The 56,540-nt window shown below is 65.7% G+C and carries 50 protein-coding genes and 3 pseudogenes (1 of these 53 running past the window's edge); 42 read left to right on the forward strand and 11 right to left on the reverse strand.

Features of this window, described 5'->3' with window-relative positions; translation table 11 throughout:
- The first annotated feature begins 82 nt into the window (after positions 1-82).
- From DIE15_RS29430 to DIE15_RS29455, 6 genes are all read left to right on the forward strand, one after another.
- A complete protein-coding gene (locus DIE15_RS29430) occupies positions 83-1,627 on the forward strand; it encodes a sugar ABC transporter ATP-binding protein (RefSeq protein WP_124834983.1) in 1,545 nt (514 codons plus the stop codon).
- Positions 1,620-2,651, forward strand: coding sequence for an ABC transporter permease (locus DIE15_RS29435; protein ID WP_124834984.1), 1,032 nt, complete (start codon positions 1,620-1,622; stop codon positions 2,649-2,651). Before DIE15_RS29430 ends, DIE15_RS29435 begins: the two co-directional genes overlap by 8 nt.
- A 42-nt stretch (positions 2,652-2,693) precedes the next feature.
- Positions 2,694-3,641 (forward strand): ABC transporter substrate-binding protein, encoded by a 948-nt coding sequence (locus tag DIE15_RS29440; protein ID WP_124834985.1) that lies wholly within the window; start codon positions 2,694-2,696, stop codon positions 3,639-3,641.
- Between the two features lie 74 nt (positions 3,642-3,715).
- The gene (locus tag DIE15_RS29445; RefSeq protein WP_124834986.1) at positions 3,716-4,732 is read left to right on the forward strand and encodes an aldo/keto reductase; all 1,017 of its coding nucleotides are present in this window, start codon (positions 3,716-3,718) and stop codon (positions 4,730-4,732) included.
- Positions 4,729-5,604, forward strand: a complete 876-nt coding sequence (locus DIE15_RS29450) for an amidohydrolase (protein ID WP_124834987.1) — start codon at positions 4,729-4,731, stop codon at positions 5,602-5,604. Before DIE15_RS29445 ends, DIE15_RS29450 begins: the two co-directional genes overlap by 4 nt.
- 21 nt (positions 5,605-5,625) lie before the next feature.
- On the forward strand, positions 5,626-6,636 hold the full coding sequence (locus tag DIE15_RS29455) for a zinc-binding alcohol dehydrogenase family protein (protein ID WP_124834988.1): 1,011 nt from the start codon (positions 5,626-5,628) through the stop codon (positions 6,634-6,636).
- A 511-nt stretch (positions 6,637-7,147) separates the two neighbouring features.
- On the opposite strand, the gene DIE15_RS29460 is transcribed toward DIE15_RS29455, so the two are convergent.
- Positions 7,148-9,001 carry an ABC transporter ATP-binding protein gene (locus DIE15_RS29460; RefSeq protein WP_124834989.1) on the reverse strand — a complete coding sequence of 618 codons (1,854 nt, stop codon included), beginning with the start codon at positions 8,999-9,001 and terminating at the stop codon, positions 7,148-7,150.
- Between the two features lie 203 nt (positions 9,002-9,204).
- On the opposite strand from DIE15_RS29460, the gene DIE15_RS29465 reads away from it, so the two are divergent.
- From DIE15_RS29465 to DIE15_RS29490, 6 genes are all read left to right on the forward strand, one after another.
- Positions 9,205-9,771 (forward strand): TetR/AcrR family transcriptional regulator, encoded by a 567-nt coding sequence (locus tag DIE15_RS29465; RefSeq protein WP_124834990.1) that lies wholly within the window; start codon positions 9,205-9,207, stop codon positions 9,769-9,771.
- Between the two features lie 227 nt (positions 9,772-9,998).
- Entirely contained in the window at positions 9,999-10,424 is a 426-nt protein-coding gene (locus DIE15_RS29470) for an organic hydroperoxide resistance protein (protein WP_057929116.1), read from the forward strand.
- A gap of 56 nt (positions 10,425-10,480) precedes the next feature.
- Positions 10,481-11,515, forward strand: a complete 1,035-nt coding sequence (locus DIE15_RS29475) for an alpha/beta hydrolase (protein WP_124834991.1) — start codon at positions 10,481-10,483, stop codon at positions 11,513-11,515.
- Positions 11,516-11,786: 271 nt separating this feature from the next.
- Complete coding sequence (locus tag DIE15_RS29480; protein WP_057929114.1) at positions 11,787-12,158, forward strand: CidA/LrgA family protein; 372 nt, start codon at positions 11,787-11,789, stop codon at positions 12,156-12,158.
- Complete coding sequence (locus DIE15_RS29485; protein ID WP_057929113.1) at positions 12,155-12,889, forward strand: LrgB family protein; 735 nt, start codon at positions 12,155-12,157, stop codon at positions 12,887-12,889. The genes DIE15_RS29480 and DIE15_RS29485 overlap by 4 nt, the downstream gene beginning before the upstream one ends.
- A gap of 244 nt (positions 12,890-13,133) precedes the next feature.
- Positions 13,134-13,451, forward strand: coding sequence for a hypothetical protein (locus DIE15_RS29490; protein WP_124834992.1), 318 nt, complete (start codon positions 13,134-13,136; stop codon positions 13,449-13,451).
- A gap of 129 nt (positions 13,452-13,580) precedes the next feature.
- Here DIE15_RS29490 and wrbA read toward each other — a convergent pair whose 3' ends face one another.
- Together wrbA and DIE15_RS29500 are read right to left on the reverse strand one after the other, a co-directional pair.
- Positions 13,581-14,183 (reverse strand): NAD(P)H:quinone oxidoreductase, encoded by a 603-nt coding sequence (gene wrbA, locus DIE15_RS29495; RefSeq protein ID WP_124834993.1) that lies wholly within the window; start codon positions 14,181-14,183, stop codon positions 13,581-13,583.
- Positions 14,184-14,244: 61 nt separating this feature from the next.
- Positions 14,245-14,970: a pirin family protein gene (locus tag DIE15_RS29500; protein WP_057929110.1), complete on the reverse strand. Its 726-nt coding sequence runs from the start codon at positions 14,968-14,970 to the stop codon at positions 14,245-14,247.
- A 128-nt stretch (positions 14,971-15,098) separates the two neighbouring features.
- Here DIE15_RS29500 and DIE15_RS29505 point away from each other — a divergent pair, with 128 nt between their 5' ends.
- The 10 genes and pseudogenes from DIE15_RS29505 (at position 15,099) to DIE15_RS29550 (ending at position 24,572) form a co-directional block, all read left to right on the forward strand.
- A complete protein-coding gene (locus DIE15_RS29505; protein WP_057929109.1) occupies positions 15,099-15,983 on the forward strand; it encodes a LysR family transcriptional regulator in 885 nt (294 codons plus the stop codon).
- A gap of 137 nt (positions 15,984-16,120) precedes the next feature.
- Positions 16,121-16,313: pseudogene (locus tag DIE15_RS37815) on the forward strand (DUF4172 domain-containing protein); the annotation flags it as partial.
- Between the two features lie 175 nt (positions 16,314-16,488).
- Positions 16,489-17,568, forward strand: a complete 1,080-nt coding sequence (locus DIE15_RS29515; protein ID WP_124834994.1) for a lysozyme inhibitor LprI family protein — start codon at positions 16,489-16,491, stop codon at positions 17,566-17,568.
- A gap of 316 nt (positions 17,569-17,884) precedes the next feature.
- Positions 17,885-18,298, forward strand: a complete 414-nt coding sequence (locus tag DIE15_RS29520) for a DoxX family protein (RefSeq protein ID WP_057929107.1) — start codon at positions 17,885-17,887, stop codon at positions 18,296-18,298.
- 171 nt (positions 18,299-18,469) lie between these two features.
- Positions 18,470-19,414 (forward strand): SDR family oxidoreductase, encoded by a 945-nt coding sequence (locus DIE15_RS29525; protein WP_124834995.1) that lies wholly within the window; start codon positions 18,470-18,472, stop codon positions 19,412-19,414.
- Between the two features lie 207 nt (positions 19,415-19,621).
- Positions 19,622-20,143, forward strand: a complete 522-nt coding sequence (locus DIE15_RS29530) for a plasmid fertility inhibition factor family protein (protein WP_260428374.1) — start codon at positions 19,622-19,624, stop codon at positions 20,141-20,143.
- Between the two features lie 233 nt (positions 20,144-20,376).
- The gene (locus tag DIE15_RS29535; RefSeq protein WP_124834996.1) at positions 20,377-21,726 is read left to right on the forward strand and encodes a reverse transcriptase family protein; all 1,350 of its coding nucleotides are present in this window, start codon (positions 20,377-20,379) and stop codon (positions 21,724-21,726) included.
- A gap of 366 nt (positions 21,727-22,092) precedes the next feature.
- Positions 22,093-22,422, forward strand: coding sequence for an H-NS family nucleoid-associated regulatory protein (locus DIE15_RS29540; protein ID WP_057929103.1), 330 nt, complete (start codon positions 22,093-22,095; stop codon positions 22,420-22,422).
- A gap of 255 nt (positions 22,423-22,677) precedes the next feature.
- Positions 22,678-23,925 carry an MFS transporter gene (locus DIE15_RS29545; protein WP_057929102.1) on the forward strand — a complete coding sequence of 416 codons (1,248 nt, stop codon included), beginning with the start codon at positions 22,678-22,680 and terminating at the stop codon, positions 23,923-23,925.
- An 80-nt stretch (positions 23,926-24,005) separates the two neighbouring features.
- Positions 24,006-24,572, forward strand: a complete 567-nt coding sequence (locus DIE15_RS29550; RefSeq protein WP_124834997.1) for a DNA-binding protein — start codon at positions 24,006-24,008, stop codon at positions 24,570-24,572.
- Between the two features lie 18 nt (positions 24,573-24,590).
- Here the strand turns inward: DIE15_RS29550 and DIE15_RS37820 are convergent, their stop codons facing one another.
- The gene (locus DIE15_RS37820; protein WP_260428375.1) at positions 24,591-24,722 is read right to left on the reverse strand and encodes a hypothetical protein; all 132 of its coding nucleotides are present in this window, start codon (positions 24,720-24,722) and stop codon (positions 24,591-24,593) included.
- A gap of 131 nt (positions 24,723-24,853) precedes the next feature.
- Here DIE15_RS37820 and DIE15_RS29555 point away from each other — a divergent pair, with 131 nt between their 5' ends.
- The 4 genes and pseudogenes from DIE15_RS29555 to DIE15_RS29570 all read left to right on the forward strand — a co-directional run.
- On the forward strand, positions 24,854-25,267 hold the full coding sequence (locus tag DIE15_RS29555; RefSeq protein WP_185734566.1) for a sugar ABC transporter ATPase: 414 nt from the start codon (positions 24,854-24,856) through the stop codon (positions 25,265-25,267).
- Positions 25,268-25,510: 243 nt separating this feature from the next.
- Positions 25,511-26,422 (forward strand): acetoacetate decarboxylase family protein, encoded by a 912-nt coding sequence (locus tag DIE15_RS29560; RefSeq protein ID WP_124834998.1) that lies wholly within the window; start codon positions 25,511-25,513, stop codon positions 26,420-26,422.
- Between the two features lie 41 nt (positions 26,423-26,463).
- Positions 26,464-27,720 (forward strand): trans-acting enoyl reductase family protein, encoded by a 1,257-nt coding sequence (locus DIE15_RS29565; protein WP_124834999.1) that lies wholly within the window; start codon positions 26,464-26,466, stop codon positions 27,718-27,720.
- Positions 27,713-27,829, forward strand: a pseudogene (locus DIE15_RS29570) (hypothetical protein); the annotation flags it as partial. The gene DIE15_RS29565 and the pseudogene DIE15_RS29570, both read left to right, overlap by 8 nt.
- Positions 27,830-27,839: 10 nt before the next feature.
- Here the strand turns inward: DIE15_RS29570 and DIE15_RS29575 are convergent.
- Positions 27,840-28,694 carry a FadR/GntR family transcriptional regulator gene (locus DIE15_RS29575; RefSeq protein ID WP_124835000.1) on the reverse strand — a complete coding sequence of 285 codons (855 nt, stop codon included), beginning with the start codon at positions 28,692-28,694 and terminating at the stop codon, positions 27,840-27,842.
- Positions 28,695-28,922: 228 nt separating this feature from the next.
- On the opposite strand from DIE15_RS29575, the gene DIE15_RS29580 reads away from it, so the two are divergent.
- The 8 genes from DIE15_RS29580 to DIE15_RS29615 all read left to right on the forward strand — a co-directional run bounded on the left by DIE15_RS29580 (position 28,923) and on the right by DIE15_RS29615 (position 37,683).
- Positions 28,923-30,131: an ABC transporter substrate-binding protein gene (locus tag DIE15_RS29580; RefSeq protein ID WP_057929098.1), complete on the forward strand. Its 1,209-nt coding sequence runs from the start codon at positions 28,923-28,925 to the stop codon at positions 30,129-30,131.
- 67 nt (positions 30,132-30,198) lie between these two features.
- Positions 30,199-31,059, forward strand: a complete 861-nt coding sequence (locus tag DIE15_RS29585) for a branched-chain amino acid ABC transporter permease (protein WP_124835001.1) — start codon at positions 30,199-30,201, stop codon at positions 31,057-31,059.
- Positions 31,056-32,099 carry a branched-chain amino acid ABC transporter permease gene (locus DIE15_RS29590; protein WP_124835002.1) on the forward strand — a complete coding sequence of 348 codons (1,044 nt, stop codon included), beginning with the start codon at positions 31,056-31,058 and terminating at the stop codon, positions 32,097-32,099. The genes DIE15_RS29585 and DIE15_RS29590 overlap by 4 nt, the downstream gene beginning before the upstream one ends.
- Positions 32,096-32,863: an ABC transporter ATP-binding protein gene (locus tag DIE15_RS29595; protein ID WP_124835003.1), complete on the forward strand. Its 768-nt coding sequence runs from the start codon at positions 32,096-32,098 to the stop codon at positions 32,861-32,863. The genes DIE15_RS29590 and DIE15_RS29595 overlap by 4 nt, the downstream gene beginning before the upstream one ends.
- On the forward strand, positions 32,860-33,561 hold the full coding sequence (locus tag DIE15_RS29600) for an ABC transporter ATP-binding protein (RefSeq protein WP_057929094.1): 702 nt from the start codon (positions 32,860-32,862) through the stop codon (positions 33,559-33,561). The genes DIE15_RS29595 and DIE15_RS29600 overlap by 4 nt, the downstream gene beginning before the upstream one ends.
- Before the next feature lie 34 nt (positions 33,562-33,595).
- Positions 33,596-34,876, forward strand: a complete 1,281-nt coding sequence (locus DIE15_RS29605; RefSeq protein ID WP_057929093.1) for a Zn-dependent hydrolase — start codon at positions 33,596-33,598, stop codon at positions 34,874-34,876.
- Complete coding sequence (locus DIE15_RS29610) at positions 34,873-36,375, forward strand: M81 family metallopeptidase (RefSeq protein WP_124835004.1); 1,503 nt, start codon at positions 34,873-34,875, stop codon at positions 36,373-36,375. Before DIE15_RS29605 ends, DIE15_RS29610 begins: the two co-directional genes overlap by 4 nt.
- A gap of 120 nt (positions 36,376-36,495) precedes the next feature.
- Positions 36,496-37,683 (forward strand): lactonase, encoded by a 1,188-nt coding sequence (locus tag DIE15_RS29615; protein WP_057929091.1) that lies wholly within the window; start codon positions 36,496-36,498, stop codon positions 37,681-37,683.
- A gap of 51 nt (positions 37,684-37,734) precedes the next feature.
- Here DIE15_RS29615 and DIE15_RS37825 read toward each other — a convergent pair whose 3' ends face one another.
- Positions 37,735-37,869, reverse strand: a complete 135-nt coding sequence (locus tag DIE15_RS37825) for a hypothetical protein (protein WP_006750603.1) — start codon at positions 37,867-37,869, stop codon at positions 37,735-37,737.
- A gap of 446 nt (positions 37,870-38,315) precedes the next feature.
- Here DIE15_RS37825 and DIE15_RS29625 point away from each other — a divergent pair.
- Together DIE15_RS29625 and ampC are read left to right on the forward strand one after the other, a co-directional pair.
- Positions 38,316-38,561, forward strand: a pseudogene (locus DIE15_RS29625) (alpha/beta fold hydrolase); the annotation flags it as partial.
- Between the two features lie 185 nt (positions 38,562-38,746).
- Positions 38,747-39,916, forward strand: coding sequence for a class C beta-lactamase (gene ampC, locus DIE15_RS29630; protein ID WP_124835005.1), 1,170 nt, complete (start codon positions 38,747-38,749; stop codon positions 39,914-39,916).
- A 177-nt stretch (positions 39,917-40,093) separates the two neighbouring features.
- Here ampC and DIE15_RS29635 read toward each other — a convergent pair whose 3' ends face one another.
- From DIE15_RS29635 to DIE15_RS29645, 3 genes are all read right to left on the reverse strand, one after another.
- Positions 40,094-41,182: a YncE family protein gene (locus DIE15_RS29635; RefSeq protein ID WP_124835006.1), complete on the reverse strand. Its 1,089-nt coding sequence runs from the start codon at positions 41,180-41,182 to the stop codon at positions 40,094-40,096.
- A gap of 128 nt (positions 41,183-41,310) precedes the next feature.
- Positions 41,311-42,699, reverse strand: a complete 1,389-nt coding sequence (locus DIE15_RS29640) for a HAMP domain-containing sensor histidine kinase (protein WP_124835007.1) — start codon at positions 42,697-42,699, stop codon at positions 41,311-41,313.
- Entirely contained in the window at positions 42,686-43,372 is a 687-nt protein-coding gene (locus tag DIE15_RS29645; RefSeq protein WP_057929086.1) for a response regulator transcription factor, read from the reverse strand. The genes DIE15_RS29640 and DIE15_RS29645 overlap by 14 nt, the downstream gene beginning before the upstream one ends.
- 134 nt (positions 43,373-43,506) lie before the next feature.
- Between DIE15_RS29645 and DIE15_RS29650 the strand changes: the two genes are divergently transcribed.
- The 4 genes from DIE15_RS29650 to DIE15_RS29665 all read left to right on the forward strand — a co-directional run bounded on the left by DIE15_RS29650 (position 43,507) and on the right by DIE15_RS29665 (position 50,126).
- Positions 43,507-44,196, forward strand: coding sequence for a response regulator transcription factor (locus tag DIE15_RS29650; RefSeq protein WP_124835008.1), 690 nt, complete (start codon positions 43,507-43,509; stop codon positions 44,194-44,196).
- 103 nt (positions 44,197-44,299) lie between these two features.
- Positions 44,300-45,775 (forward strand): efflux transporter outer membrane subunit, encoded by a 1,476-nt coding sequence (locus tag DIE15_RS29655; protein WP_124835009.1) that lies wholly within the window; start codon positions 44,300-44,302, stop codon positions 45,773-45,775.
- Positions 45,776-45,798: 23 nt separating this feature from the next.
- Positions 45,799-47,013, forward strand: coding sequence for an efflux RND transporter periplasmic adaptor subunit (locus tag DIE15_RS29660; protein WP_082664872.1), 1,215 nt, complete (start codon positions 45,799-45,801; stop codon positions 47,011-47,013).
- Positions 47,010-50,126, forward strand: coding sequence for an efflux RND transporter permease subunit (locus DIE15_RS29665; protein WP_124835031.1), 3,117 nt, complete (start codon positions 47,010-47,012; stop codon positions 50,124-50,126). The genes DIE15_RS29660 and DIE15_RS29665 overlap by 4 nt, the downstream gene beginning before the upstream one ends.
- Positions 50,127-50,173: 47 nt before the next feature.
- Here the strand turns inward: DIE15_RS29665 and DIE15_RS29670 are convergent, their stop codons facing one another.
- Entirely contained in the window at positions 50,174-51,541 is a 1,368-nt protein-coding gene (locus tag DIE15_RS29670) for an ATP-binding protein (protein WP_124835010.1), read from the reverse strand.
- The gene (locus tag DIE15_RS29675) at positions 51,538-52,203 is read right to left on the reverse strand and encodes a response regulator transcription factor (RefSeq protein ID WP_057929080.1); all 666 of its coding nucleotides are present in this window, start codon (positions 52,201-52,203) and stop codon (positions 51,538-51,540) included. The genes DIE15_RS29670 and DIE15_RS29675 overlap by 4 nt, the downstream gene beginning before the upstream one ends.
- A 291-nt stretch (positions 52,204-52,494) precedes the next feature.
- Here DIE15_RS29675 and DIE15_RS38060 point away from each other — a divergent pair, with 291 nt between their 5' ends.
- Together DIE15_RS38060 and DIE15_RS29685 are read left to right on the forward strand one after the other, a co-directional pair.
- Positions 52,495-54,546 (forward strand): PepSY domain-containing protein, encoded by a 2,052-nt coding sequence (locus DIE15_RS38060; protein ID WP_124835011.1) that lies wholly within the window; start codon positions 52,495-52,497, stop codon positions 54,544-54,546.
- A gap of 81 nt (positions 54,547-54,627) precedes the next feature.
- Positions 54,628-56,540, forward strand: the 5' portion of a protein-coding gene (locus DIE15_RS29685) for a TonB-dependent siderophore receptor (protein ID WP_244104955.1). Its footprint extends 223 nt past the window's final position; only the first 1,913 of its 2,136 coding nucleotides appear in the window; it begins with the start codon at positions 54,628-54,630; its stop codon lies off the right edge, out of view.

Consider the following 56,540-nt stretch of genomic DNA (forward strand, 5'->3'; position numbering starts at 1 on the left):
GCCGGATATAGAGACGCAGCCCATCCTGTCTGTCAGAAACGCAAGAAAGCTGTTGCAAACGGGACGCGTTCATATAGACGCAATGGCAATGCCTCGCAATCTGCCCGGTCAGGCCGCACAGGTCGAAGCGGACCGGGAGATCCTGCGCCTGGAGGGAATTCGCAAGCGCTTCCCGGGCGTCCTCGCGCTCGACGGGATTCGTCTTGACCTGCGCCGCGGCGAGGTGCATGCGGTCTGCGGCGAAAACGGCGCAGGCAAATCCACGCTGATGAAGATCATCAGCGGCCAGTACCTGCCCGACGAGGGCGTCGTGCATTATTGCGGCGCTCCGGTGCGGTTTCGTTCGGCATCCGAAGCGCAGGCGGCCGGCATCGCGATCATCCATCAGGAACTCAATCTCGTGCCGCACCTGAGCGTGGCGGAGAACCTGTATCTCGCGCGGGAGCCGCGACGCGGGCCGTTCGTCGACACGAAGCGCCTCAATGCGGATGCCGCGCGCTGCGTCGCGCGGATCGGCCTGAACGTCGCGCCGACGACCAAGGTCGGCGTGCTGTCCATCGCGCAGCAGCAGATGGTCGAAATCGCGAAGGCGCTGTCGCACGACGCGCGCGTGCTGATCATGGACGAGCCCACGTCGTCGCTGACGGAATCGGAAACCGTGCAGCTCTTTCGCATCATCGAGGAGCTGCGCGCCGACGGCGTCGCGATTCTATACATCTCGCACCGGCTCGACGAAATGGCGCAGATCGTCGATCGCGTGACCGTGCTGCGCGACGGGCGCCACATCTCGACGGACGATTTCGCCGACGTGAGCATCGACGACATCGTCGCGCGCATGGTCGGGCGCACGCTCGACGACGCGTTTCCGCCGCGGCAATCGACGCCGTCCGACGACGTGCTGCTCGACGTGCGGGAGCTGCGCCGCGACGGCGTGTTCGGGCCGGTGTCGTTCTCGCTGCGCCGCGGCGAGATCCTGGGCTTCGCCGGGCTGATGGGCGCCGGGCGCACCGAAGTCGCGCGAGCGATCTTCGGCGCGGACCGCCCGGACGGCGGCACGATCGAGCTGCATGGCCGGCCGGTGACGATCCGCTCGCCGCGCGAGGCGATCCACCACGGCATCGCGTATCTGTCGGAGGACCGCAAGAAGGAGGGGCTCGCGCTGCCGATGCCCGTCGCGGCGAACCTCACGCTCGCGAACGTGCGCGGCATCGCATCGCGCTTGGGCTTCCTGCGCTTCGACGCCGAGCTCGACGTGGCGCGCCGCTACGTGCAGGACCTCGCGATTCGCACGCCGTCGGTACACCAGTGCGTGCGCAACCTGTCCGGCGGCAACCAGCAGAAGGTCGTCATCGGCAAATGGCTCTACCGGGGCTCGAAGATCCTGTTCTTCGACGAGCCGACGCGCGGCATCGACGTCGGCGCGAAATTCGCGATCTACGGATTGATGGACCGGCTCGCCGCCGACGGCGTCGGCGTGGTGCTGATCAGTTCGGAACTGCCGGAACTGCTCGGCATGACCGACCGGATCGGCGTCTTTCACGAAGGTCGATTGACCGCATTTCTCGACACGAAACACACCAGTCAGGAGGAGATCATGCACTATGCGTCGGGGCGTTCCCATGCTTGAAATGACATCCGGGCGGAGTCTGGCCGACGAGCGGGCGGCGCGACAGCGGCGGCGCGATCTGATCCAGAAGTTCGCCGCGCTGGGCAGTCTGGTCGTGCTCGTGTTCGCGTTTTCGGTATCGAGCGCGGCGTTCTTCTCGGTCGACAACGTGATGACCGTCGGCCTGCAGGTGACCTCCATCGCCTACCTGGGCGTGGCCGCGACCTGCGTGATCATCACGGGGGGCATCGACCTGTCGGTCGGTTCGGTGCTCGCGCTGGCCGGCGTCTGCGCCGCGCTGCTGGTCAAGGCTGGCGTGCCGGTGCCCGCGGCCATGGCGGCCGGGGTCCTGGTCGGCGCGCTGTGCGGGTTCGTCAACGGCATCTGCGTGACGCGCATGGGCCTGCCGCCGTTCATCGCGACGCTCGGCATGATGCTCGTCGCGCGGGGCATCGCGCTCCAGATCACGGGTGCACGGCCGGTATCCGATCTCGGCGACGCGTTCGGCGCGCTGGGCAACGGCGCGCTGCTGCGCATCTCGCGCATCGGCGCGGACGGGTTCCCCGACACGACATTTCCCGGCATTCCGTATCCGGTCGTGATCATGGTCGTGCTGTTCGTGGTGGTGTCCGTGCTGCTGTCGAGAACGTTGCTCGGCCGCCATATCTACGCGGTCGGCTCGAACGCGGAAGCCGCGCGGCTGTCGGGCGTGAACGTACAGGGCGTGAAGCTCTTCACCTACGTGCTGTCCGGCGCGCTCGCGGGCGTGACCGGTTGCGTGCTGATGTCGCGGCTCGTCACCGGGCAGCCGAACGAGGGCGTCATGTATGAGCTGGACGCCATCGCCAGCTCGGTCATCGGCGGCACGTCGCTGATGGGCGGCGTCGGGACTATTTCCGGCACGGCGATCGGCGCGTTCGTGATCGGCGTGCTGCGCAACGGCCTGAACATGAACGGCGTATCGAGCTTCATCCAGCAGATCATCATCGGCATCGTGATCCTGGGCACGGTCTGGATCGACCAGTTGCGCAATCGCCGGCCCTGACCGGCAGCAAGCAGTCCCTACCAACGAGAAGCGGAGCGAGACATGAACAAATCCATCCTGCTGGCGGCATCGGCGTGCCTGTACGCGGCGTGCAACAGCGGCGCGTATGCAGCGGGCGGCGAGATCGCCGTGATCGTCAAGACGGTCAATTCGAACTACTGGCAGAACGTGCAGAAAGGCGCGAAGGCGGCGCTCGACGGGGCCAAGGGCTACACGATGACGTTCCAGGGCCCCGCGGCCGAATCCGACATCAGCGGGCAGGTCAACATGGTCGACAACGCGGTCACGCGTCATGTGGCTGGCATCGTGCTCGCGCCGTCCGATCCCGATGCGCTCGTGCCCGCGATCAAGAAGGCGTGGGAAGCGCACATTCCCGTCGTGCTGATCGATTCGGCGATCTCGGACGCCGGCAAGCCGTATTACCAGTCGTTCCTGTCGACCGACAACGAGAAGGCGGGTGCGCTTTGCGCCAAGGCGCTGATCGACCGTGTCGGGCAGTCCGGCAAGATCGCGATCATGTCGTACGTGCCGGGCGCGGGGTCGGAGGTCAGCCGTGTCGGCGGGTTCCGCAAGTACATCGCGAGCCATTCGAAGCTGCAGATCGTCGGGCCGTACTACTCGCAATCACAAATGGCGACCGCGCTGAACCAGACGACCGACGTGCTGTCGGCGAACCCCGACCTGAAGGGCATCTTCGGCGCGAACGAGCCGACCGCGGTCGGGATGGGCCGTGCGCTGAAGCAGTCGGGCAAGGCAGGCAAGGTGGTAGCGGTCGGGTTCGACGGCAACGAAGACCTGCAGGGCTTCGTGCGCGACGGTACGGTGCAGGCGATCGCCGTGCAGGGTTCGTGGCAAATGGGGAACCAGGGCGTGCGCACGGCGCTCGAGGTCGTCGAACGCAAGTCGGCGCCGAAGCTGATCGACACCGGCGTCGTGATGGTCGACAAGCAGAATCTCGATTCGGAAGCGGCCAGGAACGTGCTGTACTGACCGGCCGCGCAAGTCGCCCGCGCGCGGGCGGCGATCGCCGGTCGTACCTTCCTTTCCGCATCCAGTCGCCATTCATGAACGCAAACGATACACGCGCATTGCCGCGCGGCGGACTGACGGTGTCCGCGCTCGGCCTCGGCTGCTCGCAGCTCGGCGGCCTTTATCGTCCGATGTCCGCCGCCGATGCCGACGCGCTCGTCGACGCCGCCTGGGCTGCCGGCCTGCGCTACTTCGACACTGCGCCGTACTACGGCTACACGCTGTCCGAGCGGCGCGTGGGCGCGGGGCTCGCCCCGCGCGAGCGCGGCGCGTTCACGCTCAGCACGAAGGTCGGGCGGTTGATGCGCGCCGACGCGAGCGTGCGCCCGGGCGACGACGGCTGGGCCGAGCCGCTGCCGTTCCGCCCGGTCTACGACTACAGCTACGACGGCATCATGCGGTCGCACGACGACAGCCGGCAGCGGCTCGGGCTCGCGCGAATCGACATCCTGTACGTGCACGACATCGGCGCGATGACGCACGGCGATCGCCACGCGCACTATTGGGAACAGCTGACCCGCGGCGGCGGCTTTCGCGCACTGGATGCGCTGCGTGCGGGCGGCGAGATTGGTGCGTTCGGTCTCGGCGTGAACGAATGGCAAGTGGCAGCCGATGCACTGAACGAAGCGGCGCTCGATGCCGTGCTGCTGGCCGGCCGCTACACGCTGCTCGAACAGACGGCGCTCGAACCGCTGCTCGACGCGTGCGTCCGTGCGCAGACGGGCATCGTGATCGGCGGCGTGTTCAACTCCGGCGTGCTCGCCGGCAACGGCAAGTTCAACTATTCGGACGCGAGTGCCGACGTGATCGACAAGGCGACGCGGCTCGGCGCGCTGTGCGCGCGCTTCGACGTGCCGCTTCCCGCCGCCGCGTTGCAGTTCCCGTTCGGCCATCCGGCGGTGGTGTCGTGTGTGATCGGCGCGCGCAGCGTGGCCCAGCTGAAACAGAACATCGAATGGTTCGGGCGTCCGGTGCCGGCCGAGCTGTGGGATGGGCTGCGCGATGAAGGTCTGATCGCGGCGCATGCGCCCGTTCCCGGAGCGCACGCATGACGGCACGCATCGACGCTCATCAGCATTACTGGCGGATCGGCGCGCGAGCCGGCTGCTGGCCGCCGGCCGAACTCGATGCGATTCACCGTGACTTCGGCCCCGCCGATCTGACGCCGCTGCTCGACGCGGCACGCATCGACGGCACCATACTCGTGCAATCGCTGCCGAGCGAAGCCGATACGCGCTTCCTGCTCGATCTCGCGGACGCAACACCGACAGCCTGCGCCGTGGTCGGCTGGGTCGACTTGAAGGCCGACGATGCGCCGGCACGAATCGCGGCGTTTGCGTCCGCGCCGAAGGCGCGCGGGTTGCGGCCGATGCTGCAGGATCTGTCCGACGACGCGTGGATCGACGATCCGCTGCTGGATCGCGCGGTCGCCGCGATGCTCGAGCATGCGCTGCGTTTCGATGCGCTGGTGATGCCGCGCCATCTCGATCCGCTGTATGCGTTCGCGCGACGCCATCCGGATCTGCCGATCGTGATCGATCACGGCGCGAAGCCGTTCATCGAGCGCGGCGAGCTGCAGCCGTGGCTAGCGGCGATGCGCCGGCTCGCGAGCCTGCCGAACCTTCACTGCAAGCTGTCCGGCTTGTGGACCGAGGCCGGGCTGTCGGCCGGCGCGGACACCGTGCGCATGCGCACGCGGCCTTATGTTCGTGCACTGGCCGAGCTGTTCGGCCCGACGCGATTGATGTGGGGTAGCGACTGGCCCGTGCTGCGTGTTGCGTCGGCCTGCGGCGGCTACGTCGAATGGCTCGCCGCGTGCGAGGACGACTGCACGCAGTTCCTCGGCTCCGCGGCGCTTGCCGACGTCTTCGGCGGCAACGCACGCCGCTTCTACCGGATCGACGCCGCGCGCAACGACGAATGACCCGATCGAAAGGAATCCGACATGCTCAGCGTGATTTGCGAATCCCCCGGCGTGCTGCGCGTGCAGCAGCGCGACGTGCCCGTGCGCGGCAGCGGCGAAGTATTGTTGCGCGTCCAACGCGTCGGCATCTGCGGCACCGACCTGCACATCTTCACCGGCAACCAGCCATATCTCGACTATCCGCGCGTGATGGGTCATGAACTGTCCGCCGTCGTGGTCGAGGCGGAGCCCGGGTCGGGGCTCGGCGCCGGAGACGCGGTGTACGTGATGCCGTATCTGTCGTGCGGACACTGCGTGGCATGCCGCCACGGCAACACGAACTGCTGCGTGAACATCAAGGTGCTCGGCGTGCATCGCGACGGCGCGCTGGCCGAATACCTCAGCGTGCCTGCGCGGTTCGTGTACAAGGCCGACGGCATTTCGCTCGACCAGGCGGCGATGCTGGAATTCCTCGCGATCGGCGCGCACGCGGCGCGGCGCGCGGACGTCCGTGCCGGGCAGCGGGCGCTGGTCGTCGGCGCCGGGCCGATCGGCATGGCCACGATGATCTTCGCGAAGCTGCGCGGCGCCGACGTCACATGCCTCGACACGCGGGCCGACCGTCTGGCGTTTTGCCGGCAGCATCTCGCTGTCGATGCGGCGGTGGAGGCGGGGGCGGACGACGCGGCGCGCCTCGCGTCGTTGACGAACGGCGAGTATTTCGATGCGGTGTTCGACGCGACGGGCAACCTCGATGCAATGAATCGCGGTTTCGAATTCGTCGCGCACGGCGGCAAATACACGTTGATCTCGATCGTGCGCGGGCACGTCGCGTTTTCGGATCCCGAATTCCACAAGCGGGAAACCACGTTGCTCGCGAGCCGCAATGCCACGGCCGAGGATTTCGCGACGGTGCTCGACGCCATGCGCGCCGGGCGCATTCCCGACCGCGCGCTGAACACGCACCGGATGCGGCTCGAGGACGTGCCGGACGCGTTTCCACGTCTGCTGGAGGCGGGGCAGACCGTCGTGAAAGCGCTCGTCGAATGTTGAGCCCTCGAGTTCGGCGCGCCGCGCGCAGCCGATCGCCTGCCGGTGCGGATTCGAGGGCGCGATGGTGGCGTTGCCGGCGATGAAATCGTCGAATGTCGCGCCGTGCATCGCGCGCGGGGCATGCGGGCCGACTCGGCCGAGATTCGCCGCGTCGCGATCGAATCGGCGCGCGTCATCGTGTCGAAGACCGACGAAGTCGCTTGGCGCGGTGTCGAAGGCCGGCCGTTCGATGCTTGGTGAGGTCTACGAGCATTCCGAATCGATTCGGTCGTGCAATTTTCACGATTCCGGGCGCAACGGAGCTTTTCCGTCCGATTCGTGATGTAGAACAATTTCATCCGTCGCTGGAAAGGATGGGATAACTATAGGAATTTCCAGTTCCTCCAGCGTGCCGGTTTCCAGTCGGGCGAATCGTTATGAGGCGACTGCCGTATCGTTGCGCAAGCAACCAGCGTGACGAGAAGCAGCGTCGGGCATCCGCGCGAGCGAATGCCAGAAACCTTGGCGTCCGTTACTGCGCCGCGCCCTCGGCATCCGCCGTCTCGCCGAGGAACCCGCCGCTCTGGTGCGCCCACAGCGCCGCATAGATGCCACCTGCCTGCAGTAATTCGGCGTGCGTGCCTTCCTCGACGATGCGCCCTTCGTCGAGCACGATCAGCCGGTCCATCGCCGCGATCGTCGACAGTCGGTGCGCGATCGCGATCACCGTCTTGCCGCTCATCAGGCTGTCGAGGCTGCGCTGGATCGCCACTTCGACCTCGGAGTCGAGCGCACTGGTCGCCTCGTCGAGCACGAGGATCGGCGCGTCCTTGAGCATCACGCGCGCGATCGCGACGCGCTGCCGCTGGCCGCCCGACAGCTTCACGCCGCGCTCGCCGACCTCGACGTCGTAGCCGCTGCGCCCGTGCCGGTCGCGCAGCCGGTCGATGAAGTCGGACGCTTCCGCGCGCACGGCCGCATCGTGCATCTCGCGCTCGGTCGCGTCGGGGCGGCCGTACAGGATGTTTTCGCGCATTGTCCGGTGCAGCAGCGACGTATCCTGCGTGACCATCCCGATCGCGGCGCGCAGGCTGTCCTGCGTCACGTGCGCGATGTCCTGCCCGTCGATCCGGACCGCGCCGCCGTCGACGTCGTAGAAGCGCAGCAGCAGGTTCACGAGCGTCGACTTGCCGGCGCCCGAGCGGCCGATCAGGCCGATCCGCTCGCCCGGCCGGATCGTCAGGTTCAGCCCGTCGAACACCGGCGTGTCGTTGTCCTCGTGCGCGAAACGCACGTTGTCGAACACGATGCCGCCGCGTTGCACGGCGAGCGCGTTCGCGTCGGGCGCGTCAGTCACGCTGCGCACCTTCGTCAGCGTGTTGATGCCGTCCTGGATCGTGCCGACGTTCTCGAACAGCTCGGTCATCTCCCACATGATCCAGTGCGAATAACTCGACAGGCGCAACGCCATCGCGATCACGGCTGCGACCACGCCCGCGCTCGCCTCGCCGTGCATCCACAGGTAGAGCGCGAGGCCGGTCGAGCCGACCAGCAGCAGCGTCGACAGCAGGTGGTTGACGATCTCGAACGCGCTGACGAGCCGCATCTGCGCATCGCCGGTCGCCTTGAACGCCTCCATCGCGCGCCGTGCGTGATCGGCTTCCCGGCGCGTGTGCGAGAACAACTTCACGGTCGTGATGTTCGAATAGGCGTCGGTGATGCGGCCCGTCATCAGCGCGCGGGCGTCCGCCTGCTGGCTGCCGACGCGCCCCAGGCGCGGCACGAAGAACGCACAGGCGGCCCCGTAGCCGAGCGCCCACAGCACGAGCGGAATCATCAGCCGCCAATCGAAGCTGGCCGCCAGCGCGAGAATGCCGATCAGGTACGCGGCGACGCCGATCACGACGTCGACCGACATGAACAGCGCGTCGCGCACCGCGAGCGCGGTCTGCATGATCTTGGTCGTCACGCGGCCCGCGAACTCGTTCGCGTAGAACGACAGGCTCTGGTCGAGCATCAGCCGGTGAAACAGCCAGCGCAGCCGCATCGGGAAGTTGATCGCGAGCACCTGGTGCTTGACCATCGTATGCAGCCCGATCAGCAGCGCGCTGCCCGCGAGGATCGCCGCGAAGCCGGCAAGCGTGCCGAAATGGCGGCCGCCGAAGTCGGCCGGCGTCGCCGACGACAGCCAGTCGACCACGCGCCCCATCATCGCGAACAGCGCGGCCTCATACGCGGCGAGCGCGGCCGATGTCAGCGCGATCAGCAGGATCCAGCTGCGCGCGCCCTTCGTGCACGCCCAGACGAACGTGAAGAATCCCTTCGGCGGCGTGACGGGATCCTCGAGCGGGAATGTCGGCAAACGCCGTTCAAACCACGAAAACATTGATCTTTCTCCTTGTGCGATCCGATCAGATGCTCGGATGGCGATCGCGTTGCGGTCGCGTCGCCCGGCTGCGAGTGTCGCATTGATCCGTTTGGGCTGCAGGCCGGTTGTAAGCGGTGGCGACACCTGGGGTTGCCCGAGCTGTCATCGCGCGCCATAAAAATATCTTGACTATCTACCTACTAGTAGATAAAGTTCGATCCATGGAAATGAAACCGACCGTCCGCGAACAGATTCTCCACCACGCGATCACGCTGATGATGCTGCGCGGTTACAACGGCTTCAGCTATCGAGACCTGTCCGACCTGGTGGGCGTGAAGACGTCGAGCATCCACTACTACTTCCCGTCGAAGGACGACCTCGTGCTGGAAGCCGTAGCGGCTTACAGCGACGACGTCCTCGCGGCCATGCGGGCGATCGATCCGGCGTTGCCGGCGGACGTGAAGCTGAGCCTGTACACGAAGCTGTTCGGCCGAACGCTCGGCGACGGCAACCAGATCTGCCTGTGCGGAATGCTGGCGGCCGATATCGAATCGTTGCCGGAGAACGTGCGGCAGGCCGTGCAGGGGTTCTTCAAGGCCAACGAGAACTGGCTCGCCGAATTGCTGGCGCAGGGCGCGAAGGAAGGCACGCTGCAGTTCAGCGGCAAGCCCGAAACGGCCGCGCGCACGTTGTACGCGGCGTTCCAGGGCAGCGTGCTGGCGAGTCGGCTGTTTCACACGCGGGCGCGTCTCGAGGATGTCGAGGCCGTCTGGAAAACCCGCTCCTGAGGGGCGCGGCAGGCGGTCAGGCGGTTCGCCGCCTTTTGTTGGGATTCACCCTCTATCTGAGAGTAGATAGATGACTGGAGCGGATGGATTTGACCACCGCGTTTTTTTGGGGATGTTTATCTATCTATGAGTAGATAAACAAGCGTGACGGCCACGGCAAATCCGTCAGTGCGCGATCCCCGATTGGAAAGCTGTTTCACTCACTCATCGTTGAAAAGGAGTCTGTCATGTCGATCGAAAAAGTGCTGTACCGCGCTCATGCAAAAGCCACGGGTGGCCGTGACGGCCGTGCCACGGTGCCCGAAAGCGGTCTCGAACTGAAGCTGACCACGCCGCGCGAACTCGGCGGCGCGGGCGGTGCCGGCGCGAACCCCGAGCAACTGTTCGCGGCCGGCTACAGCGCGTGCTTCATCGGCGCGATGAAGTTCGTCGCGGCCCGCGACAAGATCGCGATCCCTGCGGACGCCGCGATCGAAGGCAGCGTCGGCATCGGCGCGATCCCGAACGGCTTCGGCATCGAAGTCGAACTGAAGATTTCGCTGCCGGGCCTCGACCGCGATATCGCGCAAACGCTGATCGACCGCGCGCACATCGTCTGCCCGTACTCGAACGCGACGCGCGGCAACATCGACGTCACGCTGACGCTCGTCTGATCGCACGCACCGCAGCCATTCATCGCCATTCAACGTTCAAGCCAAGGAGTTGCATCATGAAGATCGTCAAGCCGCTGTTGGTCGCTGCCGCCGTTGCAGCCGCGTTGTCCACCGCGTCCGCCGCATTTGCCGCCGGTGCCGAAGCCGTTCGGCCCGATGCGGCGACGAGCGGGTTCCTCGCCGCGCTGAACGGTCAGAAGGGTCCCGGCCTCGAAACGCTGAGCCCCGCGAAGGCGCGCCAGGTGCTGGTCGACGCGCAGAACGGTGCGAAGGTCGATTTGTCCGGTATCGAGGTGTCGAACCGCACGATCGAACAGGACGGCTTGTCGGTGCCGGTCACGATCGTCCGCCCGCAGGGCGCGACGGGAACGTTGCCGGTGTTCATGTTCTTCCACGGAGGCGGCTGGATTCTCGGCGACTTCCCGACGCATGAACGTCTCGTGCGCGATCTCGTCGTGCAGTCGGGTGCCGTCGCGGTGTTCGTGAACTACACGCCGTCGCCGGAAGCGCATTACCCGGTCGCGATCAACCAGGCCTATGCGGCGACGAAGTGGGTCGCCGCGCATGGTGCGGAAATCGGTGTCGACGGCAGCCGCCTCGCGGTGGTCGGCAACAGCGTCGGCGGGAACATGGCGGCGGTCGTGGCGCTGATGGCGAAGGACAAGGGCGGCCCCGCGATTCGCTTCCAGGGCCTCTTGTGGCCGGTCACGGACCACAACTTCAACACGGGCTCGTACAACGCATTTCAGCAGGGGCACTTCCTGACACGGCCGATGATGAAGTGGTTCTGGGACGCCTATACGAAGAACGAAGCGCAACGCAACGAGATCTACGCGTCGCCGCTGCGTGCTACCACCGCGCAGTTGAAGGGATTGCCGCCCGCGCTGATCCAGGTCGCGCAGTTCGACGTGTTGCGCGACGAAGGCGAAGCGTACGGCCGCAAGCTCGACGCGGCAGGCGTCGATGCAACGACCACGCGTTATGACGGCACGATTCATGATTTCGGTCTGTTGAACGCGCTGGCCGAGGACGCGCCGACGAAGGCCGCGATGAAGGCGATGGCGAACGAAATCGCGACGCGGCTGAAGTAAGTCTGCGGGTCGCATTCGAACGCGCTCGAAGGCGAACGACGAAGCGGCGGGCTTGTGCCCGCCGTTTTGCATGCGAACGACAGGCGTGACGAAACGCGACACCGCCCGCCCGGCTCGGCCGCTCGAATCGCGATCGTGCGATGGCACGTTCGCGACCGGCTGCCGCCATTGTTGGTACGATCGCGCGTATCGTCCACGCCGGCGTCGCATGCCGCCGGCCCATCGGCCGCCGGCTGCACGGTAGCGCGGCCACGTTCGGGAGAAGCGGTTCATGCTGCAGGCGTTCGCGGTCTTGCTGACCTTCCAGTGTCTCGGGGAAGGGGTGTCCTATCTGTTCGGCCTGCCGGTGCCGGGCCCCGTGATCGGCATGCTGCTGCTGTTCGGCTTCGTGATGCTGCGCCCGCAGGTGGCCGACGCGATCGAACCGACCGCGCTCGAGCTGCTGCGCCATCTGTCGCTGCTGTTCGTGCCGGCCGGCGTCGGCATCATGGTGTCGGCCGACCGCGTGCGCGGCGATGCGGTTGCGGTTGTCGTCGCGCTCGCGGTGAGCACGTCGCTCGCGATCGCCGTGACCGCGCTCGTCACGCGCGCGTTGCTGCGCCGCCAGCGGCGCGCGGATGGCACGGCGGAGGGCACGCAATGACGGCTTTCCCGAAACTCGGCGCGATCTGGGTCTATCTCGCCGCGACCCCGCTGCTCGGCCTGACGATCACGCTGATCGCGTACCTGATCGCACAGGCCGTCTATGCACGCGCGCGCTTCAACCCGCTCGCGAACCCGGTGCTGATCGCGGTCGCGCTGATCGTCGTGCTGCTGACGATCACGCACACGCCGTATCCGACGTATTTCGAGGGGGCGCAGTTCGTTCACTTCCTGCTCGGCCCGGCAACCGTCGCGCTCGCGCTGCCGCTGTATCGCCAGTGGTCGAAGCTGCGGCGTACCGCGGTGCCGCTGCTCGTCGGGCTGCTGGCGGGTTCGCTGACCGCGATCGTATCGGCGGTCGGCATCGCTGCGCTGTTCGGCGCGTCGCACCAGACGATCGCGTCGCTCGCGCCGAAATCCGCGACCACGCCGATCGCGATGGCCGTCGCGCAGGAGATCGGCGGGATTCCGTCGCTGACCGCCGTGCTGGTGATCTCGACGGGAATCTTCGGCGCCGTGTGCGCACGCGGGATCCTGAACGCGCTGCGCATCGAGGAGCCGGCCGTGCGCGGTTTCGCGCTCGGCGTCGCATCGCACGGGATCGGCACCGCGCGCGCGTTCCAGGTCAGCGAGGAGGCCGGCGCGTTCGCCGGGCTCGGCATGGGGCTGAACGGCGTGCTGACCGCATTCATCGTGCCGATCCTGCTGCCGGTGCTGTCGCGCTGGATCTGAGCGGTGCCGAGCGTCGGCGGCGCGCGATGCTATCGGTTTCCCTGATGGCCGCGTGCGCCGCGCCGGCTGGCCGGGCGCCCGCTGCGCACGTATCGTTGCCGTTATCGGGAGAATTCAGGAACCGGCACGGACATTTGCACAGCGATCGGCTAACGTTGCATCGGCGCCGTCGTCGCACGCCGACGTCCGTCGCGTGCGTACCGGTGTTCGACCCACAACCAACAATCGACAAGGAGATCCGGCCATGACGAAGTCTCGCGTGGTTTCGGTGGCAGTGGCAGTAACGGCGTCGTTCGGTCTGCTGTTGACCGCCGCGCCGGCGGCATACGCGCAGGATCCGGCGTCCGCACCGACGCAGAAGCAGCTCGACAAGGCGCAGAAGAAGGCCGCCCGCAAGGCGGCACGCGCGCGCCACGCGAAGGACCTGAAGGCGATCGGCACGGGCAGCGGCTACCGGCTGACCAACGACCAGAGCAACTATCCGCAGAACGCGGTGGAAAAGGCGCCCGCGACGAAGGCGGCACCGGCACCTGCTCCGGCCGCGCCGGCATCGGGCCAGTAACGGCCGGCGTTCGCGCAACGAAAAACGGCGCCGGGTCGACCGGCGCCGTTCGTTCGCGTGCGTCCCGCGCAGGCGGCACGCGCCGCGGTCCCGGGCTTCCCGGGACGCACGGCAACCCGTCAACCCGCGTTACGACGCGAGCTTGGCGGCCAGTTCCGCGACGTGCTTGCCCTGGTAGCGCGCGATGTCGAGCTCGTTCGCGCTCGGCTGACGGCTGCCATCCGCGCCCGCGAGCGTGGTCGCGCCGTACGGCGTGCCGCCCGTGATCTCGTTCATGTTGACGAGCCCGCTGCATGCGTACGGCACGCCGACGATCACCATCCCGTGGTGCAGCAGCGTCGTGTGGAACGACGTGATGGTCGTTTCCTGGCCGCCGTGCTGCGTGCCGGTCGACGCGAACACGCTGCCGATCTTGCCGACGAGCGCGCCCTTCATCCACAGGCCGCCGGTCTGGTCGAGGAACGTGCGCATCTGGCCGGCCATGTTGCCGAAGCGGGTCGGCGTGCCGAAGATGATCGCGTCGTAGTTCGCGAGCTCGTCCACCGTCGCGACGGGCGCGGCCTGGTCGACCTTGACGCCGATGGCCTGCGCCTGGTCGGCGGGGATGGTTTCCGGCACGCGCTTGAGCGTGACCTCGACGCCGGGCACCGATTTCGCGCCTTCCGCGACGTGCTGCGCCATCGTTTCGACGTGCCCGTAGGACGAGTAGTAAAGAACGAGTACCTTGGCCATGTTGCGAATCTCCGATTAAGAAGGCCCCGCAGTCAGCGGGGCCTGGTTTTCCGAACGGGCGTCATGCCCACTCGGCCGTCACTTCGACCGGGCGCAGGTCGAATACCAGCACCTCGGCATCCTTGCCGTCGGCGAACGTCAGCGCCTGTTCGCCGCGGATGCGCGCGCCGTCGCCTTCGCCGAGCGTCACGCCGTTGACCGTCACGCTGCCGCGTGCAACGTGCACATAGGCGAAGCGGTCCGCTGCCAGTTCGAGCGTGGCGCGCTCGTCGCCGTCGAACAGGCCCGCGTAGATCCGCGTGTCCTGGCGGATCGTCAGCGAACCGCCGTTACCGTCGGGCGATACGATCGGCGTGAGCTTGCCGCGCTTGTCGGCCGCCGCGACATTCGTCTGCTGATAGCGCGGCTCGGCACCCTTCTCGGACGGCCCGACCCAGATCTGCAGGAAGTGGACGGGCGTCTCGTGCGAGTGATTGAACTCGCTGTGACGCACGCCGGTCCCCGCGCTCATCAACTGGACGTCGCCCGGCACGATCACCGACCCGGTGCCCATCGAATCCTTGTGTTCCAGCGCGCCGTCGAGCACGTACGACAGGATTTCCATGTCGCGGTGCGGGTGCGTGCCGAAGCCGCGGCCCGGCGCGACGCGGTCGTCGTTGATCACCAGCAGGTCGGAGAAGCCGACTTGCTTCGGATCGTAGTAATTCGCGAAAGAAAACGTGTGACGGGAGCTGAGCCAGCCATGCTCGGCACGGCCACGTTGGTTTGCTGCACGAGTCTCGATCATGATTTTTTCCTGGATGTCCGCCGGACCTCGGAAGTGGGCCCGGCCGTTCGTTGAGGTGAATCTTAGGTCAATCGATTTGACAAATAAATGGCTGTATAGATAATGACTGTCACTTCGGAGTGGACAATATGGAACTCAACGATCTGAGGATCTTCGTCGCGACCGTCGACGCGGGCAGCTTCACGGCGGCGGCCGATCAACTGATGCTGTCCAAGCAGTTCGTGAGCCGGCGCACGATGGCGCTGGAGGCGTCGCTCGGCGTGCGTCTCCTGCATCGCAACACGCGCAATCTCGCGGTTACGGAATCGGGGCAGGAGTTCTATGCGCGTGCGCAGCGGATCCTCGCGGAGGTTGCCGACGCCGAGCAGGCGATGTCGGTGCGCAGCACCGAGCTGCACGGCTCGCTGAAGATCAGCGCACCGCTGTCGTTCGGGATCACGCACGTGTCGCCGCTGATCGCCGAATTCCTGTCCGCGCATCCGGCCGTGCGGTTGAACCTCGACCTGACCGACCGGCGCGTCGACCTGATCGGCGAGGGTTTCGACCTCGTGCTGCGGATCGGCGCGCTCGAGGATTCCACGCTGATCGCGCGAGCGCTGGGTGCATGGAAGATGATCGCGTGCGCGAGCCCCGCTTACCTGAAGCGGCAGGGCACGCCCGGGACGCCGGCCGATCTCGCCGGGCATACGTGCCTGATGTACGGCCGCGAGCGGCGCGTCGGCTGGGAATTCCGGATCGACGGCGTGGCGCGCACGTTCGACGTGCAGGGGCCGCTCGTCGCGAACAACGGCGAAGTCGTGCGCGACGCGGCGATCGCCGGGCTCGGCATCGCACTGCTGCCGCATTTCATCGTCGGCGCGGCGCTCGACAGCGGTGCGCTCGTGCCGGTGCTCGACGCGTACGCGCCGTCGCCGATCACGCTGAACGCGGTGTTCCCGCAGCATCGGGAAGGGTTCGTCACGCTGCGCACGTTCATCGGGTTTCTGGCGGAACGGCTGGGCATGCGCGGATAGCCGGCCACAGGGGCGGTGCGGGCCGGCGACGGTCGCGGAACAGGCGTGCGGCGAACAGGGGCGTAATCTCCGCAGGATCTGCGGAGATTGTCGAGCGACGCGGGGAATCGGTCGGGTCATCTTCGCATCGTGAGCGGCGATCCGTCGATCATGCGCACACGACGCTCGATGCGGTTTGGGTCAAGGTGCGCTTCTGGTCGCGATGTGCCGGCGTCGCGATGAATGCACGTCAGGTCAAGGTCATGAATGGCCGGCTCGACGGCTGCGGAGGGAAGCTGACGACCAGGCAAGTGGGGCGCCCTCGCGAAACGCTCGCAAGACACGGCGCTGCCGGCCTTCGCGAGCGTCGCCGTCGTCGTGTGCGTGATCGGTGTGGATGGCGCGGCCGGTTCGGGTTACGCTTCGGCGGGCGTGACATGCCGCGCATGCCGCGTCGGGTACTTTTACCTCGAACGTTGCGGACACGACGTTTTTACAGGTCCGCGACCCAGCGACGATCCAGGCCATGACAATCCAGAACCGATCGAATGCTCGCGCCGGCGAGCGAGGGCAAGCCGCGCTTCGCGGCCGGCAGGTGCGGAACGCGACCTTGCCATCCGCCGTGATATTTGCAGTCCTGACGATTGCGCCGCCGGCCGCGCATGCCGCCGGCTTCGACTGCGCGAAAGCCGCTTCGCCGACCGAGAAGGCGATCTGCGCGGACGCCGGCCTGTCGTCGCTCGACGGCCAGTTGTCGGCGGCATGGAAGAAGGCGCTGGCCAAAGGCGGCGATGCGGTTGCGTTGAAAGCCGCGCAACGGAAATGGCTCAAGCAGCGCGACCAGTGCGGCGGCGACGCCGCGTGCGTCGGCGATCGCTATCGCGAGCGGCTCGCGAGCCTGAACGGCACGCCGCTTGCAGCCGACCGATGGCAGCAGACGTGGTATCGCGACAGCGACAACCCGTCGTTCGGCGGCGTGCTGACGTTCACCGGCACGGCACCGCGTCTTCACTTCGAACTGAGCGGCAACAACGGCGCGAATACTGGCGGACTCAGCGGCGATATCGAACTGCACGGCGACCGCGGCACGTTTCGTCAGGACCAGTGCCGGCTCGATTTCAGCCGCAAGGGTGGGCGCATGCAGGTCGCGCAGCAGGGCAGCGATGGCGATTGCGGCGCCGGTGCGGGCGTCGTGTATTCGGGCGACTACGTGACGGCGTCGAAGGCTCAGGCAAGCCCGCCGGCTGATCTCGTGACCCTGAAGGTGCTCGACGATGCGCGGCAGAACGCGATCGCACACAAGCTGCTCGGCGCCGACTATCAGACGCTCGTCGACATGATCAACTACAGCGCGGACGAGAAGGATCTCGACGGCCTGAACGCCAGCGCGAGGTCTTACTGGGTGCGCGGCATCGCGACGACGAACGCCGCGATCGTGATGCACCGGGGCACCGAGCTGTGGATCGGGCTGCTCGTATTCGATGCGCACGACCAGGTGCGGATGCGCTACTACACGACCGTGCCGGCGTGGAAAAAGACCGTGCCGAAGACCATTCGCGCGTGGCACGACAATCTCGACAAGACGCTTCCGATCGACGTGATGTGATCCGGCCGGGCGGTGCGCCGACCGGCGTGCCGGCCACGCATGGCGCGTTTGTTACGTGACAATTGTCCACTGGATGGAGACAGCCAATCTTGTTTTGACGGATTGATGATTTACCGTGAGACAGTAGACTGGCACCCGTGCTTCGCCAGAACCGCTCCGCAGCGTGCCACGACGGCGCGACCGGACGGATTCTTCGGCGGCGGGCCGACCGGCCCGCGGTTCGATCGTGCGAGGAGGGTTCGTTGTCGATCCGTGGTTCGCCGTCCGGCGGACGTCGGCACCGAATGCGTCAAACCGTCAATTCAAGGTGATCGCTATGCGTTACATTTCGCTGGAGTCGAAGAAGGACGAGCTGCTGCTGGCCGCTCGCGTGCTGATGATGATCCTGTTCGTGCTGTTCGGCTGGCAGAAGCTGAACGGCTTCTCGGGCACGGTCGCGTACATGGCGTCGACGGGGGCGCCGTCGCCCGAGCTGTCTGCCGTGATCGCGGTGGCGGTCGAGCTGGTCGGCGGCGCGCTGATCGCGGTCGGGTTCTATACGCGTCCGCTCGCACTGGTGTTCGCGGTCTATACGCTTGCGACCGCGTTGATCGGGCATCGCTACTGGGCGCTGCAGGGCATGGACCAGTACCTCGCGATGATCAACTTCTACAAGAACATCAGCATCATCGGCGGGCTGCTGTTGCTCGCGGTCACGGGGCCGGGCCGGTATTCGTTCGACCGGAAGTAACCCGCGAGCGCGAGACGTCGCGCTGCACGACGGGCCCGGTGCGCGCAATCGCGCACCGGGCCTTGTTCCATTTCCACTGGTCGCACGTCGTCGACGTGCGACCGAAATCGACATCGGTTGCCGGTTCTCGTATAGATTGGGGGCCCTCACCCCCTTTCACGGTTGGCTATCGTGTCGCCCCCGACCATTCTCCTCATCGGCGCGTCCGGCCTGCTCGGCCGTGCGGTCGCCGCATCGCTGTCCCACGAATCGTCGCTGACGCTGCTCGCCACCATCCGGAACCCGGACACCGCGGGCGCACGGCGCCTCGCGCTGCCGCCGGAAAACGTCGCCCGGCTCGACGTTCTCGACCAGCCGGCGCTCGAACACCTGTTCGACACCCGCCGGCCGGCTGCCGTGATCATCTGCGCCGCCGAACGCCGCCCGGACGTCTGCGAACGCGATCCCGCGGCCGCGCGTGCGATCAACGTCGACGCACCGGCCCGTATCGGCGCACTCGCCGCGCGCTATGGCGCGTGGACGCTCGGCATTTCCACCGACTACGTGTTCGACGGCACGGCCGCGCCGTACCGCGAAGATGCCGTGCCGAACCCGCTGAACATCTACGGCCGGACCAAGCTGGAAGGCGAGGCCGCGTTGCTCGCCGCATCGCCGCTTGCGTGCGTGCTGCGCCTGCCGTTGCTCTATGGCCCGATCGTCGACTGGCGCGAGTCGGCCGTCACGAGCCTCGTGCCGGCGATCGTCGCGTCCGCGCGACCGGGCGCGGATGCGGTCGGCATGGACGCATGGGCGATCCGCTATCCGACCTGGACGCCCGACGTCGCGGCGGTCATCCGCGACCTGACGCTGCGCCATCTCGCGGGCTCGCCCGTCACCGGCATTCGGCATTGGTCGGGCGAGGAACCGATGACGAAGTACGACATCGCGCAGCGGATCGCGGCCGCGCTCGGCGTCGACGCGGCGCTCGCGCGGATCGACACGCCGGCCGATGCGACGCCGCGTCCGTACGACTGCCATCTGGATGCGGCGGGCGTGCGCGCACTCGGGATCGATCACGCGACGCCGTTCGCGGCCGGGCTGCAAGCCGTGTTGCGCGACGCGCCGCCGCTGCCGTAAGGACGGCGCGCGCCGCGATGCCGCAACGCGCGGCAGCGGTCATCTTGAGTGCATCGCGAGACGCAACACTGCGCAACATTCTCGATTGCCGGGAAACGTCGGGGCCGTGGGGCGGCGCGTCCGCTTCGCCGATGCCCTGACGGATACGAACAAATCACGAGAGCAAGAGCGCGCTCATGCCGACACGTCTTCGTATCGGACTCGATCGTGCGCGCGACCTGCGCGACGCCGGGCGACCGCCTTCCATCCGGCCGCGCGCGCAGGCGCGCGAACTGGTCGACCTGGCGCGAGCCCGTTCCCGGTCAGACCGACTGCTTTCTGGCCGCGTCGCCCGGCGAAGCGGACCGTTACGTCGTCCATATCGATGCCGATACGTTCTACGCGCTGTGGCTCGGCACGAGCCCGGCTTTTCCGCGACCGGATGCGCAGGACTGCGTACCGCGTTCGGCGATGCCGCTCGACAGCAAGTATGCGACGGCTCCCGCCGCATTCCGGGCCGGCCGCCTTGAGCTGGTCACGCTGCCGAGCGTCGGCTACTGGACGATCGGCAGCAGCTGCGAAGTCGCGATGAGCGACGGCATGACGCGCACCTACTGGCTGCTCGCGAACCGCGTGCGATCGTTTCCGGTCAGCGTCGCCAACGCGACCTGGGCGACGATGCTGAACAACATGGCCGGCGTCGGCGTGTCGCCGATCGCGTTCAGCGCGCTTTTTGCGCGACGGGCATGAGCGTCGCGCGACCCGTCATTTGACACCCCGCGCGCCCGGCCATTAAAGTCGCGTCGCGGGGCGGTGGGTCAAGCACACCCCCGGAACAGGCAGCCGATGTTCCGAGACTACGGGGCTACCCCGTGGATGAAACCGACACCCCGATGCGTCGCAAGAGCGCAGGTTGCGCGTTGCGCAACGACTGCTCTCGCAGCACCTGTCACGTTGACTCATCGTCCCGCCCATTCTTCGCCATGCACGTATCCCGGTTCGATACAGCCCGCCTGATTGCCGATGCGATGCTGGCCGGCCCGCCCGAACGCGGCGGCATGCTCGAGCGCATCGCAACCGTACTCGGCGCCGCGCCGTCGTGGGTGCACGCGCTCGTGGATCACGCGATCACGCACTTCGGCACGCACTGGACCGACGTCGATACCGATCTGCTCGCAAGCGCGCTGGCCGATACGTCGGCGTTCATGATCGCGTGGTACGGCCATCATCGGCCGGTCGTGGTGCGCATCATTCCCCGGCCGCCGGTGCAGCGGCCGCTGCCGCCGCGGCTCGCGGGCGTCGACGTACCGCAATGGCTGACGTGCGGCGACCTTGCAAGCTGGCTCGGCGTGAGCGCGCCCGAGCTCGACTGGCTGGCCGACCGCTGGCGCGTCGACGCGCGCGGCAGCGGCTCGCCGCTGCATCACTACACGTACGCGGGCTACGACAAGCGCCGCGGCGGCTGCCGCCTGATCGAGATCCCGAAGGGCCGGCTGCGCGAAGCGCAGCGCCGCATCCTGCACGGCCTGCTCGATCGCATCGCGCCGCACGACGCGGCACACGGCTTTCGCCGGGGACGCGGGATCGTGTCGTTCGCCGCGCCGCATGCGGATCGCGACGTCGTCGTCCGCTTCGATCTCGCGGATTTCTTCGTGTCGGTGCGCGCGGCGCGGGTTCATGCGTTGTTCACGACGCTCGGCTATCCGGCGGAAGTCGCGCGAACGCTGACCGCGCTGTGCACCAACCGCGTGCCGTCGGCACGGCTGCTCGCCCCCGACCTGCGCGACCGGTTCGACTGGGCAAGCCGCCAGCGCTACCGCAACCGCCACTTGCCGCAGGGCGCGCCGACCTCGCCGGCGCTGGCGAACCTGTGCGCGTTCCGGCTCGACATGCGGCTCGCCGCGCTCGCGCGTTCGCTCGACGCGAGCTATACGCGCTACGCGGACGATCTCGCGTTCTCGGGCGGCGCCACGCTGGCGCGCGAGGCCGGGCGGCTGCAGGCGAGAGTCGCCGCGATCGCGCTCGACGAAGGTTTCGCGCTGCAGTTGCGCAAGACGCGCGTGATGCGGCGCGGCGTGCGGCAGCAACTGGCCGGCGTGGTCGTCAATCGCCATCCGAACCTGGCGCGCGACGAGTTCGATGTCCTGAAGGCCATCCTGACCAATTGCATCCGCCACGGACCGGCGTCGCAGAATCGCGCCGCGCACCCGGATTTCCGCGCACACCTGGCCGGACGCGTCGCCCATGCATGCGCGCTGAACGCCGCACGGGGCGCAAAGCTGCACGCGCTGTTCGCTCGGATCGCGTGGGACGGGTGCCGTTGCAGCGCGTAAATCGTCGCGCCGGCGTCGATGCTCGCGGGCTCCGCGGCGCCGGAGGTGCGCCGGATCACAAAAGTCCTCGAACACGATGGATGCGCGCTGCTATCATTCGCGCCATGCCGCGCCTGACCACGATGCGGCGCTCGATGGCGAGGCGGTCGCCATCGACGGTTCGCCACGCGTTCGGGTGCGGCGCGCTACGTGTTGCGTGTCGATGCCATCCGGCTTTCGACGATTGCGTTGCCTGCGGCACACTGCTAAAGCCTCGCAGGTCCAGGCAAACGATTCACACATCGCAACACCGATTGGCGGAACTTCGTGATAGGTTCTGCCATCGGAGGTTTTTTGAACAAAAACATACCCAAAGAGGATGAATACATGACCCAGGCTCTGCAGGACCTCGAAGCACAACTTCGGGACCTGAACATCAAGTTGTCGGAAGCCAAGCAGAAGGAGAAGCAAGCCGCACTCGCGGCATTCAGGGAGCAGGTCGAGCTGTTGGGCATCTCGCAGCAGGAAGTGCTGAGCGCCCTCGGCTACATCGTCCAGCGAAAACGCAAGGCGCCTGCGAAGTATTACGATCCGACGACCGGCCGTTCATGGTCGGGTCGCGGCCCGCGGCCCAAATGGCTCGAAGGCAAGGATCTCGACACGCTGCTCGTCGACCGCGAGGCCAAGACCTGGTGGCCCGGGGACGATCAGGGCTGACGCCGCACCGCACGGCATCGCTCCGGCGCCATTCGACCCGCGCCCGCCACGCAACACTCGCTTCATCCCCTTCTTTCGGTGTCCCGCCTGCTCGCGAGGCCCCGCCTTCGAAATCTTTCAAATTCATTACCCGCCGCTGCCCGTTTCCGTTCCCGGAAGCGGGCGCGCGGCACTTTCTGCGTGCGCATGTACGCCGGCCCGTCGTGCACGGTTTCAGGCTTTAAAATGTCGCCCGGATATTCCCGGCAGGACACCATGGCAGCAAACATGAAATCTTCGGCGCTCGGCGATCCGGCGGCGCCGCGCACCGAACAGGTCGGGCCGTACGCGTGGAAGGCGCTGGCCGGCTCGGCGATCGGCTACGCGATGGACGGCTTCGACCTGCTGATCCTCGGCTTCATGCTGCCCGCGATCACGGCCGCGCTGCAGCTGACGCCCGGGCAGGGCGGCGCGCTCGTCACGTGGACGCTGATCGGCGCCGTCGCGGGCGGCATTCTGTTCGGCGCGCTGAGCGACCGCTACGGCCGCGTGCGCGTGCTCACCTGGACGATCATGCTGTTCGCGGTCTTCACCGGCCTGTGCGCGTTCGCGCAAGGCTTCCGCGATCTGCTCGTGTACCGGACCATCGCGGGCATCGGCCTCGGCGGCGAGTTCGGGATCGGCATGGCGCTCGCGGCGGAAGCGTGGCCGGCGAGCAAGCGGGCGCGCGTGTCGTGCTACGTCGCGCTCGGCTGGCAGGCCGGCGTGCTGCTGGCCGCGCTGCTGACGCCGCTGCTGCTGCTCCATATCGGCTGGCGCGGGATGTTCGTGGTCGGCGTGCTGCCGGCGCTGCTCGCGTGGGTGCTACGCAACCGGCTGCACGAACCGGAAGTCTTCGTGCAGCGCGCGACGCAGCCGCGCGCCAACGCGTTCCGGATGCTCGTCGCCGACGCCCGCACCGCGCGCACGAGTCTCGGCATCGCGATCCTCTGCTCGGTCCAGAACTTCGGCTACTACGGGATCATGATCTGGCTGCCGACCTTCCTGTCGAAACAGATGGGCTTCTCGCTGACGAAGTCGGGACTGTGGACGGCGGCCACCGTCGTCGGGATGATGATCGGCGTCTGGACGTTCGGGCAGCTCGCCGATCGCATCGGCCGCAAGCCGACATTCCTGTTGTACCAGCTCGGCTCGGTCGTGACGGTCATCGCGTATGCGCGGCTGTCGGACCCGACGGCGATGCTGTGGGCCGGCGCGCTGATGGGGATGTTCGTCAACGGGATGGTCGGCGGCTACGGGACGCTGATGTCCGAGGGCTATCCGACCGCCGCGCGCGCGACCGCGCAGAACGTGCTGTGGAATATCGGCCGCGCGGTCGGCGGCTTCGGGCCGGTGGCGGTCGGCGCGCTGGCCGCGCGCTACTCGTTCCAGACGGCGATCGCGCTGCTCGCTGGCCTCTATGTGCTCGATATGGTCGCGACGCTGTTCCTGATCCCCGAACTCAAGGGCGTCGAACTCGAATGACGATGCGCGGCACGCGGCCGGGTGCCGCAACCCGACGTCATGCCGCAGCGCGACTCAACGATTCATCACCGGAATTCACGATGCAACGCAACAACCGGACGATCGGCGTGATGGGCTCGGGCAAGGAGCCGTGGCTCGCGTTTTCGGAACCGCTCGGCGCATGGCTCGCGCAGGCCGGCTTCAACCTGCTGACGGGCGGCGGCCAGGGCGTGATGCTGGCGGTCGCGCGCGCGTTCGCCGGTGTGCCGGGGCGGGCCGGCCGATCGATCGGCATCCTGCCGACGCAGGCCGATCCGCACGCGGGCTTCGTGCCGCTCGACGGCTATCCGCATCCGTTCGTCGAGATCCCGATCCTCACGCCGCTGCCGCGCCGAGAACCGGGCGCCGATCCGCACACGATCAACCGGAACTACGTGAACGTGCTGAGCAGCGACCTGATCGTCGCGCTGCCCGGCGGGCACGGGACGGCCGAGGAGATCGCGCTTGCGCGGCGCTGGCGCAAGCCGCTCATCTGCCTTGGGCCGGATGGTGCATTTCGGGAGCTTGCCGCGGGCGCGACGTGCACGTCGTCGCTCGACGATGTGATCCGGTTTGTCGAAGCGGCATTCGCGCCGGTGTTGCCGGATGCGGCGCACGCGGGGCGATAGGGCCGCCGTGGCCGTGCGTCAGGCGCCGCGTGCTGGTTCCGATGGCAGCCGTTCGTCCAGCCGGTCGAGCACGTGCTTCCAGTCGAACGGCAGCGGCGCGTCGTAGTCGGATGGAGATTTCCCGCGGCGATCGACTATAACGACATTCATGCAAGCCGAAACGCGTGTATCGGCTCGCATCGGCTTGCCCGCGTTGCCGGGCGGGCCGATCGCATCGCATGTCGCGCGGATCGGCGACGGCGATGCATTCGTATTTCGGGTTCGTTCAGGGAGAGAGCATCATGCGCACACTGTTGCCGATGACGATCGCATGGCTGGCGGCCTGCGGTATCGGCTCGGGATCCGCTTATGCCGCCGATGGCAACGGCGCAGCGCCGTGTCGTGCGGCGACCGCACAAAGCGCGCCGATGCCCGCGATCCCGTCGTTTGCGTTGCCGGGGCAGGGCGAGACCGCCGGCGTGTCCGGCTCGACGGTCCGCAGCTTTTCCAACCCGGGATGCGCGGGTGCGATCCTGCAGGGCGAACATGGCACCGCGACGGTCGACGGGGACCGGATCGAACTGAAGGCCGGCACCGTCTACGTGAACGGCGTGTCCTACGGTTCGGTGACGCCGGCGCAGACGGTCGAATACGATGTCGCGCGCGGCAAGCGCACGTTGCGCGTGGACGGCGACATACGCATTCCGGCGCACTGACGTTTCGTATCCGGGCTGTGCCGGGCGATGGCGTGCCTGCGCGATCGCGGCATGGTGTCGATCCGCGGCAACGGGCGTCGTTCGACCGCCGGATGCGCGGCGGCCGCCCATTCCGACCCGTTCCTCTAGTCGAGGCCTTGACCTTGAAGTTGAGTTGAATCTTAGAGTGCCTGCTGACGGTCATGAATCGGCAGGCCGCGCACGTTGCCTGCCACGACTCATCTTCGACGAGAGGCAACGCACATGGACAGGCGCTTTACACAGGTCGAATTCGGGCTGCACAAGGTCGACGTGCCCGAAGGCGGGTACTACGACCGGTTTCGCATGAATCCGGACCTCGACGAGGTCGCGCGCGATCCCGCCGCGGGGAACATCGATTTTTTTCGTCGGATTCCGAAACGTCAGGTCGCGTCGCGCGTGGGACCGACCTGGGCGCCGAACTTCTACTATCGTTCCAGCAGCATCCAGCTGCTGTTTCTCGCGCCGCTCGAGCGCCTGCGCACGATGCTGCCGGTGCCGCTCGAGCCGCTGCGGGCGGTTCCCCGATACGGGCTGGTCGCGCTGACCTTCTTCTCGTATTCGGTCTGCGACAACGATCCGTATGACGAGGTGTCCGTCGCGGTGGTGATTCGCCGGCCGGGCGCGCGCGGCTCGCATGCGCTCGAGCTCGTCGATGCGATGCGGCGCCGGAGCTTCTTCGCGCATGTGCTGGCGCTGCCCGTCACCACGGAAATCGCGCGGGTGCGCGGCGTGCACGGCTATCAGCTGCCGAAATGGCTTGCGAATATCGACATGACCATCGGCGCACGCGTCAGCGCGCGGATTGCCGGGCCGGACGGTCGAGCGGACCTGACGCTGAACGCGCCGTCGCCTGCGCTGACCCAGGTGCCTTCCCAGTCGCGGATGGGCACGAATACCATGATCAATCTCGTCGACGGCGTGTGGCACCGGAGCGCGGTGCAGACCAATACGCTGTCGTTCGCGCAGCGCGTGCTGCCGCGCGGCGTCGAGCTGGTGCGGCACGGCGGTCCGCTGAGCCGGCTGCTCGACGGGCTGGGCATCGCCACGCTCGTGCGGTTCGACGTGGTCAAGGATGCGCAGCTGGTGCTGAATCTGCCGACGCCGTTGAAGGTGTTCGATGAGCCCGCTCGATAAACCCGGGCGTCCGGAGCCAACCTGTCTGAAAGGAAGCGTCGATGACCCAGCCGACCCATGATCTCGATCTCGTCGTATTCGGTGCCACCAGCTTCGTCGGGCAGATCCTGACGCGCTACCTGTCCGAATACCTGTCGGGCAGCGGTGAAGTGCTGCGCTGGGCGATCGCCGGCCGCTCCGAAGCGAAGCTCCGGCAGGTCAGGGATACGCTGGGCGCCGCGGGGCAGGCGCTGCCGATCATCGTGGCCGATGCGGCCGACGAAGCGCAATTGCGGGTGTTGTGCGCGCGCACGCGCGTCGTCGTGTCGACCGTCGGCCCGTACGCGCTTTATGGCGAGCCGCTGGTCAAGGTCTGCGCGCAAACCGGCACGGACTACTGCGATCTCACCGGCGAGACGCAGTGGATCAAGCGGATGATCGAACGGTACGAGCCGGCGGCCCGGCAATCGGGCGCGCGCATCGTGCATTGCTGCGGGTTCGATTCGGTGCCGTCCGACATCGGTGTGCTGTTCCTGCAGCAGCACGCACGGCGGCAGTGGGGCGTGCCGGCCACGCAGGTGAAGATGCGCGTGAAGACGCTGAAGGGCGGCGCGTCGGGCGGCACGGTCGCGAGCGTGATCAACGTCGTGCGCGAAGCCGCGGCCGATCCCGCGTTGCGCCGCGAACTGCTCGATCCGTATGCGCTATGCCCGAAGGATCACGGCTTCACGGTGCGGCAGCACGCGGTCCGGTCGGCGGAATTCGATCGCGACGGCGGCACGTGGATCGCGCCGTTCGTGATGGCGGCCGTCAACGAGCGCGTCGTGCATCGCTCCAACGCGCTTGCGGACGACGCGTATGGCAGCCGGTTCGCCTATGACGAAGCGGTCATCACGGGCACGGGACTCAAGGGCCGCGTCGCCGCGCTGACGATGGTGGCCGGCCTCGCTGCGTTCATGGTGGGCGTGCTCGTCATGCCGGTGCGCAGCCTGATGGAGCGCTTCCTGCTGCCGAAGCCCGGCGAGGGGCCGAGCGTCGCCGCGCAACTGGCCGGCCGCTACGACCTGCGCTTCTTCGGGCGCGCCGACGACGGGCGGACGCTGCGCGTGAGAGTCACCGGCGACCGCGATCCCGGTTACGGCTCGACCGGCAAGATGCTCGGCCAGGCCGCGCTCGGCCTCGCGCTGGATTGCGCCCGCGACGGCATGAAGACCGGCCGCGGCGGCGGCTTCTGGACGCCCGCGACGATGTTCGACGCGCGCTTCGTCGAGCGCCTCGTGCGGCATGCCGGGTTGCGTTTCGAACTGCTGGACGCCTGAGCCGGGCGTGCCGTTCGGCGGCTACAAGCGTTCGGGCAACGGGCGCGAGCATGCGGAGTTCGGCCTCGTCGAATACCTGGAGACGCACGGCACGACGGGGTACGCTTGAGCGACGACTTTCAATCCTCTTCGGAATCCGCCGCGGCTGCGTTCGCACCCGCAACGGGCGCCGCGGCGCGCCTGCGGATTTCGGAGTCGAGGATCAAGCGCCCGCGCAGCTTGCCTTTCATCCGTTTCACGTGCTTGGGCGCCTCGGTCATGTGCTCGACCATCAGCGCACGTACGCGCTCGGCATCGCGCTCGCGTGCGGCTTGCAGGATCGCCTTGTGGATCGATACGTTCGCTTCGCCGAAGCGCTTGTGCTCGACGAGCGGCGTGTCGTTCCTGAACTCGATCAACTGCCGGATCATCTCGTTGATCAACTCGCAACTGAATCGCAGGAAGGGGTTCGGGTTCGCGGCCGCGAGGATGTCGTGGAACGTCGTGTCTTCCTGCCGCTGGCGCAGCATGTGGCCGCGATCGTGCACGCCCGACGCGCCGTCGCAGCACGCAATGTTCGCCTCGAGCGCGGTGAAATCGCGCTCGGTCAGGTGCGGCACGGCACCCGCCGCCAGCTCGGGTTCGAGGAGCTTGCGCACCGTATAGATGTCGTCGATCGTCACGTCCTTGAAGAACAGGTAGTTCTGCAGCAACTGCAGCGTGCGGTCGAGCGGCACCTCGACCACCATCCCGCCGCCCGACGGCCCCGTCGTGACCTTGATGAGCCCCTGCACCTCGAGCGACTTCAGCGCCTCGCGGATCGTGCTCTTGCTCACCGCATAGAGCTGCTGCAGCTCGGCTTCGCGCGGCAGGCGGTCGCCCGGCTTCAGATCCTTCTCGGTGATCAGCCGCTTGATCTCCTCGGCGACGAGGTCGGCCCGCTTCGGCTGCTTGATTTCGACCGCGACGCCCGCCCTGGCTCGGTCCATGACCATCTTGAAGACTCCTTTGTCTGACTGCGCGCCCCGTCATCGTCGACGATCCGTTCCGGCGCAGGGTACGGAATTTTGCCTGATTGACACCAATTTTGATCAACTCTAGCATCAGGTTCATTCTATTTATCATGATAAATAGGATCAACCGGCGGCGCGCATCCTGCAGGGCGTGGGCACGGTTTGGCAGTCGGTCGCATCGCGTGTGTCCCCTTTATCAGGAGCGTCAACTTGAATCGCCGAGAACTGTTGAAACTGGCCGCGCTGTCGGCCGTGCCGGGCGCGCTCGGCAGCATGTCGTCCCGTGCCGCGTTCGCGCAGGGTTCATCCATCCAGCTGGCGTGCCCGGTGCCGATGTCCGGGCCGTTCGCTGCCAACGGCAAGTACGCCGATCTCGGCATGCAGCTCGTCGTCAAGCAATACGGCAAGGTGCTCGGCGCGCCGCTCGCGTATACGGCGCTCGACACCGAGGGCAAGCCCGCGACGGCCGTGCGGCGCGTGCAGGAGATTGCGCAGCAGAAGGGCGTGCGTTTCTTCGCGGGCGGCATCTTGTCGTCCGAATCGCTCGCGATGGGCAAGGAAGTGCAAAAGGCGGGCGGCGTGTTCATCACGACGGCCGGCGCCGACGAGATCACCGGCAAGGACTGCAACGACGCGACGTTCCGCTGGTCGGTGCCGACCTTCGGCGCGATCGAGCAGACGGTGCGGCCGCTGATCGGCATGCTGCCGAAGGCGAAGCGCTGGTACACGATCACGCCGCAGTACGTGTTCGGCGACGGGCTGCTGTCGGCCGCGAAGGCGATCTTCAAGGAAAAGGGCATCGAGCACGTCGGCAACAGCTATCACTCGCTCGCCGAGAAGGAATTCAGTGGCTATCTGACCAATGCGGTCGCCGCGCAGCCCGACGTGCTGCTGATCCTGAACTTCGGTTCGCAGTCGTCGGACACGCTGCGCCAGGCCGTGAGCTTCGGGATGAAGCGCAACTGCACGATCCTGCTCGCGTGGGCATCGGGCCTCGAACAGTTCGAGGCGCTCGGGCCCGACATCTGCGACGGCGTGTATTTCGGCGCGCAGTACTGGCACGGCATCGATTCGCCGCTGAACCGCGACCTCGTGAAGCGCGCGAACGCCACGTTCAAGGCGAACCCGAACTACAGCCTCGCGGGTTCGTACATCTGCTCGAAGATCCTGCTGGATGCGATGGTGAAGGCCGGCACCGCGGACCCGAAGAAGGTCGTTGCCGCGATGGAAGGGATGAAGTACGACGGGCTCACCGGCTCCGAGGAAATCCGCAAGGGTGACCACCAGGTGCTGAAGAACTACTACCTGCTGAAGGGCAAGCCGAAAAGTCGGATGAAGAACGCGGACGACTACGCGGACATCGTCAGCTCGGGGCAATCGTTCCTGCCCGTCGAGAAGACGGGGTGCAAGCTCGCGTAACGCGATGGGCGCGTCCGCGGCCGATGCGCGGCGGACGTCCGTTTCCCTCCTTTCCGATACGGAAGCCATGAACGTCTATCTGCTGCAGATCGTCAACGGCATCGGCGTGGGCATGCTGTACTTCCTTCTCGCCGTCGGCCTGTCGATCGTATTCGGCCTGCTGCGCTTCGTGAATTTCGCGCACGGCGCGTTTTACCTGCTCGGCGCGTACCTGTGCTACCAGGCGCTGCAATGGTCGGCGAATTTCTGGGTCGCACTCGCCATCGTGCCGTTCGTCGTCGGCGCGTTCGCGTGGATCGTCGAAAAGCTCGTGCTGCGTCATGTCTATGCACAGCAGCACGAGTTCCACATCCTCGCGACGGTCGGTCTCGCACTCGTACTGCAGGAGTGCGCGATTCTCGCGTGGGGCCCGCTCGGCGACAACGTGCCGCCGCCCGATGCACTGAGCGGCGTCGTGATCTGGGGCGGTTTCGTCTATCCGAAATACCGGCTGTTCGTGATCGGTTTCACGGCCGTGCTGGCCGCACTGCTGTGGTGGGTGCTCGAAGGCACGCGGCTCGGCAGCACGGTGCGTGCGGGCAGCGAATCGTCGGAAATGGTGTCGCTGCTCGGCATCAACGTGACGCGCGTGTTCAGCCTCGTGTTCGCGCTCGGCGCGGCGACGGCCGCGCTCGCTGGCGTGCTGGCCGCGCCGATTCGCGGCGTCGATCCGTTCATGGGGATCGAGGCGCTCGGTGTCGCGTTCGTCGTGGTCGTCGTCGGCGGGATGGGGAATTTTCTCGGGGCGCTGGTCGGCGGGCTGCTGGTCGGCATCGTGCAAAGCCTGATGAGTACGCTGTGGCCGGAAGGCGCGCGACTGATGATCTATGTCGCGATGGCCGCCGTGCTGCTGCTGCGTCCGAACGGTTTGCTGGGGAGGGCTGCATGATCGAATCGTCGAAATCGCTGCCGCCGGGTGCGGCGGCCTCGCGGCTCGCGCGGTCGTGGCGCGGCGCGCTGCAGCGGCCGGAAGGCTGGCTCGCGGTGGCCGTCGTGTGCGCGCTGCCGGTCGCGCTGAGTTCGGGCTCGCTCGCGACCGAAGTGCTGGTGTTCGCGCTCGCAGCGCTCGGCTGCAACCTGCTGCTCGGGCTTACGGGGCTGCTGTCGTTCGGGCAGGGCATCTTCTTCGGGCTCGGCAGCTACGCGGCGGGGCTGGTGCTGACGCACGGCGTCGCATCGGTAACGGTCGCGCTCGCCGCGGCCGCCGTGCTCGGTGCCGTCGCGGCCGCGCTCGTCGGCTGGTTCTCGATCCGGCAGCGCGGCACCTACTTCGTGATGCTGACGCTCGCGTTCGGGCAGCTGTTCTACTTCCTCGCGTATACGACGCCGGATGTCACGGGCGGCGACAATGGGCTGCTCGATATCCCGCGCCCCGCGCTGTCCGCGTTCGGGCATGCGCTCGTCTCGCTCGATTCGCCGTGGCGCTACTACGGTTTCGTCGCCGTGCTGTTCGTTGCCGTGTTCTGGCTGCTGTTGCGCGTGTCGCGCTCGGTATTCGGCCGTACGCTGCTCGCGATCCGCGACAACGAGGCGCGCGCGGCGGCGGCCGGCTACGACGTGCAGCGCTTCAAGCTGGCGGCGTTCGTGATCTCGGGTGCGGTCACGGGTCTCGCGGGTGCGCTGCACGCATTGATGACGGGCATCGCGCCGCTGTCGAACATCGACTATCACACGAGCGAGATGATTCTCGTGATGACGGTGATCGGCGGCACGGGCAACCTGTTCGCGTCGGTTCTCGGCGCGGCGTTCTACGTGCTGTTTGCGGACTGGCTGTCGACGCTGTGGCCGCGCTGGCTGCTGTTGCTCGGCCTCGTGCTGATCGCGGTCAGCCTGTTCATGCAGCGGGGGTTGTGGGGACTCGGCGAACGCGTCGCGGCATCGCTGCGGCGCACCGATCGTACTGCGGCCGCGGCCAGGGAGCAGCAATGAGCGAAGCGATTCTCGAAGCGCGCGGCGTCGTCAAGCGCTACGGCAAGTTCACGGCGCTGGGCGGCGTCGATCTGCGGATCATGCCGCGCACCGTGCATTCGGTGATCGGCCCGAACGGTGCGGGCAAGACGACGCTGTTCCATACGCTGACGGGCACACTGCCGATCACGTCGGGCTCGATCCTGTTCGACGGTCACGACGTGTCGCGCGAGCCCGATCACAAGCGCGTGCGGCGCGGTATCGCACGCTCGTTCCAGGTGACGAGCCTGTTTCCGAACCTGAGCGTGCGCGAGAACCTGCGCGTCGCCGCGCAAGGTGTCGAATCGCGGCGCGCGTTGAATCCGTGGACGCCGCCGCGCGGCGCGCTCGCGCACGACGGCATCGTCGACGACGTGCTCGAGCGGCTCGGCCTGCAGCGCTTCGCCGAAACGGCGGCCGGCGTGCTGTCGCACGGCCAGCAGCGCAGGCTCGAAGTCGGGATGGCGCTCGCGGCGCGACCGCGCGCGATCTTCCTCGACGAACCGACGTCGGGCATGGGGATCGACGACCTCGACGACATGAAGACGCTGATCCGTGGCTTGCGCGACGACTACACGGTCGTGCTGATCGAACACAACATGGGAATCGTGATGGACATCTCGGACACGATCACGGTGATGCAGCAGGGGCGCGTGCTGGTCGAAGGCAAGCCCGATGCGATTCGCGGCGACGAGCGCGTGCGCAGCGCGTATCTCGGCAACATGATCACCGGAGGCCGCGCATGATGCTCGATGTGAAGGAGGTTCACGCCTGCTACGGCAAGAGCCACGTCCTGCAGGGTATTTCACTGAACGTGAACGAAGGCGAGACGGTGACGCTGCTCGGACGCAACGGCGCGGGCAAGTCGACGACGCTCAAGACGATCGCGGGTGTCGTCGCGCCGACCGGCGGCACGGTGACGTTCGCGGGCCGGCCGGTGTCCGGGCAGCCCGCGCACCGAATCGCTGCGCGCGGCCTGTGCTTCGTGCCCGAGCATCGCGGGATTTTCCGGCTGCTGTCGGTCGAGGAAAACCTGCGGCTCGGCGCGCGCCGCGATTCGCCGTGGCAGCTCGACGATATCTACCGCATCTTTCCGCGCCTGAAGGAGCGCCGCCGCAACGGTGGCGCGCAGCTGTCGGGCGGCGAGCAGCAGATGCTCGCGATCGGCCGCGCGCTGATGAACCACCCGCGGCTGCTGATGCTCGACGAACCTGTCGAAGGGCTCGCACCGGTGATCGTCGAGGAGATCGTCGAGCAGCTGAAGCAGATCAAGGCGGCCGGCGTCGCGATCCTGCTCGTCGAGCAGAACCTCGAAGTGTGCACGCAGCTTGCGGACCGCCACTTCGTGATCGAACAGGGCGTGATCGTCTACGAAGGCAGCAACGCGGCGTTCGCTGCCGATCACGAGGTGAAGGACCGTTACCTGGGTGTCGGCGTTGCGTGAGCGCCGTTCCCTTTCATTGCGAGGAATTCCACCGATGCAAGTTCAGGATTCGACACCGGGCGTCGCGGCGTCCGGCTTGCGCGTCGACGGCGCACGGCTGTGGGACAGCCTGATGCGTCTCGCGCGAATCGGCGCGACCGACAAGGGGGGCGTGTGCCGCCTCGCACTCACGGAACGCGATCGTGACGCACGCAACCTGTTCGCCGCATGGGCGAAAGAAATCGGCTGCACGGTACGCATCGATGCGATCGGCAATATCTTCGCGCGACGGGCAGGCGAACGCGACGACCTGCCGCCCGTGACGACGGGTAGCCATATCGACACGCAGCCGACAGGCGGCAAGTTCGACGGCAACTACGGCGTGCTCGCGGGCCTCGAAGTGCTGCGCACGCTCGACGATGCGGGTGTGCGCACGCGTGCGCCGCTCGAGGTCGCCGTGTGGACCAACGAGGAAGGTTCGCGCTTCGTGCCCGTGATGATGGGTTCCGGCGTTTTCGCGGGGGCGTTCACGCTCGACCATGCGCTCGCGCAACGCGATCGCGACGGCGTATCGGTGAGCGATGCGCTGGCGGCGATCGGCTATGCGGGCGAGGTGTGCGACGCGCATCCGGTCGGCGCGTACTTCGAAGCGCATATCGAACAGGGGCCGGTACTGGAGGCGCACGCCACGACGATCGGCGTGGTCGAGGGCGCGCTCGGGCAGCGCTGGTATGACGTCACCGTACACGGGATGGAGGCACACGCAGGCCCGACGCCGATGGCGCTGCGGCGCGATGCGCTGCTGGTTGCGGCCGATCTCGTGCGCGCGGTAAACGGCATCGCGTGCGCGCATCCACCGCACGGACGCGGCACGGTCGGCTGGGTCGACGTACACCCGAATTCGCGCAACGTGATTCCAGGCCGCGTGACGCTGACCGTCGACTTGCGCGCGGCCGACGATGCGACGCTTGTGGCGATGGATGCGGAACTACGCGCAGCATGCGCTGATCTGGGTGCTGCTGCCGGCATGCCGATCGACGTCGAGCAGGTTGTGTATTTCCCGCCTCAGCCGTTCGACGTGGCACTCGTCGAGCAGGTGCGCGCGGGCGCGAATGCACTCGGGCTTTCTTCGATGAACGTGATCAGCGGTGCGGGCCACGACGCGGTGTATCTCGCACGCGTTGCGCCCACCGCGATGATCTTCGTGCCGTGCAAGGACGGGATCAGCCATAACGAAATCGAGGACGCCGATCCCGCCCACCTCGAAGCGGGCTGCAACGTGCTGTTGCATGCGATGCTCGGCGCGGCGGGCATTGCGGAAGGCGGCACGCGATGAAAATCCTGATCGCCCGGATGAACCACGAGACGAATACGTTCTCGCCGGTGCCGACGCCGCTCGCCGCGTTCGGCCGCAACGGCCCCGACTGGGGCGACGACGCGTATCGCGCGAATCACGGGATGCGCACCGCGATGGCCGCGTTCATCGATGCGGCGGCGCGCGAGGGTGCGGCGATCGTCACGCCGGTGTCGGCGGCCGCGAATCCGAGCGGGCCGGTCGCGGCCGACGCGTATGCGGCGATCTGCGATGCGATCGTCGCGGCCGCGCCCGGCTGCGATGCGGTGATGCTCGATCTGCACGGCGCGATGGTCGCCGAGCAGAGCGCGGACGGCGAGGGCGACCTGCTTGCGCGCGTGCGCGCGGCGCTGCCCGCTGCGCCGATCGCGGTCGCGCTCGACCTGCATGCGAACGTCACGCAGAAGATGATCGACCATGCGGACGTGATCGTCAGCTTCAAGACCTATCCGCACGTCGACATGTACGAGACGGGCGAGCACGCGGCGCGCGTGCTGCTCGACCGGCTGCACGGCCGCGCGCGGCCCGTGCTCGCGTGGCGGCAGCCGCCGCTGATGACGTCGACGCTGCGCAGCGCGAGCGCCGAAGGCGCGATGCGGCGCGCGGTGGAAGCCGCGCGCGCGGCCGAGGCCGACGGGATGCTCGCGGTGTCGGTGCTGCCCGGCTTCTCGCTTGCTGATATTCCCGCGCCGTGCATCAGCATCGTCGTGGTTGCCGACGGCGATCGCGCGGCGGCCGACGCGGTGGCCGAACGCATCGCCCGGCAGATCTGGGATGCGCGCGACGCATTCGTGTATCGCAGCGCGCCGCTCGCGGAATCGGTCGCGCAGGCCGCGGCACTGGCACGCGGCGCGGACCGCCCGGTGCTGATGCTCGATCACGGCGACAACTGCATGTCGGGCGGGCCGTGCGACACGATGGACCTGCTCGAGGCCGCGCTCGCGCAGGGGCTCGACGGGATCGTCAGCGGGCCGCTGTGCGACCCGGAGGCGGTCGCCGTGCTGATCGACGCGGGCGTGGGCGCGACCGTCACGGTGCCGGTCGGCAACCGGATGCCGTCGCATGGTGGCGCGCGGCGCACGCCGTTTCGCGCGACAGGCATCGTGCGCGCGATGACCGACGGCGAATACGTGATTACGGGGCCGACGTATACGGGCCAGCGCGCGTACATGGGCCGCGCGGCGGTGCTCGATATCGGCGTGGCGACGCTGGTCGTCACCGAGCGCACGCAGGAGCCTTGGGATCTCGGCGTATTCGAGAGCGTCGGCATCGATCCGCGCCGTGCACGATTCCTGCTGCTGAAGTCGCGCATGTATTGCAGGCCGGTGTTCGTGCCGATCGCGGCCGCGCTCGTCGAGTGCGACAGTCGCGGCGTGACCGGGTCGGACTACGGGCTGTTCGGCTACGAACGGCTCTCGCGGCCCGTGTATCCGCTCGACGATGTGGACCGGTGGGACAGCGCGGGCCCGCGCACGGCCTGAGCGGCGGGCGCGAGACGCCGGCTTCGCGCGCTTTCATGCATCATGCGGTTGCATCGACCCGTCGAGCAGCAGGGTCGTGCCAGTCCTTGCATCTGCAACCGATCCGGAGAACCGACCGCCATGCATTCGAATCCCTTCCGCCTTCGTCGCGCCCGCCTGCTCGCCGCGCTCACGCTCGCCACGACCGCCGTCGCCGCGCACGCGGCCGACTGGATCGTGTCCGGCAACGACGGCAAGTACCAGCGCGTCGAAGGGCGCGATACCTTTCTCGCAACGCCGCCGGCCGACACGCTGACGCTGCTCGATGCGAGCGTGTTCCCGCCGAAGGTCGCGCTTCAGGTCGACGTCGAGAACGGCATCCAGGGGCCGCCGCAGGCCGTCGCGATCACGCCGGACGCAAAGCTTGCGCTGGTCGGCGCGCCGACGCGTTACGACCCGAACGCGAAGCAGCTCGTGTACGACACGTTCCTGCAGGTCGTGGCCCTCGATGCTTCGCCGCCGGCGATCACGCGCATCGAACTCGGCACGCACCCGCAGGGAGTCGCGATCGACCGGTCCGGCCGGCTCGCGCTGGTGGCGAACGTCGACGGCAGCGTGTCGATTCTGCGGATCGACGGCGCGCAGGTGACGCTCGACGGCAACCTGAAGATCGGCAAGAAGCGGCTCGCCGGGGTCAGCTTCACGCACGACGGCAAGCATGCACTCGTGTCGCTGCGCGACGAGCAGGGCGTCGCGGTGCTGAACGTCGACGACGGCAAGGTGACCGACAGCGGCACGCGGCTGAGCACGGGCGTTGCGCCCTACACGATCGACGTGTCGAGCGACAATCACTGGGCCGTCGTCAGCAACGTCGGGCTCGCGGGGCTGCCGGGCTATGCCGGCACGCTCGCGGGCGATGCCGATTCGGTCGCGCTGATCGACGTGTCGCGCACGCCGTTCCGTACTGCACAGTACCTCACGGTGCCGTCGCTGCCGGAAGGCGTCGCGATCTCGCCGAACGGGAAGTGGATCGCCGTGCAGGCGATGGACGGCTCGAACCTGACGCCCGACAACCCGGGCCGTCACAAGCTCGGCAAGGTCGTGCTGTTCGAGATCCGCAACGGCCGTGCGGTACAGACGAGCGAAGTGCCGGGCGGCGAAGCCGCGCAGGGCATCGTATTTACCGCGGACAGCCGGCACGTGATCGTGCAGTTCAACGTCGAGCGGCAGCTCGCGCTGTATGCGGTGGAAGGCGGCAAGCTACGCGATACGGGCAAGCGCATCGCACTGTCGGGCGGGCCGTCGTCGTTGCGGACGTTGCCGCGCTGACGTGCGGCGAGGCTGAGCCGGAACAGCCGGCTCGGCCCGAACGCGTCGTCGCTACGGACGCAGCAGATCGAACCCGCCAAACACGACCACGCCGCTGAGCGCAATCATCGCGACCGAATGCTGGCCGAAATAGAGAATCGCGGCGGCGAGCCACGTGGTCAGGCAGAAGGCACCGATGCGGGCCATCGTGAATTCCTCGAAATGCGTGATGAAGGGCGTGCGTGCCGAAGTCGCCGCGTTGTCGCGTCGCCGTGTCGCTGCGGGCGCGAAGCTCGCGTAGCGACGGCGCCGGACGGCATCGCGGGTCGCGCCCGACCGGGCGGGTGCCGAGACGGGTAGCTCGCGAGGCCTTGCCGGAAGCAGCCTGGGGGGCTGCGGCAGCAGGCCGGCCGACGATTTTACCAGCGTGGGAGGCCGGTCATTCTGGCCCCTTCGCGACAATCGGCATGGCGCGTACGACATGGCGTGCGGCGCCGGCTGCGCGGCCGCATCGGCGCCGCGCGGAAGGTAGAGGCGAAAGTTTCGTCCGACGAATTCTGTAAACCTGTTGCAAGGTGTTCCCCTTTTCAACCGACCCGAGTCGCACACTCATTACGGTTCGACACGATGCAGTTCGATCTCACTTCCGCCGCGCAGACATGATGCGCACGCAACCGGATTACAGCGCGGCCGACCTCGCGGCGATCGCGGTGCCGGTCGCGATCGTGCACGACGAGCACGACGAGTTCATCCGCCCCGAGCATGCGGCGTGTCTCGCGCGCACGATTCCGGGCGCGACGCTGACGATCCTGCCCGGCGTGAGCCACTTCGCGCCGTTGCAGCGGCCGGCGCGCTTCAATGCCGCGATGCGGGCCTTTCTCGAACGGTCGCCGGACTGACGTCCGCATGGACGGTTCACGCAGCGCATAAGATTTTCTTTAGGCTCACGCAACATATCATCGATTGTTGACGGGCGGCCGGCAGCGGATAGTCCTGCTTCGACAGGCCGGCTGCCGCAGCTTCCGCGCGGCGCGGCCGGATCTGTTGCTCACACAACCATCTGAAAATCGAAGGAACCGCAACCATGCGATTCAACGCGATACGCATCGCCGCGACCCTGTTCGTCGCCGCGTGCGCTGCTGCCACGGCCGGCCGCGCGGCCGCCGCCACGCCCGCCGAGATTCACGACACCGTGACCCGCAACGTCGCGCCGTTGATGAAGCAGTTCGCCGTTCCCGGCATGGCGATCGGCATCGTCGCCGACGGCAAGCCCTACGTGTTCGACTACGGCGTGATGTCGACGCAAACCGGCAAGCCCGTGACCGGCGACACGCTGTTCGAGATCGGCTCGGTCAGCAAGACGCTGACCGCGACGCTCGCGTCCGACGCGCAGGAGGGCGGCGAGCTGTCGCTGTCGGATCCTGCGGCCAAGTACCTGCCCGCGCTGCAGGGCAAGCCGTTCGGCGGCGTGACGCTGCTCGAGCTCGGCACGCACACGCCGGGCGGCATGCCGCTGCAGGTGCCCGACAGCATCCGCGACGACGCGGACCTGATGCGCTATCTCGACGCGTGGCGGCCCGCATATGCGCCGGGCACGCGCCGCACGTACTCGAACGTCGCGATCGGGATGTTCGGGCAGCTCGCCGCGAAGGCGATGAACCGCGACTTCGCGGTGCTGATGGAACAGCGGCTGTTCCCCGCGCTCGGGATGACACATACGTACATCAACGTGCCCGCCGCACGCCAGGCCGACTATGCGCAGGGCTATACGCAGGACGGCAAGCCGATCCGGATGACGGGCGGCATGCTGTGGCAGCCGGCGTACGGCGTCAGGACGACCGCGGCCGACCTGCTGCGCTTCGTGCAGGCGAACATGGGGCTCGTCGAAACGGCGCCGCGGCTGCAGCGCGCGCTCGAACGCACGCACACCGGCTATTTCCGTGCGGGGCCGTTCACGCAGGACCTGATCTGGGAACAGTATCCGTATCCGGTCGCGTTGCCGACGCTGCTCGAAGGGAACGGGCCGGCGATGCTCCGCGACGCGACGCCCGCGACCAGGCTCGAGCCGCCGCTCGCGCCGCGCCAGGACACGTGGATCAACAAGACCGGCTCGACCAACGGCTTCAGTACCTATGTTGCGTTCGTCCCCGCGAAGCGGATCGCGATCGTGATGCTCGCGAACCGCAGCTTTCCGATCGAGGATCGCGTGAAGGTTGCGTACCGGATCGTCGAGTCGCTGAACGGCAAGCCGTAACCTGCGTCGCGCCTGCCCGCGCGGAAATACCTGTGATGGTCGGGTATTTCCATCATTGCCGGAATCACCGCGCACGGCTGCATGCGGGTCGAAGAGGGTTTCGTTTGACCGAACAACCAGGACATGTTCGGCAAGGTCGACATTCCAGGTTGGTCGACCATGCCGCCGTTCCCGTAGTCAACGTTGCTTGCCGAAGGCCATCACGGTATAGGTATTGGGGAAGAACGTGTTCGCGTAGAACGGCGAAACGACGGTCGAGATGTGCTTGGCGGTGTCGGCGCTGCCTTCCGCGGCGACGCCGTAGATTACGTGGGTTTTCGAATCCATGGCCATCGTGCGCATGCCGGCGCGCGTGCCCAGCGTTTCGAGCGGCTTGTAGCTATCCGGACCGTCGACTTCGAATATGTTGAGGTTCGCGCTTACGCCGTTGGCCGTGAAAATGCGTTTGAGGCTCGCGTCGTAGATGATGCTGTCGTTACCCGCGCCGATCTCGGCACGGTAGACGATCTTGCCGTTTTCGCCATTGAGCACGACGAGCGAGGGTTTGATGGCATCGCGGCCGCGGCAACTGACGTACACGCGCTCGTCGGCTCCGTTCACCGCGATCGCGGTCGGGCGACCGCACGCGGATGCCGTGTCGTAGGTGGCGACGACCTTGCCGGCGCGGGAGTCGATCTTGTAGACCTTGTCGATGTCCTGTGCCGCGAGGAAGAAGAATGCCTTGCCGTCGCTATCCGCTCCCTCGACCTTCTTGCTCGGCACCTTGAGGCGAGTGGCCTCTTTCAGCGACGGCATATCGAGCATGACGATCTCGGTGCCGTCCGATTTCGCGCCCATGTTGAGCACGAGACGCTTGCTGACGGGATCGTAGTGGCTGGTGTCGAGATCGTCACCGACCTTGATCGGAGGCTTCGCCTCCAGGGTCGAGAGCTTGAAGGGCGTAATGGTGCCGTCTTCGTTGTTGGAGATGCCGACGTCGAATTCGGGGATGAGCACCGCGCCGTCGGAACTGTTGGCCGCCGTATTGCCGATTACCTTGACTACCTTGCCAAGCGTGGTGTCGAACACCTGCAAACCTTCCTCTCGATGGCCAAGGAAAACATGGTGCCTTTCCGGGTCGACCGACACGTAGTCCCATCCGGCCGCCTTGCCGGGGATGACGGTGGCTTTCTGCTGGTGCCAACCGTCGAAGGCGAATGCCGAGGAAGAAAGGGCGAGGGCGACGGCTGCGGCGGTAGCGGAAATCAGCGAGTGATGCTTGATCATTCTGTTCTTCCCTGATGGGTTTGTCCGATGAGAGGGCAAGCTGCCCTGCTCCAGGATCATAGGGGCGTTGACTGAACGAAAGCTGAAAGCATCATGAACCCGTCTTCAGGATGCCGCACCGGGATGGATTACCGGCAAGAGGGGCGTGCGGCGGACACGGGCATGGCAGGAGCCAGCAGCGTTACGCTGCAGCCGGTTTGAGTGTCGTCGAATTGCAATAGCATGCCATGCATCGCCGCAATGGCGGACGCGAGGCTCAAGCCAAGGCCATTGCCGGGTGTATGGCGACTCGCTTCGGCGCGATAGAACCGTCTCAATACCGCCTGTCTTTCTCGGGGCGGAATGCCGGGGCCGTCATCGGCAATGGTGACACCGAAGCCCGTCGAGTCGCGAAACAGCCGGATCGATACGTGGCCGTTGATCGGCGCAAACTTGATTGCGTTGTCGACCAGGTTGGCGAGGGCTTCGAACAGCAAGTCGCGGTCGCCCCGGAACTCGGGAAGGCCATCGGGCACGCGCCGGTAATCGAGCGTGACGCCCTTGTTTTCCGCGGTCGGTTCGTAGTATTCGGCGACGTCGTCGGTAATGGCGGCAAGATCCACGGCGACGAAATTCTGCTGGCGTACGTGCGATTCGATCTCGGAGATACGTAGCAGCGAATTAAACGTGTGAAGAATGTTGCCCGTTTCGGCAATCGTGGCGTCGATCGCCTCGCGATAGTCGGCTTCAGTCTGCGCTCGGCGTTGCACGCGCTCCAGCCCGGCGAGAAGGCGGGTGAGCGGCGTGCGCAGATCGTGCGCGATTGCATCGCACACACCCTTGACTTCGTGCATCAGGCGTTCGATTTCGTCGAGCATGCCGTTGACGACCATCACGAGCCGCCCGACGTCATCATGTTTCGTCTGCATGGGCAGACGGCGACCGAGATTTCCGGACACGATCTCCCTGATCGAGTGAGTGACGTCGTCCAGTCGGCGTACGGCGCCGACGCCGACGATCGCGGCGCCGAAAACGCCGGCCAGTAGCATCACCAATCCGGCTGTGAGCAGGACGTGCAGCAGCTCTTCGTCGAAATGGTGCAGTTCGAGCATGCTCTGGCACAGGAGTACGGTGTGGTTGTCTGCCAACTGCCCGGCAATACAGAGGCCGGGTACAGGGTGACCGTTGGTGGTGGCGAGTCGCAGCCGGAATGGCCGGTTGTACGCGGGTATCGGCGGACGATTCCCGATGTAGCCTCCCGCAAGATGCCTGCCTTGTGCGTCGAAGAGCCCGAACGGGCGCTGCCGGTCCGGATCGCGCTGACTCTGATGCACGATGTGGGCGAGCAGCCCGGCCGAGTCTTCTCGCATGATGTTGGTTTGCTCGCGTACCAGCCAATCGTTGATGCGTTCCTGCTCGAAACCGGTGATCTCGACGTAGAGGTAGGTAAACAGCACCAGCGAGACGATGCCGAACATCGCGAGGAATAGCGTCGCGAGCCGGAAACTGGTGGTGCGATGCAGGTCAGTCAGGCGCACGAAGCGAATATCCTGAACCGCGTACGGTATGAATAAGGGCGAGATTACCGTCCGGATCGAGCTTTTTACGCAGGCGGCTGACGTGAACGTCGATGACGTTGGTTCGCTCGTTGAGCTGATAGCCCCAGACGGCTTCGAACAGCATCGTACGACTGACGGTCTGGTTCGCGTGCCGCATCAGAAATTCAAGCAGACGGTATTCGCGCGGCAACAGCGCGACGGGACGTCCGGCACAGACAGCTTCGCGGGTGAGCAGGTTGAGCGACAGCGGACCCACGTGATATTCCTGTACCGGCTGTTCCGGTGCTTCGCGACGTCGCATCAGCGCATCCAGGCGGGCGGTCAGTTCGATGAATTCGAACGGCTTGGTCAGATAATCGTCCCCGCCCGCGCGCAGGCCGCGCACGCGTTCGTCGACAGCGGTGAGTGCGCTCAGGATCAGCACCGGTGTCGTCACGCCGGCGCTCCGGATTGCCGCTAGCATGCCGAGACCTTCGATCTCGCCAGCCAGCATCCGGTCCAGCACGATCGCGTCATAGCGTTTCCCGACGGCGAGAACGAGGCCGTCACGACCGGTCTGGGCGGACTCGACTGCCCAGCCATAATCGGTAAGTGCGTTGACGATTTCATCGAGGGTTTGACGATCGTCTTCGACGACCAGAATGTTCGGCATTCAGATTCCAGCAGGGGAGAGCATGGGCCCGCGGCAGCGAACGAAGTTAAACTGCCATGCATGGAGTGTGCATCGGCTTTCCCGACATCCGGTTCGCTCCAACATGAAATAAATTTAATCCAGCCACGTTCAGCATGCGGATATTGATTGTCGAAGACGATGCACGAGGTGCGCAGTTCATTGTACGGGGATTGACCGAAAGCGGTCACGTCGTAGATGCCGCGAACGACGGCGCATTGGGGCTTACCCTTGCGCTCGAGGGGATTTACGATGTCATCGTGACGGATCGCCGGCTGCCGGTGCTGGACGGAATCGAGCTGGTGCGGCGCCTGCGTTGCAAGGATCGTTCGACGCCAGTGATGATGCTTTCCGCGATCGCGAGCCTGAACGATCGCGTCGAAGGCATCCGTGCGGGAAGCGACGACTATCTGGCGAAGCCTTATGCATTTTCGGAATTGCTCGCGCGTGTCGAGGCGCTTGCCCGTCGTGGGGACCGAGCCGGGCTGCGCGATGTGCTGAAGGTAGCCGATCTCACGCTCGACCGGCGCACGCGCCGCGCGAGCCGGAGCGGGCGCGACCTGCAGCTTCAGCACCGCGAGTACCTGTTGCTCGAATGCCTGATGCGTCACGCCGGGCACGTCGTCACGCGCAGCATGCTGCTCGAAGCAGCATGGGATTACCAGTTCGAACCGCGGGGCAACGTGATCGACATGCATGTCCATCGATTGCGCAACAAGGTCGACCGTGATTTTCCGCAATCGCTGATCCACACGGTGGTGGGAGCGGGATACTTGCTGCGCGACAGCGGTAACGGGCGCGAGTGAAAGCAAAGGCCCGCCGACATTAAATTAAGTTCATCTCCAGGCGAAAGACCGGACAGGCGCGCATCGCTATGCTCCCCGCATCGAGATTGCGAGGAGTCGTTTCATGTTCCGGACGAGCGGTATGCGGTACGGGCAACGGAGACGGAATGTGCCGTGCGGTGGCTTCGTCGCCATCACGTTCGTTGTGGCAATGCTGGCCGGTTGCTCGTTCGTGCCGCACTATCACCGTCCCGCGATACCTGCGCCTGTCGCATGGAACGACCCGGCACAGGCGTCACTCGCCGGGACGGTGCCTGTTGCGAGTGGCTGGTGGCATGCGTATGGCGACGCTCGACTCGACGCGCTCGTCGAGCGCGGGCTGCATGCCAATCATTCGCTCGCTTCGGCATTTGCCAGCATCGAAGTCGCGCGTGCCGGTGCGATGAAGGCAGGCGCGCCGCTCTATCCGTCGCTGGCGCTGAACGGCACGTTCAATCGCCGCAGCGTTGGCAGTTCGTCGGGCTCCGGTAGTTCGAGCAACGGCCAGAGCCTGTTCGCCGAGGCGAGCTACGAGATCGACTTCTGGGGGCGCAATGCGGCCACCGCCAATTCGGCGAGCCTGCTCGCGCAGGCGGCGGGCTTCGATCGCGATACGGTTGCATTGACGCTGACCGCGTCGATCGTCGATTCGTGGTTGCAGGTGCAGAGCTTGCGGCGGCGCGTCGCGCTGGCCGAATCGATCGTCGCGGATGCGGCGAGAACGCTCGATCTGTTGACGGCGCAACAGGCCGCGGGTGTTGCGACCGAACTTCAGGTGCAGCAGCAGCGCAATGCACTTGCGACGTTCGAAGCCGCGATTCCGGCGCTGCGCGAGCAGCGCGACCAGAACCTTCATCTGCTGGCGACACTGGTGGGCGCTGCTCCGGAGGGCTTCGACATCGAGACGGTTGCGCTCGGTAGTGTGCCGGTTCCCCAGCCGAAGCCGTACCTGCCTGTCAGTCTGCTCGACGCGCGGCCCGATATTCGGGCCGCGGAAGCACGGCTGCAAGCCGCCAATTACGACATCGGTGCGGCGCGTGCCGCATTCTTTCCCAATCTCACGCTGACCGCTCAGGGCGGTTCGAACAGCAGCTCGCTGTCGCGTTTCCTGGCGAGCCCATTTTCCAGTATCGCGGCCGCGCTGGTTGCGCCGGTCTTCGATGGCGGGGCCTTGCGCGGGCAACTGCGCGAAAGCGAGGCCGCATCCGCGAAAAGCGTTGCGGACTACAAACAGGCCGTCGTTACCGCGCTCCAGGACGTCGAGGATATGTTGAGTGCCGCGTCGCAGCAGCAGCAGGTCGAGCTTGCCGACCGGGAAGCTGCCGATGCGGCCCGCAAGGCCGCGCAGTTGGCCGACGCGCAGTATCGCAGCGGTACCGTCGATTTTCTGACCGTACTCGATACCGAACGCGCACTTTCCCAGTCAGAGGATGCGCTCGAGCAGGCGCATCTTGCTCGTCTCCAGGCTTCCGTCGGCCTGTTCCGCGCGCTCGGTGGCGGATTCGGGGTGACGGAGCATTCGTCCGTGCCGCCGGCCGCCGGCGCTCCCAATGCATCTTGAGTTGCTACTTTTTTCTTAGAGCGATGAATCACTCTGTCGATTTTCATCCCCCGTCCTTGCCGCCTTCCGCGCCGCGTGGTCGTCGCCTTCTTCCCGTGCTGGCGGCGGGCCTCGGCGTCGTCGTACTCGTGGCGTGGTGGCAATGGCCGAAACAGGCTGCGCGCAGTGTTGCGCCCTCGGTGCCGGTCGTTGCCGGCCATCCCGTCATGAATGATTTTTCGGTGCGGGCTGTCGCGGTCGGCACCGTGGCGGCGCGTAATACCGTCGACATGAAGGTACGCGTGGATGGTCAGTTGCAGCGCGTGTTCTTCGTCGACGGGCAGGACGTGAAAGCCGGTCAGGTACTCGCCCGGCTCGACCAGGGGCCGCTTGCGGCGCAGCTCGATCAGGCGATAGCCATGAGCAACAAGGATCAGGCGAGCCTCGAGAACGCGAAGCTTGATCTCGAGCGATATTCGAAGCTGGTCGGTATTGGCGGGGCAACGACGCAAAGCGTCGACACTGCTCGCACGCAGGTCAAGGCCTTGACGGCGACCGTTGCCGCCGACGCCGCGATCGTGGCAAGCGACCGCCTGCAACTGGGCTTCACGACACTGATTGCGCCATTCGCCGGACGGGTCGGCGCGCGTGAAGCCGATATTGGCGCGATTGTGCATCCTGGCGATGCAACGGGCGTCGTGACCGTCACGCAGATGGAGCCGATCGACGTGCAGTTCTCGGTGTCGCAGGACGCATTGCCGGATCTTCTTGCGGGTCAGGCCGCCGCGCCGCTACCTGTCACGGTCACCGCACGTACGGGAGGCGCGCCGATCGAGACGGGATTCTTGAGTTTCATCGACAGCCGGGTCGACCCCGCTACAGGGCAAATCAAGCTGAAAGGCGCATTCGCGAATGCCGAGCGGAAATTGTGGCCGGGCGAGCTTGTCAGTACGAGCGTGCTGCTGAGAACCGACCGACAACGTCTGGCCGTGCCAAGTCGCGCGATCGTGAATACCCAGGCCGGTCCGCAGCTCTATGCGGTCGATGTGTCAGGTCATGCGCATATGCGCCCGGTGAAGACGGGCGTCGCAGCCGACGGCATGACGGAGATTCGCGAAGGTATCGCCATAGACGATCTCGTCGTGTTCGAAGGCCAGAGTCGCCTCAATGCCGGCGTGCCGGTCGCGACGAAACTGGTCGGGGCACGCGACGAAGCCGCGACTTCCGCACCGACCGCAAGCCTGGATGCATCATCATGAGTCTGCTCGAATTGCTCATTCGGCGTCGTATCGCGACGTCGTTCCTCGCGATCGCGGTGCTGCTCGTCGGCATCGTGGCGTATTTCATGCTGCCGGTCGCGCCATTGCCGCAGGTCGATTTCCCGACGATTCAGGTGATTGCGAAGCTACCCGGCGCGAGCGCGGACACGATGGCGACCTCCGTCGCGACACCGCTCGAACGCCAGCTGTCGAACATTTCCGGCATCACGCAGATGACGTCGTCGAGTTCGCTCGGCACGACGGCGATCGTGCTTCAGTTCGATCTGTCGCGCGACATCAACAGCGCGGCGCAGGATGTGCAGACCGCGATCAATGCGGCCGGCGGCATGCTGCCGAAGAACCTCCCGAATCCGCCAACCTACGAGAAAGTCAACCCGGCCGATTTCACCGTGCTGTCGATTGCGTTGACGTCACCTTCGCTCACGCTTACGCAGCTCGACAGCTACGCGGAAAATTTTCTCGCTCAGCAAATATCGGCAATGCCCGGCGTAGGGCTCGTCGATTTTCACGGGCAGCAGCGGCCATCGGTGCGTATTCGAATCGATCCCGACAAGCTTGCGGCCCGTGGCCTCACGCTTGAGGACGTGCGCTCCATCGTCGGCGTGCAGACCGTCAATGCTCCGAAGGGTAGTCTCAACGGTCTCGATCGCTCGGTCGTGTTCAATGCGACTGACCAGATCACGTCGTCGGACGGATACCGCAATCTGGTCGTGGCCTACAAGAACGGCGCGCCGATCCGGCTGGACGATCTCGGGACCGTGGTCGAAGCGGCCGAGGACACGCAGCAGGCGGCGTGGTTGCAGCACGATCGAGCAATCATTCTCGATGTGCACAAGCAACCCGGCTATAACGTCGTGCAGACGATCCGCAACATCACGTCGCGCTTGCCACAGCTAGAGGCGTCGCTGCCCGCGGCTGTGCATGTACGAGTGGTAGGCGATCGCACCCAGACCATCGACGCTTCGGTACACGACGTACAGTTCACGTTGATGCTGACGATCGCGCTCGTCGTGATGGTGATCTTCTCGTTCCTGCGCAACGTGTGGGCGACCGTGATCCCGAGTCTGACGATTCCGCTGTCGCTCGTCGCGACGTTCGGCGCGATGTATCTGCTCGGCTATAGCCTCGACAATCTTTCGTTGATGGGGCTCACGATCGCGGTGGGATTCGTCGTCGACGACGCGATCGTCGTGATCGAGAACGTGATGCGCCACATCGAGCAGGGCATGCCGAGGATGCAGGCCGCACTGCTCGGCGCACGCGAGGTGCGCTTCACGATCGTATCGATGACGGTTTCGCTGATTGCCGTCTTCATTCCGATCCTGATGATGGGGGGAATCGTTGGGCGACTGTTCCGGGAATTTGCGGTGACGGTCAGCGTCGCAATCGTCATGTCGGCTTTCGTTTCGCTCACCGTTACGCCGATGCTGTGCGGTTGGGTGATTCGTGCGCCCGGCTCCGATTCGGGGCGATTGCGTGTGCTGGAGCGCTGGCTGGAGATCGCTTTCGTTGCGCTCGAAACGCGTTACGAGCGTGGTCTCGATTGGGCCCTTTCGCATCGCCGCGTGATGCTTGGCGTGACGGTAGCGACGGTGGCCCTGACGGCCGCACTGTTCGTCGCCATTCCCAAAGGCTTTTTCCCGCTGGCAGATTCCGGGCTGATCCTTGGCGTTTCGCAGGCTGCACCCGATATCTCGCCGCGATCGATGGCCGAAAAAATGCAGCAGCTCGGCCACATTATCGAGGCCGATCCCGCGGTGGACAACGTCTACTACTGGATCGGACCGAGCCCGACGATCAGCCAGGGCCGGATGATGATCAACCTGAAGCCGTTCGGCGAGCGTACCGCGAGTGCGAGCCAGGTCGTGGCACGGCTGCGGACGCAAGTCGCCACGGTGACGGGGATTTCGTTGTCGATGCAGGTACGGCAGGATATCCAGATCGGCGGCAGAATCAGCGCGTCTCAATATCAGTACACGCTTCAGGATGCGGATGTGCGCGAACTGAACACGTGGGCACGACGCCTGGCAACGCGGTTATCGACGCTGCCGCAGTTGATCGACGTGAGCTCGGACCAGCAGGCGTCGGCGACGAGCGCGACACTCGTGATAGACCGCAATACCGCTTCACGCTTCGGCATCACCGCTCAGGCCATCGACGATACCTTGTACGACGCATTCGGTCAGCGTCAGATCGCCACGCTGTTTACGTCGCTGAATCAGTATCACGTGGTCGAGGAGGTCGATCCAAAATTTCAGTTGACGACCGACGCGCTGGCCCATCTCTATGTGCGCTCGCCGCTCACGAACGAACTTGTGCCCATGAACGTACTGGTGAGCATCCAGAACAACGTGTCGCCGATTTCGGTGAACCATCAGGGATTGTTTCCGTCGGTGACGATCTCCTTCAATCTTGCGCCCGGCTACGCGCTAGGCGACGCGGTGACGGCTATCCATGCGGCGGAAGCGGCGGCCGGCAAGCCCGACGCGCTGATCGGTACGTTCCAGGGGACTGCCCATGCGTTCCAGGATTCCCTCGCGAGCGAGCCATATCTGATTCTGGCTGCGCTGATCGTCGTGTATCTCGTGCTCGGGATGCTATATGAAAATCCCATTCACCCATTGACGATCATCTCCACGCTACCGTCGGCGGGAGTCGGTGCATTGCTGGCGCTCGTGCTTTGCGGGCAGGATCTTTCCATCATGGGAATGATCGGCATCATCCTGCTGATCGGCATTGTCAAGAAAAACGCGATCATGATGATCGACTTTGCGGTGGTTGCCGAGCGCGAGCAAAATCTCGAACCCGCCGCGGCAATACGACAGGCTTGCGTGCTGCGTTTCAGGCCGATCATGATGACCACGCTGGCCGCCTTGTTTGGCGCGTTGCCGCTCGCGCTCGGGCACGGAGCGGGGGCTGAGCTGCGTGTGCCTTTGGGGATCGCGATCGTCGGCGGCTTGATTCTCTCCCAGTTGTTGACGCTATTCACGACACCGGTCGTCTATCTCGCCTTCGACCGGTTTGCGCGGCGGTTCGAGCGTCGAGACGATGCCGTGCCGGTCGAGGTGCTTGAAACGAAAGCGTCGCTATGACCTGTTCCCGGTGAGGCTGGCGAAGCTTCACCGGGCCGTATGTCGAACTAGGCATGCGCCGCGTTCGTCGGAATCTCGAAGATCATCGACAAGCCGCGCCCCCCGGGGCCGGTTTCGGTAAAGATACGACCGCCATGAAGCTCCACGATGCTGCGGCAGATCGCGAGACCGAGGCCATTGCCCTTGTGCTCACTACCTGCCCTGTGAACGCGGAAGAATCGTTCGAAAATGCGTTCGCGCTGCTCGGCCGGCACGCCCGGCCCATCGTCTTCGACGCGCACCTGCCAGCGCTCGTTCGTCAGCGTGGAACGCAGCGCGACGTGGCTACCCGGCGGCGAAGCGGCGAGCGCGTTGCTGAGCAGATTCAACAATACTTGCCGTATCCATCTGGATTCCATTTCGACCTGTCCGTTTCCCGAGTGGGTCAGCTCGAAATGCTGATCGTGGTGTTCGGCGAGAACCTGCGCGTCTTGCGCAAAACTCTGCAGAAACGGTTCCGGGTTCTTCGATTGCAGATCGAGTTTGACGGCGTGCGCATCGGCGCGCGAAAGGAACAGAAGATCCTCGATGATCCGGTGTAGTTGTTCGAGTTCGGTGATCTGAGTCTGTACGGCCCGCTCCTGATCGGGCGTCAATTGACCGTCGACGATGAGCTTCTCGGCTTGCAGGCGCACGAGCGTCAGCGGTGTCTTCAGTTCGTGTGACGCTTCGGCCGTAAAGCGGCGAATCAGGTTGAACGATGTTTCGAGCCGGTCGAACATCTGGTTGAGAAGGCGCGCGAGATTCGAAATTTCGTCACGCGCCCCCGATACGGGAATGCGTTCGCTCAGGTTGTCCGAGCGAATGCGGTCAGCCGTGTCCTGGATCGTGCGCAGCGGCCGCATGGCCATGCGGCCGAAGCCGAGCCCGATGACGCTGCTGATCATAATCGCCGCAACCAGCAGTCCATAGAAAGTGCGCCTGTACGCGATCATCGTGATCCTGACGGATTCTTTGGGCGTCGCGATCAATACCGTGTATGGCCCGAGTGCGAAACGACCTGCTCGCAATTGGGCCGTGCCCAAGGCGCCGACGTTGTAGATATCGGCGCCAGGCGGCGGCGTCATGTCGCGCTCGTGAAGCGCGTGCGAGCGCGATACGATTTTTCCGTCGCGGTCGCGGACCTCGATGAAGAACAGTCCTTGCCCATTGGTTATCATCGTCTGTACGCCCTGGCGTACCATCGCTTCAGTCAATTCTCCGTTGCGAGCAAGGGTGGCGGCCCGAATCTGCTGGAACTCCACCTGATTGAGCAGATCCAGCGAGTGGATTGCCTGATGCTCGACGAAATGTCGACCTGCCTGATATAGCGCCGCAAACGTGATGGTCGACGCGAGGACGTAGCAAATCGCGAGGCGCGCACCGATGGATTTCATACGAGTTGGTAGCCGACGCCGCGCACGGTCTTGAACAGTTGTTCGCCGAGCAATGCTTCGAATTTGTTGCGCAGGCGGCTCATGTAGACGTCGAGCAGATTGGTATCGACGTCGTAATGGGAGTTCCAGATTTTTTCGGCGATCAGCGTGCGGGGTAGAACCCGCCCCGGGTTTTGCAGGAAGAACTCGAGTAGCGCAAATTCTCGACCGGTCAGATCAATGGGTTTCTCTTGCACATGAACGGTATGGCCCCGCAGGTCGAGCTTGATGCCCCGGTGCTCCAAAACCGTTTCCTTGACGGTCGAATGGCGCCGGAGCAGCGAGCGCAGGCGCGCGAGCAATTCCTCGAGGCTGAACGGCTTGGGCAGGTAGTCGTCGGCACCGACATCCAGCCCCGTTACACGATCTTCGACTGCGTCGCGTGCGCTCAAAATGAGTACCGGTTCGTTGAAGCCTGCACGGCGCCATTGGCGCAGCAGGTCGAGTCCGTCGCCGTCGGGTAGGCCCAAATCGAGCAGGATCGCGTCGTAGCCTGATTCGCACAACATTTCCTGCGCCTCGGCGCAGGTCTTTGCCCACGCCACCGTGTATGCATGTTCGCTCAGTGCCTGCTTCAGAAAATGACCGAGTTTGGGTTGATCTTCCAGGATGAGAATCTTCATGATGTAGCCGCTTCGAGGATGGGCCGAGGCTAACGCACACGGATCGACGTGACAAGGTTCCCCGGGCTTCGCTCGGGTTTTCCCGATTGTCGCGAGCGATGTGTGCGATGCGTCCTTGTCGGACGCTCGCGATCGATTCGGATGCGCCGCAACCGGGGCTGCCGAACGCCGTGCTGTTTTGATGGCGACCGGACCGTCAGGACTTACCCTAAAGATCCACCGGAATTCAGATTACATTTAGCCTCGTCGTCGATCATGTGCAACACGATTAGCCTTCCAATAGATCGACTCATGAAATTCGCTTTCCGTCCCTTGTTGCTGCAGATCCATCGCTGGTCGGGACTGACCGTCGGCCTGGTGATCTGCCTCATGGGGATAACCGGGGCTGCCATCGTGTTTCGCCCGGCGCTCGAGCCCGTGGTGAACCACGATTTGCTGACCGTTCCGGCCTGCATGACGCGTGTGCCGCTCGATGTGCTTGCCGCGAACGCAGCGGCCGTGAGGCCGACTGCAAAACTCGACTATGTCCGCATCGTTGCCGGCGAGCCGGGCGAACTGCGCATGCCGGCGGCGATGGTTCGTTTCACGGACGAGGTTTTCGTATACCTCAATCCGTGCACGGGAGAGGTGGTCGGACAGCGGGCGCGTTACGGCGGCGTGCTCGGCACGATCGAGCAAATTCATCGCTTCCGCTTCATGAAGCACGGCAGCCTGATTACGGGCACAAGCACGATATTTTTCGGCCTCGTGCTCGTCATCGGCGGCCTCGTGCTCTGGTGGCCACGTACCGGCAGCGGCTGGCGCTACGCGTTCGCGCTCCGGGCAGGCAGGCCTGCAAGGGTGTCGGCTTTCCGTTTGCATCGGGTTGCAGGCGTGTGTGCGAGCGCGGTGCTGCTCGCGCAGGTCTTCACTGGGCTGCCATGGGCATTCGATTGGTATGCACACGGCATCTACACGGTCACGGGGTCGCCGAGACCGAAGAAGCCGAAGTCTTTGGTGCCGGCGAATGGCGCCGCTCGCCTGTCGCTCGAAACGTTCTGGCGTACGGCACAGGAACGGGTGCCCGATCCGCAGGATGCGTTGCTGCATATTCCGGACAAGCCACGCGAGCCAATCGAAATGTATCTGATCGCCCGCGATGCGCCGCATCCGAACGCACGCACGATGTTGTTCATCGACGCATACACAGGCAAGGTGCTGCGCTTCGTGCCGTACGAGCAGAGCAGCGTCGGCTTTCGGTTGTACTTCTGGATGCTGTCCTGGCATACGGGCCAATATGGCGGCGTGCTCGCCCAATTGCTGCTGCTTCTCGGCGCGTTGACGGTGCCGGTGCTCGGCTACACGGGTATCCGCAATTTCGTGCGCCGCACCCGCGGGCCGGTGCCGAGCGACGCCCGGCTGGAGGTGCGCGTTGCGGCCAAGACGGTCGAAGCCGATGGCGTGTGCGCGTTCGAACTGGTCGGACAAAAGGGAGAGAAACTGCCATCGTTCACGGCAGGCTCGCATATTGACGTGTATGTAGGCGGGTTCGTGCGCCAGTACTCGCTGTGCGGCGATTCGCGAGACCGGCGACGCTATCTGATAGCAGTGCTGTGCGCGCCGGAATCGCGTGGCGCTTCGGTGGCAATGCACGAACGCGTCGAGGTAGGCGACCTGCTGGAGATTGGGGTGCCGCGAAACCACTTCGCACTGGACGAATCGGCGCCGGGCTCGCTGCTGCTCGCGGGTGGGATCGGCATCACGCCGATCCTCGGAATGGCGGAGCGGCTCGCGCAACGTGGCGCCGATTTCGAAATGCATTACTGCGCGCGTTCGCGCTCGCGCGCTGCATTCCTGGAACGGCTTGCCCGCTCGTCATTCGCGCGGCGGGTGACCTATCACTTCAGCGACGAGTGCTCGGGGACGCGGCTCGACATCGACCATGTAGTCGAGCGGCAGCCCGCCGGTACGCATCTCTACGTATGCGGTCCGGAGCGTTTTACGGATGCCGTGCTGGATGCTGCGCGGCGACACGGGTGGACCGAGGAACGGTTGCATAGCGAGCGGTTCGCGGCACAGGCGAAGCAACCTGCAATGACGCATGCCTTCGACGTTCGGGTGTTGAGCACGGGGAAAATGTACCGTGTTGCGGAACACATGAGCATTACGACGGCATTGGCCGGACATGACATCGAGATTCCGATGTCGTGCGAGCAGGGAATTTGCGGGACATGTGTGACGCGGGTGGTTTCCGGCGAAGTCGAGCATCTGGATTCGGTGTTGACAGAGGTGCAGCGGGAAAACGGGTATTTCACGCCGTGCTGTTCGCGGGCTAAAGGCGAGTGTCTGGTGCTGGATATCTGAGCGGCGGGATGCTCGGCAGGACAGGCAAGTGTGTATAACGCAAAAATGGAGGAGATCTTGTTTAGGAGAACGATAATTGCGATGGCTGTAATTTCCATCGCACAGCATGCGCAGGCTGCCTCGGAAGCGGGAGCTGCAGCGATGCAGGCTGCGACTACGTCCGGCATCGCGCAGAATTCGACTCCGGATGTATCGAGCAAGGCGCAGGCTTCGGCGAAGTTGGCGTCGAACGATAAGGAGGCGTTGAGCAAGGCGACGAAAGCGGCGCAGGCCGTTGGAGATTCGGCCGATGCCAACAATGCGTTGCCGATGAGCAAACAGGTATTGAATTCCGGCGCGCTGCAGGACGCACAGGCTGGCGTGACCGATGCCGTCAAGAACCAGGCGGGTGTGTCGCCGACGAACTCGTCGGGCAGCCCCGCCGATGCGGCGCAGATTCGGGGCATCAAGGTCAACCTGTTTGCGAACTATCGCCTCAACGGCGGCCTCGCTACCGCAAACGTCATGTCGGTGCCGTCGGAGGACAAGCAGAGCATCGAAACGCTGAAGGGGGCGAACGCCCTGATGTACGGGGTTGCGAGCCCGGCGGGCATTATCGACATGATAACCAAGCGGGCGCCTTACGATCACGACGTCGCGTCGCTGGCGGTTCTCGGAAATTCATTCGGTCAACTCGGTATTCAGGCCGATGTGAGTCATCGTTTCGGCCGTGAAAAGCAGTTCGGCATACGTGCGAACGCATCTGAAACGCACCTTTCGAACGGTGTGAAGGACGCGGACGGCCGCGGCTGGTTTGCCAGCGTAGGGCTCGACTGGAACGTCACGGACCGGCTGCGCTTTCAGTTCGACGTCGAGGATTACGAGAAGCAGGTGGTCGAGCAGGCCGGCATCAGCCTGCCGAAGGCCGTCCACGGCGTGGTGCCGCTCCCGCGTGTGCCGGACCCGAGGAACCTGCTGTCCGGCAAGTGGGCGCAGTTCAGTGCGCATTCCCAGAATTATCAGGGGCGCGTCGATTACGATTTTTCGCCGAATTGGACGGGACACATCGAAATCGGCCAATCGGACGGCACCCGCTCGCGCCAGACTACCCGGATCGGTGGCTATAACGTGTTTACCGGTGCTGGAGGCGTCGCGACGGTCAGCAATATCGGCGTGCTCTATATCAACAAGTACAAGAGCGCGGAGATCAACGGAAAATTTGACACCGGGCCGGTTTCGCACAATCTGACTCTCGGGGTGGCAAACAGCCAGCGGATCGACGAAACGCTTTGGATGAACAAGGCCACGATTTCGCAGAAGATCAACATCTTCGACCCGGTTCCGTTGCCTGCGCCCGTGTACACGCAGCCGAATTCGACGCTGCCGCTGCAAATGGACGAGGACACGGGGTTGTACGCGTATGACAGTGTCGGCTTCGGACCGAAGCTGAAGGTGCTGCTCGGGTTCCGGGAAAGTCGCTCCACGGCGACTTTCGGAAGCGATTCGTCGTCGACCTGGGTACCGTCGCCGGCGGCCGGCATCATCTACGAATTCTTGCCGGAGACCCAGTTGTTCGCGAGCTATATGCAGGGCCTCGAGGACGGCGGCGTGGCGCCGGAAAGTGCCTCGAACGCATATCAGGTTCTTGCACCGGCGGTATCGCGGCAACTCGAGATCGGCGTTCGCGAACAATATTTCCCGTGGATGCGCTTCACGGCATCGGTATTCCAGATCACGCGCGCGAACGCGGTTACTGATCCGATCACGAACGTCTTCGCGAACGACGGCACGATCAAGTATCAGGGCGTGGAAGGTGCGCTTACTCAGGACATCACGCGTGAATGGTCGCTGTCCGAAGGCATCGAGTATCTGCATGCGATCCAGAATCCCGAGTTTGATCAGCTGATCGCCGGACTGACGCCGGAAAACACACCGAAATGGGTGGGCAACGTCGGACTGACGTACCGTCCGCGCTGGGTCCCGGGCCTCTCGCTGAACACGCGTGCATCGTTCAT

The organism is Burkholderia sp. Bp9031 (assembly GCF_003857965.1).
Lineage (GTDB): Bacteria > Pseudomonadota > Gammaproteobacteria > Burkholderiales > Burkholderiaceae > Burkholderia > Burkholderia ambifaria_A.

What these genes read in the sequence shown, in the direction of transcription:
- DIE15_RS29430 (WP_124834983.1), top strand. Translation starts at nt 83, where the DNA reads ATGGCAATGCCTCGCAATCTGCCCGGTCAGGCCGCACAGGTCGAAGCG.
- DIE15_RS29435 (WP_124834984.1), top strand. Translation starts at nt 1,620, where the DNA reads ATGCTTGAAATGACATCCGGGCGGAGTCTGGCCGACGAGCGGGCGGCG.
- DIE15_RS29440 (WP_124834985.1), top strand. Translation starts at nt 2,694, where the DNA reads ATGAACAAATCCATCCTGCTGGCGGCATCGGCGTGCCTGTACGCGGCG.
- DIE15_RS29445 (WP_124834986.1), top strand. Translation starts at nt 3,716, where the DNA reads ATGAACGCAAACGATACACGCGCATTGCCGCGCGGCGGACTGACGGTG.
- DIE15_RS29450 (WP_124834987.1), top strand. Translation starts at nt 4,729, where the DNA reads ATGACGGCACGCATCGACGCTCATCAGCATTACTGGCGGATCGGCGCG.
- DIE15_RS29455 (WP_124834988.1), top strand. Translation starts at nt 5,626, where the DNA reads ATGCTCAGCGTGATTTGCGAATCCCCCGGCGTGCTGCGCGTGCAGCAG.
- DIE15_RS29460 (WP_124834989.1), bottom strand. Translation starts at nt 9,001, where the DNA reads ATGTTTTCGTGGTTTGAACGGCGTTTGCCGACATTCCCGCTCGAGGAT.
- DIE15_RS29465 (WP_124834990.1), top strand. Translation starts at nt 9,205, where the DNA reads ATGGAAATGAAACCGACCGTCCGCGAACAGATTCTCCACCACGCGATC.
- DIE15_RS29470 (WP_057929116.1), top strand. Translation starts at nt 9,999, where the DNA reads ATGTCGATCGAAAAAGTGCTGTACCGCGCTCATGCAAAAGCCACGGGT.
- DIE15_RS29475 (WP_124834991.1), top strand. Translation starts at nt 10,481, where the DNA reads ATGAAGATCGTCAAGCCGCTGTTGGTCGCTGCCGCCGTTGCAGCCGCG.
- DIE15_RS29480 (WP_057929114.1), top strand. Translation starts at nt 11,787, where the DNA reads ATGCTGCAGGCGTTCGCGGTCTTGCTGACCTTCCAGTGTCTCGGGGAA.
- DIE15_RS29485 (WP_057929113.1), top strand. Translation starts at nt 12,155, where the DNA reads ATGACGGCTTTCCCGAAACTCGGCGCGATCTGGGTCTATCTCGCCGCG.
- DIE15_RS29490 (WP_124834992.1), top strand. Translation starts at nt 13,134, where the DNA reads ATGACGAAGTCTCGCGTGGTTTCGGTGGCAGTGGCAGTAACGGCGTCG.
- wrbA (WP_124834993.1), bottom strand. Translation starts at nt 14,183, where the DNA reads ATGGCCAAGGTACTCGTTCTTTACTACTCGTCCTACGGGCACGTCGAA.
- DIE15_RS29500 (WP_057929110.1), bottom strand. Translation starts at nt 14,970, where the DNA reads ATGATCGAGACTCGTGCAGCAAACCAACGTGGCCGTGCCGAGCATGGC.
- DIE15_RS29505 (WP_057929109.1), top strand. Translation starts at nt 15,099, where the DNA reads ATGGAACTCAACGATCTGAGGATCTTCGTCGCGACCGTCGACGCGGGC.
- DIE15_RS29515 (WP_124834994.1), top strand. Translation starts at nt 16,489, where the DNA reads ATGACAATCCAGAACCGATCGAATGCTCGCGCCGGCGAGCGAGGGCAA.
- DIE15_RS29520 (WP_057929107.1), top strand. Translation starts at nt 17,885, where the DNA reads ATGCGTTACATTTCGCTGGAGTCGAAGAAGGACGAGCTGCTGCTGGCC.
- DIE15_RS29535 (WP_124834996.1), top strand. Translation starts at nt 20,377, where the DNA reads ATGCACGTATCCCGGTTCGATACAGCCCGCCTGATTGCCGATGCGATG.
- DIE15_RS29540 (WP_057929103.1), top strand. Translation starts at nt 22,093, where the DNA reads ATGACCCAGGCTCTGCAGGACCTCGAAGCACAACTTCGGGACCTGAAC.
- DIE15_RS29545 (WP_057929102.1), top strand. Translation starts at nt 22,678, where the DNA reads ATGGCAGCAAACATGAAATCTTCGGCGCTCGGCGATCCGGCGGCGCCG.
- DIE15_RS29550 (WP_124834997.1), top strand. Translation starts at nt 24,006, where the DNA reads ATGCAACGCAACAACCGGACGATCGGCGTGATGGGCTCGGGCAAGGAG.
- DIE15_RS37820 (WP_260428375.1), bottom strand. Translation starts at nt 24,722, where the DNA reads ATGAATGTCGTTATAGTCGATCGCCGCGGGAAATCTCCATCCGACTAC.
- DIE15_RS29555 (WP_185734566.1), top strand. Translation starts at nt 24,854, where the DNA reads ATGCGCACACTGTTGCCGATGACGATCGCATGGCTGGCGGCCTGCGGT.
- DIE15_RS29560 (WP_124834998.1), top strand. Translation starts at nt 25,511, where the DNA reads ATGGACAGGCGCTTTACACAGGTCGAATTCGGGCTGCACAAGGTCGAC.
- DIE15_RS29565 (WP_124834999.1), top strand. Translation starts at nt 26,464, where the DNA reads ATGACCCAGCCGACCCATGATCTCGATCTCGTCGTATTCGGTGCCACC.
- DIE15_RS29575 (WP_124835000.1), bottom strand. Translation starts at nt 28,694, where the DNA reads ATGGTCATGGACCGAGCCAGGGCGGGCGTCGCGGTCGAAATCAAGCAG.
- DIE15_RS29585 (WP_124835001.1), top strand. Translation starts at nt 30,199, where the DNA reads ATGAACGTCTATCTGCTGCAGATCGTCAACGGCATCGGCGTGGGCATG.
- DIE15_RS29590 (WP_124835002.1), top strand. Translation starts at nt 31,056, where the DNA reads ATGATCGAATCGTCGAAATCGCTGCCGCCGGGTGCGGCGGCCTCGCGG.
- DIE15_RS29595 (WP_124835003.1), top strand. Translation starts at nt 32,096, where the DNA reads ATGAGCGAAGCGATTCTCGAAGCGCGCGGCGTCGTCAAGCGCTACGGC.
- DIE15_RS29600 (WP_057929094.1), top strand. Translation starts at nt 32,860, where the DNA reads ATGATGCTCGATGTGAAGGAGGTTCACGCCTGCTACGGCAAGAGCCAC.
- DIE15_RS29605 (WP_057929093.1), top strand. Translation starts at nt 33,596, where the DNA reads ATGCAAGTTCAGGATTCGACACCGGGCGTCGCGGCGTCCGGCTTGCGC.
- DIE15_RS29610 (WP_124835004.1), top strand. Translation starts at nt 34,873, where the DNA reads ATGAAAATCCTGATCGCCCGGATGAACCACGAGACGAATACGTTCTCG.
- DIE15_RS29615 (WP_057929091.1), top strand. Translation starts at nt 36,496, where the DNA reads ATGCATTCGAATCCCTTCCGCCTTCGTCGCGCCCGCCTGCTCGCCGCG.
- DIE15_RS37825 (WP_006750603.1), bottom strand. Translation starts at nt 37,869, where the DNA reads ATGGCCCGCATCGGTGCCTTCTGCCTGACCACGTGGCTCGCCGCCGCG.
- ampC (WP_124835005.1), top strand. Translation starts at nt 38,747, where the DNA reads ATGCGATTCAACGCGATACGCATCGCCGCGACCCTGTTCGTCGCCGCG.
- DIE15_RS29635 (WP_124835006.1), bottom strand. Translation starts at nt 41,182, where the DNA reads ATGATCAAGCATCACTCGCTGATTTCCGCTACCGCCGCAGCCGTCGCC.
- DIE15_RS29645 (WP_057929086.1), bottom strand. Translation starts at nt 43,372, where the DNA reads ATGCCGAACATTCTGGTCGTCGAAGACGATCGTCAAACCCTCGATGAA.
- DIE15_RS29650 (WP_124835008.1), top strand. Translation starts at nt 43,507, where the DNA reads ATGCGGATATTGATTGTCGAAGACGATGCACGAGGTGCGCAGTTCATT.
- DIE15_RS29655 (WP_124835009.1), top strand. Translation starts at nt 44,300, where the DNA reads ATGTTCCGGACGAGCGGTATGCGGTACGGGCAACGGAGACGGAATGTG.
- DIE15_RS29660 (WP_082664872.1), top strand. Translation starts at nt 45,799, where the DNA reads ATGAATCACTCTGTCGATTTTCATCCCCCGTCCTTGCCGCCTTCCGCG.
- DIE15_RS29665 (WP_124835031.1), top strand. Translation starts at nt 47,010, where the DNA reads ATGAGTCTGCTCGAATTGCTCATTCGGCGTCGTATCGCGACGTCGTTC.
- DIE15_RS29670 (WP_124835010.1), bottom strand. Translation starts at nt 51,541, where the DNA reads ATGAAATCCATCGGTGCGCGCCTCGCGATTTGCTACGTCCTCGCGTCG.
- DIE15_RS29675 (WP_057929080.1), bottom strand. Translation starts at nt 52,203, where the DNA reads ATGAAGATTCTCATCCTGGAAGATCAACCCAAACTCGGTCATTTTCTG.
- DIE15_RS38060 (WP_124835011.1), top strand. Translation starts at nt 52,495, where the DNA reads ATGAAATTCGCTTTCCGTCCCTTGTTGCTGCAGATCCATCGCTGGTCG.